The sequence below is a fragment of the Halobacterium noricense genome, assembly GCF_021233435.1.
Classification (GTDB): Archaea; Halobacteriota; Halobacteria; order Halobacteriales; family Halobacteriaceae; genus Halobacterium; species Halobacterium noricense.
Map to the genome: position 1 here is coordinate 1,668,765 of NZ_CP089468.1, position 56,284 is coordinate 1,725,048.

50 protein-coding genes and 1 pseudogene (2 of these 51 only partly in view) are annotated in these 56,284 nt (G+C 65.3%); 19 read left to right on the forward strand and 32 right to left on the reverse strand.

All coding sequences use genetic code 11. The features are described 5' to 3' along the window. The 3 genes from LT974_RS08750 to LT974_RS08760 form a co-directional block, all read right to left on the reverse strand. Positions 1-154, reverse strand: the start of a protein-coding gene (locus tag LT974_RS08750; protein ID WP_408611715.1) for an ABC transporter ATP-binding protein. It extends 545 nt beyond the left edge of the window; 154 of the gene's 699 nt are visible here — the first part of the coding sequence; it begins with the start codon at positions 152-154; the stop codon falls past the left edge of the window. 81 nt (positions 155-235) lie between these two features. Beyond that, positions 236-1,621 (reverse strand): DUF3179 domain-containing (seleno)protein, encoded by a 1,386-nt coding sequence (locus tag LT974_RS08755; protein WP_232587295.1) that lies wholly within the window; start codon positions 1,619-1,621, stop codon positions 236-238. 52 nt (positions 1,622-1,673) lie between these two features. After that, entirely contained in the window at positions 1,674-2,549 is an 876-nt protein-coding gene (locus tag LT974_RS08760; protein WP_232587296.1) for a fumarylacetoacetate hydrolase family protein, read from the reverse strand. Between the two features lie 136 nt (positions 2,550-2,685). On the opposite strand from LT974_RS08760, the gene LT974_RS08765 reads away from it, so the two are divergent. Beyond that, positions 2,686-4,041 carry a methyl-accepting chemotaxis protein gene (locus LT974_RS08765; protein ID WP_232587297.1) on the forward strand — a complete coding sequence of 452 codons (1,356 nt, stop codon included), beginning with the start codon at positions 2,686-2,688 and terminating at the stop codon, positions 4,039-4,041. Here the strand turns inward: LT974_RS08765 and LT974_RS08770 are convergent. Continuing rightward, complete coding sequence (locus tag LT974_RS08770; protein ID WP_232587298.1) at positions 4,038-4,934, reverse strand: SDR family oxidoreductase; 897 nt, start codon at positions 4,932-4,934, stop codon at positions 4,038-4,040. The two genes, LT974_RS08765 and LT974_RS08770, sit on opposite strands and share 4 nt — an antisense overlap. A 219-nt stretch (positions 4,935-5,153) precedes the next feature. On the opposite strand from LT974_RS08770, the gene LT974_RS08775 reads away from it, so the two are divergent. The 4 genes from LT974_RS08775 to LT974_RS08790 are packed head-to-tail and all read left to right on the forward strand — an operon-like array spanning position 5,154 to position 10,412. Next, on the forward strand, positions 5,154-7,091 hold the full coding sequence (locus LT974_RS08775) for a 3-hydroxyacyl-CoA dehydrogenase/enoyl-CoA hydratase family protein (protein WP_232587299.1): 1,938 nt from the start codon (positions 5,154-5,156) through the stop codon (positions 7,089-7,091). Continuing rightward, positions 7,091-8,284 carry a thiolase C-terminal domain-containing protein gene (locus tag LT974_RS08780; RefSeq protein ID WP_232587300.1) on the forward strand — a complete coding sequence of 398 codons (1,194 nt, stop codon included), beginning with the start codon at positions 7,091-7,093 and terminating at the stop codon, positions 8,282-8,284. Before LT974_RS08775 ends, LT974_RS08780 begins: the two co-directional genes overlap by 1 nt. Beyond that, entirely contained in the window at positions 8,281-8,775 is a 495-nt protein-coding gene (locus LT974_RS08785; RefSeq protein WP_232587301.1) for a Zn-ribbon domain-containing OB-fold protein, read from the forward strand. Before LT974_RS08780 ends, LT974_RS08785 begins: the two co-directional genes overlap by 4 nt. A gap of 2 nt (positions 8,776-8,777) precedes the next feature. After that, positions 8,778-10,412, forward strand: a complete 1,635-nt coding sequence (locus LT974_RS08790) for a long-chain fatty acid--CoA ligase (RefSeq protein WP_408611716.1) — start codon at positions 8,778-8,780, stop codon at positions 10,410-10,412. Positions 10,413-10,418: 6 nt separating this feature from the next. On the opposite strand, the gene LT974_RS08795 is transcribed toward LT974_RS08790, so the two are convergent. Together LT974_RS08795 and LT974_RS08800 are read right to left on the reverse strand one after the other, a co-directional pair. Next, positions 10,419-10,946 (reverse strand): winged helix-turn-helix domain-containing protein, encoded by a 528-nt coding sequence (locus LT974_RS08795; RefSeq protein WP_232587303.1) that lies wholly within the window; start codon positions 10,944-10,946, stop codon positions 10,419-10,421. 76 nt (positions 10,947-11,022) lie between these two features. Beyond that, entirely contained in the window at positions 11,023-11,487 is a 465-nt protein-coding gene (locus LT974_RS08800) for a pyridoxamine 5'-phosphate oxidase family protein (RefSeq protein WP_232587304.1), read from the reverse strand. Positions 11,488-11,629: 142 nt separating this feature from the next. Here LT974_RS08800 and LT974_RS08805 point away from each other — a divergent pair, with 142 nt between their 5' ends. Beyond that, complete coding sequence (locus tag LT974_RS08805) at positions 11,630-12,868, forward strand: FAD-dependent monooxygenase (protein ID WP_232587305.1); 1,239 nt, start codon at positions 11,630-11,632, stop codon at positions 12,866-12,868. A gap of 849 nt (positions 12,869-13,717) precedes the next feature. Beyond that, a complete protein-coding gene (locus LT974_RS08810; protein ID WP_232587306.1) occupies positions 13,718-14,677 on the forward strand; it encodes a VOC family protein in 960 nt (319 codons plus the stop codon). Positions 14,678-14,704: 27 nt separating this feature from the next. Here the strand turns inward: LT974_RS08810 and LT974_RS08815 are convergent, their stop codons facing one another. After that, positions 14,705-15,664: an amidohydrolase family protein gene (locus LT974_RS08815; RefSeq protein WP_232587307.1), complete on the reverse strand. Its 960-nt coding sequence runs from the start codon at positions 15,662-15,664 to the stop codon at positions 14,705-14,707. A 104-nt stretch (positions 15,665-15,768) separates the two neighbouring features. On the opposite strand from LT974_RS08815, the gene LT974_RS08820 reads away from it, so the two are divergent. Then, positions 15,769-16,146 carry a VOC family protein gene (locus tag LT974_RS08820; protein WP_232587308.1) on the forward strand — a complete coding sequence of 126 codons (378 nt, stop codon included), beginning with the start codon at positions 15,769-15,771 and terminating at the stop codon, positions 16,144-16,146. Here the strand turns inward: LT974_RS08820 and dmpG are convergent, their stop codons facing one another. The 3 genes from dmpG to LT974_RS08835 form a co-directional block, all read right to left on the reverse strand. Next, positions 16,147-17,175 carry a 4-hydroxy-2-oxovalerate aldolase gene (gene dmpG, locus LT974_RS08825; RefSeq protein WP_232587309.1) on the reverse strand — a complete coding sequence of 343 codons (1,029 nt, stop codon included), beginning with the start codon at positions 17,173-17,175 and terminating at the stop codon, positions 16,147-16,149. Next, entirely contained in the window at positions 17,168-18,109 is a 942-nt protein-coding gene (locus LT974_RS08830) for an acetaldehyde dehydrogenase (acetylating) (RefSeq protein WP_232587310.1), read from the reverse strand. The genes dmpG and LT974_RS08830 overlap by 8 nt, the downstream gene beginning before the upstream one ends. 117 nt (positions 18,110-18,226) lie before the next feature. Continuing rightward, positions 18,227-19,720 carry an aldehyde dehydrogenase family protein gene (locus LT974_RS08835; protein WP_232587311.1) on the reverse strand — a complete coding sequence of 498 codons (1,494 nt, stop codon included), beginning with the start codon at positions 19,718-19,720 and terminating at the stop codon, positions 18,227-18,229. 105 nt (positions 19,721-19,825) lie between these two features. Between LT974_RS08835 and LT974_RS08840 the strand changes: the two genes are divergently transcribed. Then, positions 19,826-20,608, forward strand: a complete 783-nt coding sequence (locus LT974_RS08840) for a 2-keto-4-pentenoate hydratase (RefSeq protein WP_232587312.1) — start codon at positions 19,826-19,828, stop codon at positions 20,606-20,608. Positions 20,609-20,618: 10 nt separating this feature from the next. Here the strand turns inward: LT974_RS08840 and LT974_RS08845 are convergent, their stop codons facing one another. The 3 genes from LT974_RS08845 to rdfA form a co-directional block, all read right to left on the reverse strand. Beyond that, entirely contained in the window at positions 20,619-21,380 is a 762-nt protein-coding gene (locus LT974_RS08845) for an IclR family transcriptional regulator (RefSeq protein WP_232587313.1), read from the reverse strand. 255 nt (positions 21,381-21,635) lie between these two features. After that, positions 21,636-22,421: a 2-keto-4-pentenoate hydratase gene (locus LT974_RS08850; protein WP_232587314.1), complete on the reverse strand. Its 786-nt coding sequence runs from the start codon at positions 22,419-22,421 to the stop codon at positions 21,636-21,638. A 146-nt stretch (positions 22,422-22,567) separates the two neighbouring features. After that, complete coding sequence (gene rdfA / locus LT974_RS08855; protein ID WP_232587315.1) at positions 22,568-23,188, reverse strand: rod-determining factor RdfA; 621 nt, start codon at positions 23,186-23,188, stop codon at positions 22,568-22,570. 633 nt (positions 23,189-23,821) lie between these two features. Between rdfA and lhgO the strand changes: the two genes are divergently transcribed. From lhgO to LT974_RS08870, 3 genes are all read left to right on the forward strand, one after another. Beyond that, positions 23,822-25,024, forward strand: a complete 1,203-nt coding sequence (gene lhgO / locus LT974_RS08860) for an L-2-hydroxyglutarate oxidase (protein WP_232587316.1) — start codon at positions 23,822-23,824, stop codon at positions 25,022-25,024. 41 nt (positions 25,025-25,065) lie between these two features. After that, positions 25,066-25,419: a cupin domain-containing protein gene (locus LT974_RS08865; RefSeq protein WP_232587317.1), complete on the forward strand. Its 354-nt coding sequence runs from the start codon at positions 25,066-25,068 to the stop codon at positions 25,417-25,419. Positions 25,420-25,663: 244 nt separating this feature from the next. Continuing rightward, on the forward strand, positions 25,664-27,136 hold the full coding sequence (locus LT974_RS08870) for an acetyl-CoA hydrolase/transferase C-terminal domain-containing protein (protein ID WP_232587318.1): 1,473 nt from the start codon (positions 25,664-25,666) through the stop codon (positions 27,134-27,136). Positions 27,137-27,219: 83 nt separating this feature from the next. On the opposite strand, the gene LT974_RS08875 is transcribed toward LT974_RS08870, so the two are convergent. From LT974_RS08875 to LT974_RS08905, 7 genes are all read right to left on the reverse strand, one after another. Beyond that, a complete protein-coding gene (locus LT974_RS08875) occupies positions 27,220-27,462 on the reverse strand; it encodes a hypothetical protein (protein ID WP_232587319.1) in 243 nt (80 codons plus the stop codon). Continuing rightward, positions 27,459-29,450 (reverse strand): TRAP transporter permease, encoded by a 1,992-nt coding sequence (locus LT974_RS08880; protein WP_232587320.1) that lies wholly within the window; start codon positions 29,448-29,450, stop codon positions 27,459-27,461. Before LT974_RS08880 ends, LT974_RS08875 begins: the two co-directional genes overlap by 4 nt. A 78-nt stretch (positions 29,451-29,528) precedes the next feature. Continuing rightward, positions 29,529-30,641 (reverse strand): TAXI family TRAP transporter solute-binding subunit, encoded by a 1,113-nt coding sequence (locus tag LT974_RS08885; protein WP_232587321.1) that lies wholly within the window; start codon positions 30,639-30,641, stop codon positions 29,529-29,531. Between the two features lie 107 nt (positions 30,642-30,748). After that, complete coding sequence (locus LT974_RS08890) at positions 30,749-31,177, reverse strand: universal stress protein (protein ID WP_232587322.1); 429 nt, start codon at positions 31,175-31,177, stop codon at positions 30,749-30,751. 51 nt (positions 31,178-31,228) lie between these two features. Then, positions 31,229-32,050, reverse strand: coding sequence for a fumarylacetoacetate hydrolase family protein (locus tag LT974_RS08895; protein ID WP_232587323.1), 822 nt, complete (start codon positions 32,048-32,050; stop codon positions 31,229-31,231). Beyond that, positions 32,047-32,394, reverse strand: a complete 348-nt coding sequence (locus LT974_RS08900; RefSeq protein WP_232587324.1) for a cupin domain-containing protein — start codon at positions 32,392-32,394, stop codon at positions 32,047-32,049. Before LT974_RS08900 ends, LT974_RS08895 begins: the two co-directional genes overlap by 4 nt. Then, positions 32,391-33,179, reverse strand: coding sequence for an SDR family oxidoreductase (locus LT974_RS08905; RefSeq protein WP_232587325.1), 789 nt, complete (start codon positions 33,177-33,179; stop codon positions 32,391-32,393). Before LT974_RS08905 ends, LT974_RS08900 begins: the two co-directional genes overlap by 4 nt. A gap of 171 nt (positions 33,180-33,350) precedes the next feature. Here LT974_RS08905 and LT974_RS08910 point away from each other — a divergent pair, with 171 nt between their 5' ends. Genes LT974_RS08910 through LT974_RS08920 form a run of 3 tightly spaced genes read left to right on the forward strand, consistent with a single transcriptional unit; the run spans position 33,351 to position 36,894 of the window. Further along, entirely contained in the window at positions 33,351-34,460 is a 1,110-nt protein-coding gene (locus tag LT974_RS08910) for a mandelate racemase/muconate lactonizing enzyme family protein (protein ID WP_232587326.1), read from the forward strand. Beyond that, positions 34,457-35,674, forward strand: coding sequence for a mandelate racemase/muconate lactonizing enzyme family protein (locus LT974_RS08915; RefSeq protein WP_232587327.1), 1,218 nt, complete (start codon positions 34,457-34,459; stop codon positions 35,672-35,674). The genes LT974_RS08910 and LT974_RS08915 overlap by 4 nt, the downstream gene beginning before the upstream one ends. Positions 35,675-35,721: 47 nt before the next feature. Continuing rightward, on the forward strand, positions 35,722-36,894 hold the full coding sequence (locus LT974_RS08920; protein WP_232587328.1) for an acyl-CoA dehydrogenase family protein: 1,173 nt from the start codon (positions 35,722-35,724) through the stop codon (positions 36,892-36,894). Here LT974_RS08920 and LT974_RS08925 read toward each other — a convergent pair whose 3' ends face one another. Together LT974_RS08925 and LT974_RS08930 are read right to left on the reverse strand one after the other, a co-directional pair. Continuing rightward, positions 36,895-37,854 (reverse strand): D-2-hydroxyacid dehydrogenase, encoded by a 960-nt coding sequence (locus LT974_RS08925; protein ID WP_232587329.1) that lies wholly within the window; start codon positions 37,852-37,854, stop codon positions 36,895-36,897. A 48-nt stretch (positions 37,855-37,902) separates the two neighbouring features. Beyond that, complete coding sequence (locus LT974_RS08930) at positions 37,903-39,153, reverse strand: MFS transporter (RefSeq protein ID WP_232587330.1); 1,251 nt, start codon at positions 39,151-39,153, stop codon at positions 37,903-37,905. 155 nt (positions 39,154-39,308) lie between these two features. On the opposite strand from LT974_RS08930, the gene LT974_RS08935 reads away from it, so the two are divergent. The 3 genes and pseudogenes from LT974_RS08935 to LT974_RS08945 all read left to right on the forward strand — a co-directional run. Then, positions 39,309-40,085 carry an IclR family transcriptional regulator gene (locus tag LT974_RS08935; RefSeq protein ID WP_232587331.1) on the forward strand — a complete coding sequence of 259 codons (777 nt, stop codon included), beginning with the start codon at positions 39,309-39,311 and terminating at the stop codon, positions 40,083-40,085. Positions 40,086-40,371: 286 nt separating this feature from the next. Continuing rightward, positions 40,372-41,415, forward strand: coding sequence for a mannonate dehydratase (locus tag LT974_RS08940; protein WP_232587332.1), 1,044 nt, complete (start codon positions 40,372-40,374; stop codon positions 41,413-41,415). A 623-nt stretch (positions 41,416-42,038) separates the two neighbouring features. Beyond that, positions 42,039-42,155, forward strand: a pseudogene (locus tag LT974_RS08945) (DoxX family protein); the annotation flags it as partial. 19 nt (positions 42,156-42,174) lie between these two features. On the opposite strand, the gene LT974_RS08950 reads toward LT974_RS08945, so the two are convergent. The 9 genes from LT974_RS08950 to acs (LT974_RS08990) form a co-directional block, all read right to left on the reverse strand. Beyond that, entirely contained in the window at positions 42,175-42,390 is a 216-nt protein-coding gene (locus tag LT974_RS08950) for a hypothetical protein (RefSeq protein WP_232587333.1), read from the reverse strand. After that, positions 42,387-42,854 carry a universal stress protein gene (locus tag LT974_RS08955; protein ID WP_232587334.1) on the reverse strand — a complete coding sequence of 156 codons (468 nt, stop codon included), beginning with the start codon at positions 42,852-42,854 and terminating at the stop codon, positions 42,387-42,389. The genes LT974_RS08950 and LT974_RS08955 overlap by 4 nt, the downstream gene beginning before the upstream one ends. Beyond that, complete coding sequence (locus LT974_RS08960) at positions 42,855-44,549, reverse strand: sodium:solute symporter family transporter (protein WP_232587335.1); 1,695 nt, start codon at positions 44,547-44,549, stop codon at positions 42,855-42,857. Next, positions 44,546-44,953: a DUF4212 domain-containing protein gene (locus LT974_RS08965; protein ID WP_232587336.1), complete on the reverse strand. Its 408-nt coding sequence runs from the start codon at positions 44,951-44,953 to the stop codon at positions 44,546-44,548. The genes LT974_RS08960 and LT974_RS08965 overlap by 4 nt, the downstream gene beginning before the upstream one ends. Positions 44,954-45,007: 54 nt before the next feature. Then, the gene (gene acs / locus LT974_RS08970) at positions 45,008-47,005 is read right to left on the reverse strand and encodes an acetate--CoA ligase (protein ID WP_232587337.1); all 1,998 of its coding nucleotides are present in this window, start codon (positions 47,003-47,005) and stop codon (positions 45,008-45,010) included. A 211-nt stretch (positions 47,006-47,216) separates the two neighbouring features. Further along, complete coding sequence (locus LT974_RS08975) at positions 47,217-48,536, reverse strand: bacterio-opsin activator domain-containing protein (protein ID WP_232587338.1); 1,320 nt, start codon at positions 48,534-48,536, stop codon at positions 47,217-47,219. Between the two features lie 157 nt (positions 48,537-48,693). Beyond that, positions 48,694-49,860 (reverse strand): ISH3 family transposase, encoded by a 1,167-nt coding sequence (locus LT974_RS08980; protein WP_136361172.1) that lies wholly within the window; start codon positions 49,858-49,860, stop codon positions 48,694-48,696. Positions 49,861-49,864: 4 nt separating this feature from the next. After that, complete coding sequence (locus LT974_RS08985; RefSeq protein ID WP_232587339.1) at positions 49,865-50,410, reverse strand: site-specific integrase; 546 nt, start codon at positions 50,408-50,410, stop codon at positions 49,865-49,867. Between the two features lie 129 nt (positions 50,411-50,539). Then, on the reverse strand, positions 50,540-52,558 hold the full coding sequence (gene acs / locus LT974_RS08990; protein ID WP_232587340.1) for an acetate--CoA ligase: 2,019 nt from the start codon (positions 52,556-52,558) through the stop codon (positions 50,540-50,542). An 874-nt stretch (positions 52,559-53,432) separates the two neighbouring features. Here acs (LT974_RS08990) and LT974_RS08995 point away from each other — a divergent pair. Then, the gene (locus tag LT974_RS08995; RefSeq protein ID WP_232587341.1) at positions 53,433-54,413 is read left to right on the forward strand and encodes a hypothetical protein; all 981 of its coding nucleotides are present in this window, start codon (positions 53,433-53,435) and stop codon (positions 54,411-54,413) included. 784 nt (positions 54,414-55,197) lie between these two features. On the opposite strand, the gene LT974_RS09000 is transcribed toward LT974_RS08995, so the two are convergent. Further along, positions 55,198-56,284, reverse strand: partial view of a pyridoxal-phosphate-dependent aminotransferase family protein gene (locus LT974_RS09000; protein ID WP_232587342.1) — the 3' portion only. 26 nt of this gene lie beyond the right edge of the window; only the last 1,087 of its 1,113 coding nucleotides appear in the window; its start codon lies off the right edge, out of view — the gene reads right to left on this strand; the stop codon is at positions 55,198-55,200.

Here is a 56,284-nt window from a genome sequence, read left to right on the forward strand (position 1 = left end):
TGAGCGGGCCACAGATTGTCTTCAGCACGGTCGTCTTCCCGGCTCCGTTCGCGCCCAGCAGCGCGACGGTTTCGCCTTCCGTCACCGAGAAGCTGACGTCCCAGACGACCTGCACGTCACCGTACGCGACGTCGATACCGTCTACTTCGAGCAGGGTCATTGCGCCACCGTACACAGGTCCTCCATAAAAGAGTATCTCCGTCCGCAAACGACAGCGGCCCACCGTCGGTGAGGGCTACCGGAGGACGTGTGCGTCGTCGTAATGCGTTCGGAACGCGAACCAGAGGCCGTGGCGGCCGGGAATCCGTTCGCGCGTCGCTCCGTCGGCGCGGAGTTCGTTGCGCGTGACCGTCCACGCTGTGCCGTCGGCGTCGACGAGCACACCCTCGTCGCGTTCGACCGGCGTCGGCGGTGCCTCGTAGACGGCGACGTCGCCGGTCGCGTCCCGAATGACGACGACCTCGCGGCCGTCGACCGTACTGACGAGCGGGTCGTCGAACTCGTCGACGGGAATTACCCAGACTTCGCTGGCGTCCTCGGAGACGAGGCCGTAGACGTCGGCCTTCTCCGGGAGTTCGCCGTCGACTTGCTGGACGCCGGGCTGAACGACGTCCTCGTTGTTCCAGTAATGTCGGAAGAACCCGATGTGGTCGTCGTAGTGGCTGTAGTCGTAGTCGTAGCCGGTGTCAGGGTCGAGCACGCGCGTCTCGGGGTACTCGGCGCGCCACTCGCCGTACGTCGTCTGCGTGACGGCGAACTGGTCGAGCGCGAGGTCCGGGTGCTCTTCGAGGTACTGTCCCGCGGTCGGCACGCCAGCGTGCTGGTCCCACAGCGTCTCGGTCTCCTCGTCGTACATCACCTTGTTCCCGGATGCGAGCATCCCCGTACTCCCGAACGTGAGCACGTCGTGGTCGCCGACGTCGACTCTCCGGTCATACAGAATCGGCGCGTTGCACAGCGTGCAGTACGTCAGGCTCACGGGAGTGCCGTCGAGGGTGACGTTCAGCAGTTCGTGCGGGAACAGCACCTCTCGCGGGACGGCGTACTGCGTGCCCTCGATTTCGAAGCCGAAGACGGTGTCCTCGTCGTCGAGGTAGCTGCCCTCGGCAGCGGGCAGGAAGTCGGGGGCGTTCAGCGCCGCGAGGAACGAGCGGTCGCAGTTCCCCCAGCGAATCGCCTGGAGGTCGAAGTTCCGTGGTTCGGCGTCGAGCAGGCCGCCAACGGGCGGCAGGTAGGACTTGTAGAGGCGGAGCTTCCACTCGTCGAAGCCCGCCAGGGGCTCGATGTCCTGCTGTGAGTACCACGACTCCCACTCGACCCACGCGTGGTCGGAGTCGAAACTCGGCTCCGCGAGGTCGGCGAGCGCATCACGGACGCCCGACCACCGGACGTCGGGGAGGTCGAGGTAGCGCGGCGGGTCGCGGCTCCGGAGGACTTCCGGGAAGCCGAACTGCGCCCAGTCGTTGCCGATAGCGTCGATGACGAGCACTTCCAGCAGATGCGGGACGACGCGCTCGTCGCCGTGCTCGGCGAGCGCGTCGACGGCGTCGGCGTGTGCGTCTGCGTCGCGGACGAGCAACTGCTCGACGTACTCCTGCAGGTCTGGCGGATCGGTCGACATACTCCGGATTGTGCGAGCGACCGGCAAAAATGTGCGTGTCGGGGAACTGCGACTACTCCTGGCCGCCCTTCGTCACGTGAACGTCCTCGAAGCGCACGTCGCGCTCGGTGACGTCGACGAGCATCCGGCCGACGTCCTCGATTTCGGCGTCGATGGTGTCGCCGTCGGAGAGTTCGCTGACGCCCTCGGGGGTGCCCGTGGTGATGACGTCGCCGGCTTCGATGGTCGCGCCCAGCGAGGCGTACTCGACGATGTCCGCGCACGTGTACACCATGTCACCGGTGTTCTCGTACTGCTCGCGGTCGCCGTTCAGTTCGAGCTCCATCTGGAGGTCCTGCGGGTCCTCGATTTCGTCGGCCGTGACGACCGCCGGGCCGATGACCGTGAACGTGTCGTAGGATTTCCGATTCGAGCGGTCCTGGTCGCCGCGCACGGAGATGTCCAGCAGAATCGTGTACCCGAAGATGTGGTCCCAGGCGTCCTCGGCGTCGACGTCTTTGACGTCCTCGCCCATGACGAACGCGAGCTCGATTTCGTGGTCGACGCGGCGGTCCGAGAACGGCAGTTCGACGCCGTGGTCGGAGCCGACGACGCTGGAGGGCGCTTTCAGGAAGTAGCCCTTGTCCTCGATGCTGAACCACTCCTCGGTGGTGATGTCGCGGTCGGCCAGCGCCTCCTCGATGTGGTTCTCGTAGTTCAGCGGCGCTGCGATGACCTTCCCGGGGCGCTCGACGGGGGAGCCGAGTTCGACCTCGTCGCGGTCGTAGTCCGGTTCCGCGTCGGCGTACTCGCTGGCGTCGTAGTCGCCGTTGATGTACTCGACGAGCGGGTCGGCGGCGTCGATGCCGAGGCGGTCGGTGAGGTCGACGACGCCGTCGTCGTCGGTGAGCAAGCCCAGTCGGTCCTCGTTGAAGCGAACGAATCGCATGTGTCGTCGTGGGGCGAGCATCCTCATAAAACATCGCGTTCGCCCACAGACTAGCCGGGGTCCCCGACACCGCCAGTTTCGCTTTCGATAATCGCGGTGAACGCTTATTACGCATAATCACAGAGTAAAGACCATCATGGCCTCACGACACCGCGAGCACGACACTACGGCCGCCTCGCTGTACGACCCGCCGAACGACGCCAGCGAGGTCGAGCGACTGCGCCACGAGCGGAACTTCTGGAAACACCTCTTCGAGGACCTCACCGAGCGGTTCCCCGAGCCCGCGCTGGTGGTCGACGACGACGGCCGGGTCGCCCACTGGAACCGCGAGCAGGAGGACATCCAGAACACGCCCGCCGAGGACGTGCTCGGGGAGGTCGCCCACGACGTCATCGGCACCGACGACGTCACCGACACGCTCGCCGAGGAGGTCGTCCGCACCGAGGAAACCGTCAACGAGGACCGGGTGCGCTCGGGCACGAACGAGGACGGCAGCGAGTGGCACGTCAGCGCCGCAGCGCTGCCGCTGTACGACCCCGACGGCGACGTTGTCGGCTCGTTCGAGATGGTGTCGCGGGTGACCGACCTCGTGGAGCAGCGCCACGCCGTCGAGGACGCCCAGGAGCAGATTACCTCGGAGGTCGATTCGACCGTCGAGGAGCTGCTGGAGTCCTCGGAGACGGTCGCGGAGAACAGCCAGTTCATCGAGGCAACCGCCCGCGAGCAGGTGGAGTCGCTGGCGGAGGTGCGCAACGAGGTGGAGTCGCTGTCCGCGACCGTCGAGGAAATCGCCTCCCAGACCGACGAGGTCGACAGTCGCGCACGGAACGTCGCGGAGAACGCGGCGGCGTCCGTGGACGCGACCGACGAGGCGCAAGCGCTCTTGGACGACGTCGAGAACGCCGCGACCGACCTCGACACGACCGCCGTCGAGTTGGACTCGCAGGTCGAGGAAATCGAGTCCGTCGTGGACGTCATCAGCGACATCGTCTCCCAGATTAATCTGCTCGCGCTGAACGCGAACATCGAGGCCGCGCGCACGGCCGGGAACAACGACGGCTTCGCGGTCGTCGCGGACGAAATCAAGGAACTCGCCGACCAGTCGAAAGACGAAGTGGACGCCATCGAGTCCACCATCGAGCGGGTGACCGACATCGTCGACGAGACCACGGAGGGCGTCGAACGCACGACCGACGGCATCGAACAGACCGTCGAGCGCGTGGAGACGATTCGGGAGCGCCAGAGCGAGATTCACGCCGCCGCCGAGGAGACCTCCACGGGGATGGCGGAGATCGCGGAGGCGACCGACGAGCAGGCGGTCAGCGCCGAGGAGGTCACGACGATGCTCAACGACGCGCTGGAGAGCCTCGAAGACGTGGTCGAAGAAATCGGGGAGCTCGCCGACGAGAACGACGAACAGACCGAGCTGGCGCGCAGCGTCCGGGAGCGCGTCCACGACGTGGAAGCCGAACTCGAAGCCACCATCGACTAGAAGAAGCGCTCCGTTCTCGTGAGGTCGACGTCGCCGGCGACGTCGTCTTCGAAGTGTTCGGCGAGGGCTTCGACGCTCCAACCGCCGGGCTGGACGCCGACGCGGTCCAGCGTGGGTTCGGAGAAGACGCCGACGCGGTCGCCGCCCGCGTACAGCGCGCAGCCGGTGACGTCGACCGCGTGGTCGCTCGCGAGGAACGCGGCGAACGCAGCGACGCGCTCGGGCGGCATCTCCTCGCGCGTGTACGGGCGGTGTTCTTCGGAGACGGTCTCGGTCATCCGCGTGTAGGCGTTCGGGACGAGCGCGTTCACGCGGACGCCGTGGCGGTGCATCTCCGAGGAGACGGTGCGCATCATCCCCAGGATGCCGGCCTTCGCGGCGGCGTAGTTCACCTGGCCGACGTTGCCGCGCGCGGAGTGCGCGCTCGCGGCGAGATACGACCGCTGGCTGTCGAAGCCGCCATCGCCTGCGGCGTCTCGCCAGTGCTTGCAGGCGGCCTGCAGGAGCGTGAACTGGCCGGTGAGGTTCGTCTCGACGACGGCCTGCCAGTCCTCGGCGTCGAGCTTGTAACTGAGGTCGTCCCGGAGGATGCCCGCGAAGTTGAGCACGCTGTCTACGCGCCCGTGCTCGGCGACGGTGTCGGCGACGAGGTCGTCGGCGTACGCGAACTCCGTGAGGTCGCCGGCGTGTGCGGTCGCATCGCCGCCGTTCTCGCGGATGGATTCGGCGATGCGTTCGGCGACGTCTGGGTCGCTGCCTTCTCCGTGGACGGAGGTGCCGAGGTCGTTGACGACGACAGTCGCGCCGTGGTCGGCGAGCGCTCGCGCGGTCGCTTCGCCGAGGCCGTTGCCGCCGCCACCGACGATGCAGACCTTCTCGTCGAGGCTCGTCATCGCTGTCCCTCCATCCGCGCGGGAGCGCGGTCGTTGGTCGATTTGTGGTCGGTCGGATTGCAGGTGTGAACGCGTCGAGAGCGCATGTCGCGGAATTCGACGACCCGGCATGCAAAGCTTTGGGAGTGCGCGCACCGCATCAGTAGTTAACTAAAATGGGCATATCACGAAACAGAATAACCGACACTTTAAATATCGAGGTTAACTTGTACTCGAACGATGGGAGAAAGTGACATACAGCGCGTGACCGTGCTCGGCGCGGGAAGCATGGGCCACGGCATCGCGGAAATCGCAGCCGTCGCGGGCTACGACGTCGTGCTCCGCGACGTCGAACGCGAGTACGTCGACGACGGCCTCGAACAGATCGAGTGGAGCCTCGGCAAACTCGAAGAGAAGGGCCGCATCGGCGAGACGGCCGACGACGTGCGCGCCCGCATCGAGGGCGCAGTCGACCTCGAAACCGCCACCGAATCGGCGGACCTCGTCGTCGAGGCGATTCCCGAAGACCTCGACCTCAAGAAGGACACCTTCGCCGAAGTCGACGACTACGCCCCCGACCACGCGATTCTCGCGTCGAACACCTCCGGGCTCAGTATCACCGCCATCGGCGCGGCGACCGACCGACCCGAACAGGTCGTCGGCGCGCACTTCTTCAACCCGCCCGTGAAGATGGACCTCGTGGAGGTCGTTCACGGCGAGGAGACCAGCGAGGCGACGCTCGAGGCCATCCACGCGTTCGTCGACGACCTCGACAAGCGCGCCATCGACGTCAAGCGCGACGTCCACGGCTTCATCGTGAACAACGTGATGCTGCCGTTCATCGAGGAGGCCGCGTGGATGCTCGGCGACGACGAGACGACGGTTCAGCAGGCCGACGCCGCGATGGTCTACCAGCGCGGCTACCCGATGGGCCCGTTCGAACTCGCTGACTACACGGGCATCGACATCGCCTCCCACTTCCGCGAGGGCACGGACCTCGACTCCCCGCCGGCAATCGCGGAGAAGGTCGAGAACGAGAACCTCGGGAAGAAGACGGGGCAGGGCTTCTACGACTGGGAAGCCGAGGGGCCGAACTACGAGCCCGGCGACGGCGAAGACTTCGACTGGCTGCGCGTGGAGGCACGAATGGTCAACGAGGCCGCGAAGCTCGTCGGCGGCGACGTCGCCACACCCGACGACGTGGACCTCGGGAGCCGCCTCGGCGCGCGCTTCCCCGAGGGCGTCTGCCGGCTCGGCGACCAAATCGGCCTCGACAAGGTGCTCGACAAACTCCAGACGCTCCACGAGGAAACGGGCTCGGAACGCTTCGCGCCCGCGGACTACCTCGTCGAACTCGTGAACGCCGGCCACACGGGCGTGGACGCCGGTCGCGGGTTCCACGATTACGCCGGTGACGGTCCCTACCAGTACATCAACAAGGAACTCACCGAACGCGGCGTCCTCGAAATCGAGTTCGACCGCCCGGAGCGCCTGAACGCGTTCTCCGAGACGATGTTCGGCGAGGTCGAGGAGGCGCTCGACAACGCCGACACCGACGAGGTGTCCTGCGTGGTCTTCTCCGGCGCGGGGCAGGCGTTCAGCTCCGGCGCGGACATCACGGCCTTCATGGCCGCCGAACCGACGGAACTGATGGACGTCGACGAGACGATTCAGGCCATCGACCAGTTCGAGCGTCCGACGCTCGCGCGCATCGACGGCTTCTGTCTGGGCGCGGGCTTCGAAATCGCGCTCGCGTGCGACCTCCGCATCGCCACCGAGGACTCCTCGCTGGGCGCGCCCGAAATCAACCTCGGGCTCATCCCGGGCGGCGGCGGCACGCAGCGGCTCACGCGCATCGTCGGCGAGGGCCGCGCGAAGGAGTTGGTCTTCCGCGGCGAGCAGATTTCCGCCGAGCGCGCCGCCGACTGGGGGCTGCTCAACCGCGCGGTGCCCGAAGACGAATTCGACGACGTCGTCGGCGAGTTCGTCGACGACCTCGCTGACGGGCCGAAGACGGCGCTGAAAGTCGCCAAGCGCGTCATCGACGACGGACAGGACGCCAGCCTGCAGGCCGGCCTCGACTCCGAGAGCCAGGCGTTCGGGCTGCTGACGACGACCGAGGACATGGTCGAGGGCGTCACGGCGTTCCGTGACGACCGCGAACCGGAGTTCGAGTGATGCCCCGGAACGCTGCAATCGTCGGCGGCGGGCACGCGGACTGGGGCAAGCGCGAAGCGACGTGGAAAGACCTCGCCCAGGAGGCCGGGAAGGCTACCTTCGACGACGTGGACGGTCTCGGGCCCGACGACGTCGAGGGCCTGTTCGTGGGCGCGGTCCAGCCCGAACGGTTCGCGTTCCAGAGCCACGTCGCACCGCTGGCCGCGGAGCTGCTGGGCGTGAACGCCTCGAAGATGATCGCCCGGACGGAGCTGGCGTGCGCGAGCGGGCAGGCCGCGCTACGGTACGCGTGGCTCGCCATCGCCGCGGGCCAACTCGACGTCGCACTCGTGCTGGGCGTCGAGAAGATGAACCTCGGCGACGAGTACATGGGGGAGATGCAAGCGAGCATGACGAACGTGCTCGACCGCGAGTTCGACGGCGTCAACGGCCTGAACGCGCCGTCGTTCTTCTCGATGTACGCCCAGCGGCACATGCACGAGTACGACACCACGCGCGAGCAGCTCGCGAAGGTGAGCGTGAAGAACAAGCGCCACGCCGCGAACAACCCGTACGCGCAGTTCCAGCAGGACATCGACGTCGACGACGTGCTGGATTCGTACCCGGTCGCACCGCCGCTGTGCCTGCTGGACTGCAGCGGCATCACGGACGGTGCCGCCGGCCTCCTGCTCGTCAGCGAGGAGAAGGCCCGCGAACTCACGGACACCGCGGCGTACGTCACGGGCAGCGGGCAGTCCTGCATGGCGAGCAACTCCATCAACAACCTCCCGTCGATGTCAGCGTGGCCGCAGGCCACGCAGGCGGCGGAGACGGCCTACGAGCAGGCGGGTATCGACGACCCCGTCGAGGAGTTGGACGTCGCGGAAGTCCACGACTGCTTCTCCGTCAGCGAAATCATCGAGTACGAGGACCTCGGCTGGGTACAGAAGGGCGAGGGCGGCCAGTTCATCGAGGACGGCCGCAGCGAGCTCGACGGCGACATCGCCGTGAATCCCAGGGGCGGCCTCCTGGGCTGTGGACACCCGCTCGGCGCGACCGGCGTCTCGCAGGCGCTGGAGGTGTACAAGCAGTTCACCGGCGAGGTGGAGTCCGCCCGCCAGGTGCCGGACAGCCCCGAGACCGGGCTCATCCACAACCTCAGCGGCAGCGGCTCCGTCCACAGCGTGATGACCCTCGCGAGGGACCCACAATGACAGACACCGACGACGAGGTGCCCCGGCGCACCGTCACGATTCCGAAACGCATCGAACTGCCGCGCCTGCTGGACTTCTACGACCTGCAGGACGCCGAACACACGCGTATCCACGAGTTCTACGACCGACTCCGCGAGGGGTCGCTGTCCACGACGCAGTGCGCCGACTGCGGGGAACTGCACTTTCCGCCCCGGGTGGTCTGCCCGGAGTGTACGAGCGACGACCTCGAATACGTCTCGCTGCCCCACGAGGGGACGCTGCACGCGTTCTCGACGGTCCGCGGGAGCCCAATCGGGATGGACACGCCGTTCGTCACGGGCGTCGTGGACCTCGACGGCGTGGACGTGCAGTTGTCCGCGCGCATCGACGGCGCGGAGTACGACGACCTCGCCATCGGCGACCCGGTGTCGCTGGTGGTCACGGAAATCGACGGTCCAACGGACCAGCAACGGGTATTTTACCGCTTCGAGCCACGGGGTGACACACGATGACGATGGACTACGACCTGACGATAACGACGTTCCTGGAGCGCGCCCGCGACCTCTTCGCCCACAAGGAGATCGTGACCGCGCTCCCGGACGGCAGCACGCACCGCTACACGTACGGCGACGCCTACGAGCGTATCAGCCAGCTCGCGCACGCTCTGGACGACTACGGGATGGCACCCGGGGAGCGCTCGGGCGTGATGGCGCTCAACCACTTCCGGCACTACGAACTGTACTTCGGGCCGTCCTGTAGCGAGCGCTCCATCCACATGGTGAACCACCGGCTGCCCGAGCACCACCTCGTGAAGATAATCAACGAGGCCGGGGACCGGCTGCTCTTCCTCGACCCGCAGTTCGTCGACACCATCGAACCCATCGCGGACGAACTCGACACCGTCGAGCAGTACGTCGTGCTCGGCGACGAGGACGACATCCCGGAGACGAGCCTCGAACCCGTGACGGACTACGAGTCGTTCATCGCGGGCTACGAGACGGACTACGACTGGCCGGACGTCGACGAGGAGGCCGAGAGCGCGCTCTGTTACACGTCCGGGACGACGGGCCTCCCGAAGGGCGTTCAGTACACCCACCGCGGCCAGTTCCTCCACACGATGATGCACAGCCACGTGGACGTCTTCGGCGTCAGCGAGTCCGACGTGGTGATGCCGGTCGTGCCGATGTTCCACGTCAACGGCTGGGGGTTCCCGTACACGACGACGTTCACGGGCGCGAAAATTGTGCTGCCGAACCAGCACACCGACCCGGACGAACTCCTTCCGATGATAGAAGACGAGGACGTCACGATTGCGGCCGCCGTCCCCACCGTCTGGATGGAGGCCGACCGCATCATCGAGGAGTCCGACGACCTCGGCCCCGACGTCTTGGAGGCGCTTCAGGACGTGCTCATCGGCGGGAGTTCGCCGCCGGAGTCGCTCATCCGGAAATTCGACGAGGTGTACGAAGCCCCCATCGGGCAGGGCTACGGGATGACCGAAGCCTCTCCACATCTCGCGAACACGCTGATGACGACCGAAGTCAAGCAGCTGCCGGAGGACGAACAGGACCGCCTCCGCATGAAGGCGGGGGTGCCTGCGCCGGGCGTGAAGATTCGGCTGCGCGACGAAGATGGTAACCAAGTGCCCCACGACGGCGAGACGCCGGGCGAGGTGCAGGCGCGCGCGCCGTGGCTCGCGGACGAGTACTACAAGCGCCCCGAGGCCTCGGAGGCGTCGTGGACCGAGGACGGCTACTTCCGGAGCGGCGACGTCGCCACCATCGACGAGTACGGCTACATCGACGTGGTCGACCGCCTCGACGACGTCATCAAGAGCGGCGGCGAGTGGATCTCCTCCATCGAGTTGGAGAACGCGCTCATCGGCCACGAGGGCGTCGAGGAAGCGTCCGTCATCGGTGTGCCCCACGAGAAGTGGCAGGAACGCCCGGTCGCGTACGTCGTGACGAACGGGGACGTGACTACCGACGACCTCCGCGAGCACCTGCTCGACCAGTTCCCGAAGTGGTGGCTGCCGGACCGCTTCGAGTTCGTCGAGGAAGTGCCGAAGACGTCCACCGGGAAGTTCGACAAGCTCGCACTCACCGAGGAGTTCGAGGAGCGGTACGGCTCGCTGCCGATCGAGGAGTAGCCCTCGCTACAGCGTCGTTCCGTTCTCAGCGTCGAGGTTGTCGAAGAGGTCGGGGCTCGCGCCGAACTCCAAGACGTTCGTCATCACCGACGTGCGGACGTTCAGCACGGTCTTGCCGTGGTTCTTGTAGAACTCGTGGAGCCAGCGCTCGCCGACCTCTCGCGTGGGGAACAGCATGATGGACTTCCACTGGTACTCGCCGTCCGAGAGGAAGTACATCAGCGTGTGCTCGGAGTCGCGGATGTGTTCCATCGTCTCTCGCCACTCGTCGGCGAAGTACTCGGGGTTGAACTTGAACTCGAACAGCTCGAAGACGAAGTACTCCTCGTTGGGGACGATGGCTTCGCGGAACACGCCGGCTTCGCGCATGTTGCGGATGGACTCGTTGACGGTGACGTAGGAAACGTCGATGCCGTATTCGTCTTCGAGAATGTCCGCGAGGTCCCGCGAGGAGACCCCGGGGTCTTTGGCGAGCTCTCGGAGGATGACCACGTCGCGGTCCTTGAAGTCGTACGCCGGTGTGTCGTTGGCCATACCGGGTTGTCACTCCAAACGATGTTAAGATTCGTGTTTGCCGCGCGACGCGTGAACCCGGAAATGGGTTTGAGAGTTAGGCGTCGTGGCCCTGCCCCTTCTGTCCGGTCAGTTCTTCGGGGACGAGCCGGTAACGGGGCTGGTCGGTGATGGGCTCGCCGTGCGGGAACAGGCTCGCAAACTGCGCGTTCTCGAACATCGTCTCGGTGACGTCGTCGGTCTCGTCTGCCGAAACCGCCTCGATGGGGCCGCGCGCGACGACGCTGCGCCAGTGGTGCTCGTCCTCGAAGTTGTACGTCGAGAACGTCGCTCGCTCCGTGGTAGCGGCGTAGTCCAGTTTCTCGCTGCCCTCGCCGAACTGGAGCAGGATGAAGTAGAGGTGGTCGCCGTCCCACCCGAACGAAATCGGGAAGCCGTAGGCGACGTCCTCGCTAGCCAGCGAGAGCACGCCGATGCCGCGCTCCCGGAGGAATTCGTCGCGTTCGGTCTCGTCCATGGCGACGCCACGCAGGGGTCGGTCGCTCGTCTCTGGTGCTGCCATACGAACACGCTAGGGTACGGGGGCGAAGAAATTCGGTGCGAACATATTCGTGACCCGAAGCTAGTCGTGTACTGTTCACTATTGGTCCGTGTTATCGAGCAGGGAAACATCTATACCCCCGTTCCACGTTGGTTGTAATACGATGAGCGGCTCAGAAGCTCAAGTAGACGTGCCCGTCGTCGTCGCCGGAGCGGGGCCGACCGGCATGACGACCGCGCTCGCGTTGCACGCAAGAGGCGTCGACGTCACCATCCTCGAAGCCGACCCCAAGGACCGAGAGCGGCCCGGCAGCCGGGCCATCTACGTCCACAAGGACACGCTTCGCACGCTGGAGAACGCGTCGCCCGGCCTCGGCCACCGGCTGGTCGACAACGGCATGATTTGGTCGACGCGACGGACGCTGTTCCGCGGGACGGAAGTGTTCGAACGCACCTACCCCGACCCCGGCGGCGACGGCGACCTCCCGCACTTCACCAGCATCCCCCAGGTCTGGACGGAAAAGTACATGCTCGACGCCATCGAGGACGCGGGCATCGACGTTCACTGGGGCGACGGCGTCGAAACCGTCGACGCCGGCGAGGACGTCGTCCGCGTCGAAACCGAGAGCGGCGAGGAGTACCACGCCGAGTACGTCGTCGGCGCGGACGGCGCAGGCTCGACGGTCCGCAAGGAAATCGGCGGCCAGTTCGACGGCACCGAGTCCGAGAACTCCTTTATCATCGCGGACATCGACGAGTTCGACGACGAGGACGAGCAGCTGTTCCAGGAACGCGTATTCCACTACGACCACCCGCGCGTGGACGGCCGCAACGTCCTGCTGGTGCCGTTCCAGGGCGGTTGGCGCGTCGACATCCAGTGCAAGGAAGACGACAATCCCCAGCAGATGACCGAGGACGAGGAGATTAGCGAACTCGTCGCGAAGACGCTGGGCGAGCGCTACCGCGACCGCGTCGAGTGGGTCTCCCAGTACAAGTTCAAGCAGGTCATCGCCGACCGGATGGTCGACGACGAGAACCGCGTGCTGCTCGCCGGGGAGTCCGGCCACCTGTTCGCGCCGTTCGGCGCGCGCGGGATGAACTCCGGCGTCGCCGACGCCGAGGCCGCCGCCAGCGCCATCACGGTCGCGCTGAACGCGGACGTCGAGGAAGCGCGAGCCGCCGAAATCACGCAGTACGGCATCACGCGCCTGAAGGCCGCGAGGTACAACAAGAACGCCGCCGGGCAGGCCCTCGAATACCTGCAGGGCGACAGCTCCGTCACGCGAGCGAAGAAGTGGCTCGCCGCGAAGGCCGCACCGTACTACGAGCCCGCCGGCGAGTGGCTCGACGACGCGCCGTACGGCCCGCACGGCGGGCCGCCGGTGACCGTCGGACAGTACTGAGCGGCCCACACGGGCCGAACGAGGCACAGCCGGTTCTGCGGCTCTTCGATTTTCCGTTTTGAGCGCGAACAGCGTCACGCTCGCCCCGTGAACGCGGGTTTGAGTGCTTTTACGCTGGTATTCCCTCTAGCCGAACAGTTCTGATGGCTGGGGAAGAATGACTTCGGCTACGTCACGCGTCTACGTATACAGGCCGAGATGCGCGTATTCGTCCGTTTTGGCTCGAATGACGAGCAGCCGTGCGTGTTCAGTCCCGCGAGCGAACGGGATCTATTTATTAGTGCTCGAAGATGCGTTCGGTGGCACAGAACGGAGTTCGACTACTCTGGTAGTGCGGAGTGTGAAGAGATTAACGGGCGTATATCGGCTGCTAAATCGATTTCGTGTCTGTGGCCGAAGCGTGGAAACGACCGCCCACGAGGAGCACTCGTCCGCGGTGGGGTCGGTCGTCCCCACTTCGACTCGTGTCCGGTTCGGTAACGACGCACGAGGCCAGCGGTTCCAGTTCCACTCGCGGATGAGACTCACAAAAGGATATCTATTCGATGTTTTTGTAAAGGGAATAAAATTCAAGGGATGATTCGAGGTCGTTCGTTGTCAGGGAACGGGACTGGCTGTAATGTAGAATGTACACTCAATCTCACAGCCACTACTGAGATGCCGTGTTGAGCAAAGAGTGTAATCCGATTCGCGGCGGCAGCTCCCTGGGCGAGAGAATCACCCAAACGTATATCACGGTCGATGAGACAGTTGCTTGTGACCGCGGATGAGCCACGCGACCCATGCGGACAGAGACACGAGTGTAGCCTGCAATCGACCAACAACCCCGCACGCGCTCGGAGGGCGTCGATGACCCGTACTGGCGCACCCATCGCGAAGCTCGGGCACGTCGTCGCGCACACGCCGGACATCGAGGAGTCCATCTGGTTCTTCCGGGACGTGCTCGGCTTCAAGCTCACGGAGCGAACCGACGACGGCGCGTACTTCCGGGGGCTGCGCGACTGGGAGCATCACACGCTAGCGGTCCTCGACACCGGGAAGACGGGCGTCGACCACATCGCGTTTCGGACGTCCAGCCCCGAAGCGCTCGACGAGCTGGCCGAGCAGTTCGAGGCGGCCGGCGACGACGTAACGTACGTCGAAGCCGGCGAGGAGCCCGGGCAGGGCGAGGCGATTCGCGTCGAGAAGTTCGGCCACCCCTACGAGTTCTACTACGACGTCGAGAAGCCCAACGCGCCCAAAGAGGAGCGGTCCCGGCTGAAGAACCGCGTGTACAGTGAGGCCGCGCGGAGCCGCGTCGCGCCCCGGCGCATCGACCACACGCACGTCCAGGACTCCGTCTCGCCGGCGCACGCCGAGTGGCTGCAGGACGTGCTCGGCTTCCAAGTGAACGAACAGTACCGGACGAACGACGACGAACTCTGGGGGTGGTGGTTCTCCGTGACGCCGCTGCCCCACGACATCGCCATCCACCGGCTGCCGGAGGGTGAGTCGCCGATGTTCGACCACGTCTCGTACCACCTCGACAGCCTCCAGGACCTCTGGGAGGCCGCGAGCGTGCTCGCCGAGCACGGCATCGAGCCCGACGGCGGCCCGGGCAAGCACGCGATTACGAGCGCGGACTTCCTCTACGTCTCGGACCCCGCCAGCGGGCTCTGCATCGAGTTCTTCGCGGGGCCGGGCTACCTCAACTTCGAGCCCGACTGGGAGCCCATCGAATGGACCGAGGACGAAATCGGCGGCGAGACCAGCCACCAGTGGATCGGAGAGGGTCCCGGCTGGGAAGGACTCGCGTACCCCGACGAATAAGCGGCCGGCTTCGGATTTTCGCGGCAGCTACGACACGAGGTCGCGGAGGTTCCCGGCGAGCAGTTTCTCGCGCGCGTTCGCGCCGAGGTCCATCTCGTCGACCGCGAGGAGTTCGTTCTCGATGCCGGCGCGGCCGCGGCCCGGGCCGAACGGGTAGTCGGTCCCCCAGACGAGGTTGTCGCCGAAGAGGTCGTGGGCGCACTCGTAGGTCGGCACGGAGCCGCCGACAGCGGTGTCGGCGTGGAAGGACGCGAACTCCTCGCTGGGCGGCTGGTCGAAGTCGGGCAGTTCGGTGTCCGCGTAGTTCTCGGGGTACTGCTGGCGGGTCTCGTAGAAGCCGTCGATGCGGCCGCGGTAGTACGGCACCATGCCGCCGCCGTGGTGGGAGACGAGGTCGAAGTCGTGGCGCTGGGTGGTGCCCGCGAACACGAGCCGGGAGAGCGCCAGTGTCGTGTCGAAGGGCCACCCGAACAGGCGGTGTTCCATGTACTCGCTGGCCCAGTCGTACCACTCGTGGAGCTGTGGGTGCATCCACAGCGGCGTGTCAGTCTGGTCGGCCTTCGCGAACAGCGGGTCGAAGCGCGGCCGGTCGAGGGGTTCGCCCTCGATGGTGGAGAAAATCTGGATGCCCGCCATGTCGAGGTCCTCGACGCAGCGGTCGAACTCCGCCATGAAGTCGTCGTCGACGAACGGAATCGTGCCGACGGGGATGAACTCGTCGGGGTGTTCGTCGGCGAGCCGGCGAATCTCGTCGTTGGCAAGTCTCGTGAGTTCGAGGGCATCCGCGCGGTCCATCTCCCGCCACAGCGGCGGCAACGCGATGGTGAGCACCTGCTTGTCGATGCCGTACTCGTCCATGTCGGTCAGGCGCTGTTCCACGTCCCAGAGGAACGACGGGTCGCCGGTCAGCCCGTTGAACGCGTAGTCGTCGAGCAGCGTCTCGTAGAACCGTTCGGTGAGTGCGTGCGTGTAGGCGTCGATTATCATAGTGTCGCGCTACGACAACACGGGACAGGCGGGGCCATAAAACTACCCTCGCAGCGGGCTGCGCGAAACGGGGACTTTATGTCGAATCCGTGGGAGCACGAGACATGGACGTGATTCACAGCGCGCTGTGGGTGTCGGACCTCGACCGAACGCTGTCGTTCTACGTGGACGAGCTCGGCCTGGAGAAGACCAACGAGTTCGTCAGCGGGGACGGCGCGACGAACGTCTACGTCGCCGGCGACAACGGCGTCGAGATCCAGTTCAAACACCACCCCGACCACGACGTCGACGTGGACCCGTCCGGGTTCGACCACGTCGCGCTCGGCGTCGAGGACACGGACGCGACGACCGAGCGCCTCGTGGAGGAGGTCGGCTGCACGCTGCGCCGCGGGCCGTTGACCTCGGAGGGCGCGAACGCGCGCGTCGCGTTCATCGAGGACCCGGACGGCTACGGCATCGAACTGGTCGAAGAGCTCGAGTAGTCAGTCGTCCGCTTCTGCCGCGCCTTCGCTGGCGAGCCGGTCGGCGACGTCCGTGATGAGGTCTTCCTGGCCGCCGACGACTTCCATCTCCCCGAGTTCCACGAGGATGTCGCGGGGGTCGACGCCATACTGTTCGCCGGCGCGCCGGGCGTGCCGGAGGAACGACGAGTAGACGCCCGCGTACCCCAACAGTAGCGAGTCGTTGTCCAGCTCGGGCATCGTGTCGTCGTCGAGCATCGGCAACAGGACGTCCTCGGCGGCGTCCATCACGCCGTAGAGGTCCGGGCCGACGTCGTAGCCCGCGCGGTCCAGCGCGCCAACGAGGACCTCCATCTGAGCGTTTCCGGAGCCCGCGCCGAGCCCGCGAAGGCAGCCGTCGACGGTGACCGCGCCCTCGTCGAGCGCTGCGAGCGTGTTCCCGATGGCGAGCCCGAGGTTGTTGTGCGCGTGGAACCCGACGTCGATGTCGAGTTCGTCGGTGAGCAGGCCGACGCGGTCGCGGACGTCCTGCGGGAGGAGCGCACCCGCCGAATCCATCACGTAGACGGCTTCTGCGCCGTACTCCGCCATGAGTTGGGCCTGTTCGAGCACTGTCTCGGGCGGTGCCATGTGCGAGAGCATCAGCAGGCCGTTGGCCTCCAGCCCGCGCTCGGTGACGTACTCGAAGTGCTCCTCGGAGATGTCGGCTTCCGTGACGTGCGTGGCGATGCGACAGATGTCGGCGCCGTGGTCGGCGGCGAGGTCGATGTGTTCGACTGTGCCGATGCCGGGCAGCAACAACACCGAGAGTTCGGTATCCGTGAGTTCGGGCGCGACGGCTTCGAGATACGCCTCGGTGTCCGCCGCGGAGACGCCGTAGTTGATGGACGACCCACCCATGCCGTCGCCGTGCGAGACTTCCACGACGTCCATCTCGGCGGCGTCGAGCGCGCTCGCGACGTCGGCCATCTGGGCGGGCGTGAACTGGTGGTCGACGGCGTGCATGCCGTCCCGCAGCGTCATGTCCACGAGCCGCGGCGAGTCAGTCATCCGTCTCACCTCCGACGGCGGCGACTTCAGTTGGTTGGGCGGCGATGCGTTCGGCGGTGCCGAGTGCGGCGCTGGTCATGATGTCGAGGTTACCCGCGTACGGCGGGAGGTGGTGGCCTTCGCCTTCGACTTCCAGTTGCGTCGTGAGGATGCGCGAGCCGTCGAGGTCGAAGCCGACGTCGTCGCTGTCCTTGACGGCGGGTTCGAGCGTGACCTCGTAGCCGGGGACGTAGGACCGAATCTCGTCGGCGATGCGCGCGACCGAGTCGCGGACGGCGTCGACGTCGGCGGTGTCCGGGACCTTCGTGTGAACGGTGTTGCGCATCATAATCGGCGGCTCCGCGGGGTTGAGCGTGATGATGGCTTTCCCCTCGTCCGCGCCACCGACGACTTCGAGCCCGGCAGCGGTCGTCTGCGTGAATTTGTCGATGTTCTGCCGGGTGCCGGGGCCGGCGCTCTTCGACGCGATGTGTGAGACCATCTCCGCGTACTCGACGTCCGCGACGCGGTCGACCGCGTGGACGATGGGGATGGTCGCTTGGCCGCCGCACGTGACCATGTTGACGTTGCGTGTCTCCCCAACCACGTCGTCGAGGTTCACCACCGGCACCGCGTACGGCCCGACCGCCGCGGGCGTGAGGTCGATGGCGAACAGCCCGAGGTCGTCGTAGACGGGGGCCTGTTGCTCGTGGACGTGCGCGCTCGTCGCGTCGAAGACGAGGTCGAACTCCTCGGCGTGGTCGCGGACGCTGTCGATACCCTCCGTGCCGACGTCGATGCCTTCCTCGACGGCGGCTTGGAGGCCGTCGGACTCCCCGACGGGGAAGATGCCGATCATCCGTTCGAGGTCGATGGAGTCGCTGCGGTCCAGTATCTTGTACATCAGATCGGTCCCGATGTTGCCGGGGCCGACGATGGCTGCGCTAACACCCATGCCAGCAGTCAGCACGGACAGCCAGTTAAAGTTACGGGTAGTCAGACCGCCAAATTCCCGATACAGACGGCTCGGCGTGGCGGATTTCGGCTAGCGACTGTGGAGCGCGTGTTCCGGTCAGAACGGGTACTGCCGGGACTCGCGCTGCACCGACGTCCACTTCAGTTCGGTGAACTCCTGGAGAATCCAGTCGCCGTTGTAGCGACCCATCCCGGAGTCCTTCTTCCCGCCGAACGGCACGTGGGGTTCGACGTTGACCGTCTGGTCGTTGACGTGCATCATCCCGACCTCGATTTGGTCGGCGACGTCGCGGGCACGCCCGCGGTCCGCGGAGTGGACGGAGCCCGCGAGCCCGTATTCGGTGGCGTTCGCGAGTTCGATGGCCTCCTCGTCACTGCTGAACGGGATGATGGGTGCGACCGGGCCGAAGTGCTCGTTGCACGCCGCGGTCATGTCGTTGGTGACGCCGGTGAGGACGGTAGGTTCCACGAACAGGCCGTCGTAGTCGCCGCCGGTTTCGAGGGTTGCGCCCTCCTCGACGGTGCGCTCGACGTAGTCGACGATTTGGTCGCGCTGGGCCTCGTTGATGATGGGGCCGATGACCACGTCGTCGTCCAGCGGGTTGCCGACGGGGAGTTCGGCGGCGCGCTCGGCGAGGCGCTCGGCGTACTCGTCGTAGAGGGATTCGTGGACGAGGTGGCGGTTGATGGAGATGCAGACCTGCCCCTGGTTCCAGAACGAGCCGAAGACGCCGGCGTTCACCGCGTCGTCGAGGTCGGCATCCTCCAGCACGACGTGGGGGTTGTTGCCGCCGAGTTCCAGCGCCGGCAGCGCGAAGTGGTCGATGGCGTTCTGCCCGACGAGGCGACCGACCTCCGTCGAGCCCGTGAACGCGATGACGTCGCTGTCGGGGTGGGCTGCGGTGCGGTCGCCCGCAGTCGAACCCGGCCCGGTGACGACGTTCAACACGCCTTCAGGGAGCCCCGCCATCTCGAACAGCTTCGCGATGAGGAGGCCGCCCGTAATCGGCGTCTCGCCGGCGGGCTTGAGTACGACCGTGTTCCCGGTTGCGATGGCAGGCGCAACGGCGCGAATCGAGAGCTTCAGCGGGACGTTCCACGGCGAGATGACGCCGACCGTCCCGACGGGGTCGCGCTGGACGATGTTCTCCTTGCCGGGAATTTTGGACTGGTTGTGGCGGCCGGACATCCGGAACGCGAACGACGCGGCGTCGTGGACGAACGTGACGGCACCGCCGTGCTCGATGGCCTGCCGGGACGGCGCGCCGCCGCTCTCGATAGCGAGGAGGTCGCAGATTTCGTCCTCGTAGTCGTCGAGCAGTTGCGCGACTGTGCGGACGACGCGGGCGCGCTCGTCCGGCGTCGTGTTCGCCCACTCCTCCTGTGCGGCGGTCGCAGCCGCGTAAGCGTCGTCGACGTCGGCTTCTGTCCCCTCGGGTACCTCCGCGACGACTTCCCGGGTCGCCGGGTTCTCGACCGGCGTCACGTCGCCGTGCTCGGCGTCGCGCCACTCGCCGTCGATGTACAGTGCGTCCCAGTCCGCGTCGATGGATAGGTGCGTCTCTCGTGACGAACTCGTGTGCTGGCTCATGACTGCTTCACTCAGTGGTTCCGGCCGCGCCCACAAATACGTAGGGGTGTGTCACTTGATTGACTAACGATAGCGTTAAGTGTCGTTTCTCGGAATACGGCGTGTATGAGCTTAGACGAGTCCGAGCTACAGTCGTTCGCGGAGCAACTGTACGACGCGTGGGCCACGAAGACGCCCGTCGAGCCGATAACCAACGACACAGAGTTCGACACCGCCGACGCCTACGAGATTCAGTCCCGCGTGGTCGACCGCATCCTCGACGACGGCGACGAGATTGCGGGCCACAAACTCGGGCTCGTGAGCGCGGCCAAACAGGAACAGCTCGGCATCGACGAACCCATCTTCGGCTACTTCACCGAGGGCGGGATTCTGGACGAACCGGTCGTCCAGACCGACGACCTCATCGCACCGCGGCTGGAGGCCGAAATCGGCCTCGTGCTCGACGAGGACGTCCCAGCACCCGTCTCCGTGACGGACGTGCTCTCCGCGACCAGCGCCGTCGTTCCAGTCGTCGAGATTCTGGAGAGCCGGTTCGCGGGCTGGGAGATTCCGAGCGCACAGGACGTCATCGCTGACAATACGTCTGCGGGGAAGGTCATCGTCGGAGAAACCCACAGCGACGTGACCGACGTAGACCTCCGGATGGAGAGCGTCGTCGTCTCGAAGAACGGCGAGGTCGTCTCCTCGGGCACCGGTGCGGACATCATGGGCAACCCCGCGCGGGCCGTCGCGTGGCTCGGCGACCGCCTGGAAGACGTCGACGACGGCTTGGAAGCGGGTGAACTCGTGATGACGGGCGGCATCACCGCCGCCGACGACATGGAACCCGGCGACGTCTACCACGTCGAATTCGGAAACATCGGGTCCATCGACGTGCGCGCAGAATAGACCGAGAATCCTACTTGTACTTGATGTCGAGCGCGAGCTCGTTAGCCGTGCTCTGTACCTCGCCGATGATGTCCTCGTCGAAGCCGTCGGTGCCGAGGCGGTGCGTCGGCGCGGAGATGCTGATTGCGCCGAGGAGCTCGCCGTCGACGCGGACCGGTGCGCCGATGCACGCGAGGCTCTCGGTGCGCTCGCCGTGTTCGGTCGCGTACCCCTGCTCGCGGACGGTTTCGAGTTCCGCGAACAGCTCGTCGCGGTCGGTGGTCGTCTTCTCGGTGGCTGCGGGCAGGCCCCAGCGGTCGATAATCTCGTCGACGCGCTCGTCGGGGAGGTAGGCGAGAATCGCCTTCCCGATGGCGATGTTGTGGAGGGGAATCCGGTAGCCGACGTGGGTGTCGAGGTTCACCGCGTAGTCGCCGCGGGCTTGGTAGAGGTAGACGCCGCGGCCGTCCTCCTCGGTCATGAGGTTCGCCAGCATGTCCGTGTCCGCGGCTAACTGGTCGGCCTTCTCGCGGCCGAACTCGTACAGCGGCGTGCGGCTGCGGACGCGCCCGCCGAGCGTGAGGAACTCGAAGCTCAGACGGTACTCGTTGCCGCTCTTGACCACGTAGCCGTGCTCGCGGAGGGTGCTGAGGTGGTTGTGTATCGCGCCCTTCGTCATGTCGAGTTCGGCTTCGAGGTCGCGGATGCGCGCCCCGTCGGTGGCGTCGAGGTGCTCGACGACTGCCAGCGACTTCTCGGTCGTCCGCACCGGGTGATTGGCTTCTCGTTCCATGGACTCGCATACCACGGCCCGCCGTATAATTGTTTTCAATCCCAAAACGACTGAGTCGAGTGCAGACGCTCATCGCAGCCACAGCAGTCGCTCATCACCAGAGAATCGCTGTATAGCGGCCTCTTTCGAGGGCTTTCCGTTCGCGCTCGACCACAGGCAGTCGAAACAGCCCGAATCCGTTCGTCATCCTGGCCGAATTCGCTCGACATCCAAACCACGGCGTTTAGCAAGAGAAAACGGGAAGTAATCGGCGGCCTACTGGTCGCCGACGCGAGCGTGCATCGAGCCCAGCGTCGTGAACTCCACGCCGAGCACGTCGCCGGGTTCGACGTCGACCGCAGGTGTGAGCGAGCCACTCAACACGATGTGGCCGGGTTCGAGGGTCGCGTCGAGGTCAGCGAGCGTGTTCGCGAGCCACGCCACCGAGCGCGCCGGGTGGTCGAGGACCGCAGCGCCAACACCGGATGCCGCAAGTTCGCCGTTCCGGTGGAGCTTGACGCCCTCCAGCGAGAGGTCGCGGCCGTCGACGTCGTGGACGGCTTCGCCCGTGAGGTACAGCGCCGAGGAGGCGTTGTCCGCGATGGTGTCCTCGATTTGGATGTTCCAGTCGCGCACGCGGCTGTCGATGATTTCGAGGACGGGAACGACGCTGCGCGTCGCCTCGAGCACGTCGAGATACGAGACCGGCGGGTCGAGGCGTTCGCCGACGAGGAACGCGATTTCGGGTTCGACGCGCGGCGCGACGAGTTCGTCGGTCGGAATCGTCGCCTCCTCCACGAACATGGTGTCGAGCAGCCGGCCGAAGTCCGGTTCGTCGACGCCGAGTTGCTCCTGGATGGCGTCGCTGGTCAGCCCGACCTTGTGGCCGACCACTTCCGCGCCGTCGGCGAGTCGCCGGTCGACGAGCCGGGACTGGACGTCGTAGGCGTCCTCGATAGTGAGGTCGTACTCGTCGGTGAGCGGGTCGACGGGTGACTGCGATTCCAGCGCCTCGTACAGCGATTCAGCGAGTCGGTCGCGGGTCGCGTCGTCGAGTTGCACAGCGAGAACAGCCACCCGCACCGACAAATAGGTTCGGCCGCGCGCCGGGCCGTGCCGTGATCCGTACGTTTTCCTAATGAAAACGAAACGAGCTCGGAAATCAGCGCCATACCACCTCGAATAACAACGTTACCTCTGTTATCCATTTACGTCTCGTCACAGTCGCAGCCGCCCGCGGTGAGCAACTCGGAGACGCCGTACTGGGAGTCACACTCCGTGCAGAAGATGCGCACGTCGACCATCACACGGAACTCCCCGAGTTTCAGGTGGGACGTGTTCCGGAGCTGGTCGAGCTTCGTCTCGGTCACCGATACCAGCCGCCCGCGGAGCTTCTGGACGGCGTTCGAGACGGTGTCGAGGCGGTCGCCGGTGTCGCGTTCGTACTCCGCGCCGCGGTAGTCCTGGAGGTAGCTCCGCACAGCCTGATACGTCACCACGTCACCGGCCAGGTCGTCGATGTCGACGCCCTCTCGTTCGAGGCGGCGGCGAAGCTGGGTCTGCTCGGCGACACCCGTGCCGTCGCCGGTCAGCGAGCGAACGACGGTCTCGACCTCCGCCTCGGAGGGGTGCATTCCGGCCTCGTAGAGCCGTTCGCGAACGAGTTCGTGATTAAACTGCGTCGCGAGGTCCCGCAAGCTCCAGTGGTCCTCTCCCGTCGCCGTCCAGCGCGCCTCCAACTCCGCGCCAACGCCGTCGAGGTCGTACTCGTCGACGAGCCGCGCGACCTTACTTCGGCGGCCACCAGTGTCGTGCTCTGCGTCGCCCATACGTCCTGTACGCAATCGCGGACGGTTATACTTATTCCTGCGCGCCGACCTCACGGCGGTTCGAGATGGGTCGTCGTCGTACTCCGGATACCGACCCGGGGTCCAACAGTCGACATTCTCGGATGGGGCGTGATGTGTGACCAAACACTCCAACTATTCGATATCATAGATATACGTAATCATAGTCATCTAGTGATAAATTATTAGATATGGATTCGAATACCAAGATTGTGCAAAATATGCGGATAATACAATCTTATTAGTGTCTTCGATGGTGTATAGCAATAGAATCACACTTATTTCCCATAGTATCTTCCTAAACACGTATCCCTTATCGAGAACTGTTAGCAGCGGAACAGTCATCGTGAATCTTCGGCCGATATTCCTCTCGTATGCTGTATTCTCCTATTTTCTTCACCCTGATCCGGGATGGGTCGTCGGTGTATTAATATAGACCTATAAATTTCCAAACTACCATATATATCTGGTACGTTTCGGCGTCGGGGCTTCCCCGAGATGGCCGAATCGAGCCGGCGGTGTGCGCTCGTCGACGCACGCTCGCTATCTGTCGCCGAACTGTAGGGAGCACCACCTATAAACAGTCGCCGCCTGAACCCGTGTGACGAGCTACTAATGATGCGTCACGACGTCGCCATCGTGGGCGGCGGCTGCGTCGGGCTGTCGGTCGCGAAACACCTCGCTGAGGAGACCGACCTCGACGTCGCCGTCCTAGAGAAAGAGCACCACCTTGCGGCCCACCAGAGCGGGCGGAACTCGGGCGTCCTCCACCCCGGATTCAACTACCCACCGGACTCGAAGAAGGCGCAGTTCGCTACGGAGGGGACCGCCCGAATGAAGGCGTACTGTGCCGAACACGACATCCCCTGTGAGGAACTGGGCGTGCTCGTGGTAGCACAGGACGACAGCGAGGAAGCGCGCCTCGAGGAGCTCGCCGAGCAGGCCGAAGCCAACGGCGTCGAGTACGAACTCCTCGACTCGCAGGCGGACATTCAGGCGCACGAGCCACACGCAGTCGGACAGGCGGCACTCTACGCGCCCGAGGCTGCGTCCGTCGACTCCCAGCAGTACGTCTACGAGCTCGCAAAGGAAGTCCAGGAGGCCGGCGTGTCGCTGTACACTGGCTACGAGGTCACGGAAATCGACCACGCCGCGGACGGCTACTCTCTCGCGACGAGCAACGGCCGCTTCGAAGTGTCGTACCTGGTCAACGCCGCTGGCCTGCACGCAGACACGCTTGCGCACCAGGTTGGCGTCGGCGAACAGTACCAGGTTGTTCCCTTCCGCGGGGAGTACTACGAGGTCCGACCGGAACGCGCGGAGCTCTGCCAGACGATGATTTACCCGACGCCCGACCCCGAACTCCCGTTCCTGGGCGTCCACTACACGCGACGAGCGGACGGGAAAGTCATCGTCGGGCCGAACGCAGTGCTGGCGTTCGGCCGCGAGGCCTACGACAACACCGACGTGAACCCCCGTGACCTCTACGAGACGCTCACGTACGAGGGGTTCCGGAAGCTGTTGTCCTCGAAGATGATGGTGAAGGTCGCGTGGAACGAACTGAACAAGTCCTACCGCAAGGAGAAGTTCACGGCGGCCTCCCAGCGGCTCGTCCCCGAGGTACGCGCCGAAGACCTCCACAAGAGCTACGCCGGTATCCGCGCCCAGCTCGTCAGCGACGACGGCGAACTCGTCAAAGACCCGCTGTTCGTCGAGCGCGACGACGCCGTTCACATCCTCAACGCGGTCTCTCCGGGATTCACCTCCTCGCTGCCGTTCGGCGAACACATCGCCGAGGTGCTCGCCGAGAAGGTGTAGCCGACCCCGGGAGTTACGTCGTCACCCGACCAGAAGCCAGTATGGAACCACCCGAGAACCTCACTGTCGGCTCGTGGGACGACCCGTTCCTCGTCGAGGAAGCCTACGACGGTATCGAGCGGCGCGTACTCTGCTTCGACGACGAGACGATGCAGGTCCACTACACCGTCGACGAAGGCGCAGTCTTCCCCGAGCACAGCCACGAGGAGACCAAGCAGACCGTCTACGTCGTCAGCGGCGCGGTCGAACTGTTCGGCGACCGTGAGACCGTGCTGGAGGCAGGGGACTCGTTCATCGTCGGGCCGGGTGTCCGCCACGGTGTCCGCGGCGTCGCCGAGGAGTCACAGCTCCTAGATACGTTCACGCCACGAATCGAGGCGTACGCACAGACGTAGCCAGTCTCGCGGGCGAATCGCTCGCCGTCCCGCTGTCCGCGACCCGACGCTTTATTACCGCAGCGGTAGAACCTCCGGCACGACGAGCGACGAGTAGCACGCGGGACGGACTGCACTCCGACACCGCGTGTCGCCACTCACAGACTATGCAAGGTCTCAGGAACCGCGGCCGGTGGGCGGCCGCCACAGACGGCTGTATCGCGTCGAACGACCGACCTCGGTGGCCGGACGAACGAGGAGGCCGATGACGTCCAGCCCGGACGAGCAGCCGGTCGAAGGGCGACTCCACGGTGATGTACCGATAGTCGACGTGGAAGCCGCCGCCGCGTCCATCGACGCGGACGCGACGGTGCTCACGAGCGGCTTCGGGAGCGTCGGCTACCCGAAGGCGATTCCGCTAGCGCTGGCGGACTCCGAGCGCGACCTTTCGCTGACCGTCGTTCACAGCGGGAACGTCGGCGACGAAATCGACGTCGACCTCGTGGAAGCCGGGGCAATCGAGCGGCGGTTCTCCTACCAGTCCTCCCGGGTCGCCCGCGAGGCGACGAATCGCCGAGAAATCGCGTTCAGCGACCGGAACGCCTCCTCCATCGGCGACGAAGTACAGCACGGCGGCCTCGTCGACCCGGACGTCGCGGTCGTCGAAGCCGTCGCGGTGGGCGAGGGATGGTTCGTTCCGTCGACGTCGCTCGGCCAAGTACCCGCGTTCGTGGAAGCCGCCGACCGGCTGTACGTGGAGTTGAACCGCCGGCAACCGCTCGAACTGCAGTCACTACACGACATCTATCGGCCGGACGCGCCGCCGAACCGGGAGCCGGTTCCGCTCACCGACCCCGGCGAGCGCATCGGCACCACGTACGTCAGCTTCGACCCAGCGAAGCTCGCGGGCGTCGTCGAAACGGACGTCGCGGACTCGACGTACACGTTCCGCGACCCGACCGACGACGACCTCTCAATCGCCGAGAACCTCGGGAAGTTTCTCGACGCGGAGATGGAGCGCTCGCCGGTGTTCGAGGACGCGATCCACCTCCAGTTCGGCGTCGGGTCGCTCGGGAACGCGCTGATGGGCGAACTGAAGGAGCTGGACTTCGGCGACCGCGACGTCGTCTACTTCGGCGAACTCATCCAGGACGGCTTGCTGGACATGCTCGACGACGGCCAGCTGGAGTGCGCCAGCGCCACGTCGATGGCGCTCACTGACGAGGGCCAACAGCGGCTCTTCGACGACGTCGAGCGGTACGCCGAGGACGTCGTGCTCCGGCCGGCGGACGTCTCGAACCACCCGGGCGTCATCGACCAGTTCGGCGTCGTCGGCGTCAACAGCGCCATCGAGGTCGACGTCTACGGCAACGTCAATTCGACGCACGTCGGCGGCAAGCGGATGATAAACGGCGTCGGCGGCTCCGCGGACTTCAACCGGAACTCCCTGGTCACGGTCTGCGCGCTCCCGTCGACGCTGAACGGCGGCGACGTCTCCCGCATCGTCCCGATGGCGTTCCACGTCGACCACACCGAACACGACGTCGACGTGTTCGTCACCGAACAGGGCGTCGCGGACGTCCGCGGGCGCTCGCCGGTCGAGCGCGCGGAACTGATAATCGAGCACTGCGCACACCCGGAGTTCGCGCCGGAGCTGCGCTCGTACCTCGACGACGTGCGCGAGCAGGACAACCACATCCCACACGACGTCCAGCGCGCCGCGGAGTGGCACGAGTAGCGCTCGGTGGACGCCCCTTTCTGCGGTGGAAGCAGTAGCGAGAAGCGCCGCGGACGAGTGCCGGAAGAAGCAGTCGGGCGGGCCTACAGGCTGATGCCGCCGCCGTAGAAGTAGAGGTACACCCACCAGACGTAGCCGACGGCCAGCGCGATGGCCGTCAGAATCTCTAACGCCGTGACGTAGGTGTCGCCGTGTGTCTCCCGGAACGACTGAATCCGCTCTATCTGTCGCCAGACCGGCATCAGCGGCTCCGGAACGACTTCGTCGAGGCCGCCGACGTCGGACGTGTCGACCTGGTCTTCGGGGGCTTCCCTGCTCGGGCTCATTGTTTCACCTCCTTAGTGAACGGAAGGTCGAGACCACGGACCATCACCTTCTCGGCGACGAAGACGGCGACGAAGACGGCGATTCCGGCGAGCTTCGCGAGCGCCATCGGGTACGCCATGATGAGAACGCCGAGCACCGCGAGCGCGGTCCGGGTGAGCAGCAGGCGTCCGAGGGACAGTTCGAACGGGTAGTTCAGGCCGTAGATGATGGAGATAGCGCCCATCACCACCATGAAGCCGACCCAGAGCGTCCCGAGCCCCGGGGACATCGAAATCATCGCGGGGTTGTAGACGAACGCGATGGGGAGCACGAACAGCGGCGCAGCGATTTTCAGCGCCGCCCCGCAGGTCCGCCAGAAGTTCGCTTCCGCGATGCCAGCGGCGACGACGGCCGCTGTCGCCACCGGTGGCGTGATGCCCGCCAGGATGGCGGCGTAGAACATCGTGTAGTGAGCCGTGATCTGTGCGACACCGAACTCGGAGACGAACGTCGGCACGATGAGGATAGCCACGATGACGTATGCGGCCACCGTCGGCATCCCGACACCCATCACGATGGCGACGGCCATACCGAGCAGCACTGCGAACAGCAGAATGCCGCCGGAGAGGTTGATCATCAGCAGCGCAATCTTCGCGGGGACACCGGTCGTCGAGAACAGGTTCACGACGCCGCTGATGACCACGAGGATGATGGCGATGGGCGCGAGGATGATGGCGCCCCGGCGGAAGCCGTGAATCGTGTTCTTGACCTGCGTGACGAACTCCGAGACCGGTCCGGTGTCCGAGCCGTCTACGAGCCGCTGGAGCGGCGGCATCAGGACGCCCGTGAGAATCATCGCGAACACGGTGTACATCGCGGACGTCATCACCGTGAACTGGGCGAAGCCGAGGTAGTAGATGAGGACGCCGAACGGGATGCCGAAGCGGAGTGCTTCCGCGATTTTCTCGTTGCGCGAGAGTGGTTCGTCGAAGAACTCCGAGAACTCCATGTCCTGGTCGCTGGAGTCGCTAATCGCGGTGTAGTGGACCGCGATGGCGATGGACGCGACCAGAATCGCTGCGGGAACCAACCCCGCGACGACGATGTTGAGGTACGCGACGCCGAGGTACGACGCCATCACGAACGCGGAGGCACCCATGACCGGCGGGAGAACCTGTCCCGCAGTCGAGGCGACGGCTTCGATGCCGGCCGCGCGGTGGCCGGACATCCCGCTCTCTTGCATCGTCGGAATCGTGAACGACCCCGTCATCGCGGCGTTCGCCGTGTACGAGCCGTTGATGGAGCCGATGACCGCCGAGGAGAACACGGCCGTCTGTGCGACGCCCGACCGGATGCGTCCGGCCGCGACGATGGCGAGCCGGAGAATCAAGTCGAACGCACCGTACGCGAACAGCAGCCCGGCGTACAGGAGGAACGGCGCAATCCAGGACGCGGTCAGCTGTGTGAGTGAGCCGTAGAACCCGTACAGGTCCGTGACCGTCGCCTGTAGGAGGGTCAACTGGGACATTCCCGCGTGCCCGAGGACACCGGGAACGGCGTCGCCGAACATCGCGTACAGCATCACGCCGATGACGAGCCCCAGGAACAGGTTCCCGAACTCGCGCCACGTGAGGTACAGCAGCGAGATGATGATGAGCCGCGCGAGCATGTACTCGTGCTGGGCGGCGAAGCCCTGGCGCAGGAGGTAGACGGTCTCGAAGTTCAGGAAGAAGTAAAACGACGCCGTGATGAGCACGCCCGCCGCCGGGAGCAACACCAGGGCGTCTATCCAGCTCCCTTCCTCGAGTGATTCGCGCGTCTCGTTGAGGGCGTAGACCGTCATGATGCCGCCCACGAACAGGACAGCGTACTTGACTGTCGACCACGTCTGGGTGTAGGCCCACCAGAGGACGACGCCCCAGAACAGAACGGCGACGAGCGTGACGCTAAGGTCGAGGCCGCGTAGCCACCCAGTGGGACCAGTTTCTCGTTCGGATTGTGTATCCATGTGTTGGTGTGGTTTGCTTGTAGTAAAATATTGGTTGGGGTCCGGTTCGCGAATGCGGACGTCGCTGTGTGACGGGGGTTACGCCGTGTCGCCCTCTTGGAGGCTGTCGTCCCAGGCGTCGTTGTCCTTGTAGTACTGCACCGCGCCGGGGTGGACCGGGATGCGTTCCTGCGCGTACGCGAGCATCTCCTCGGCGGAGCTGTAGTCGTTGAACTGCTCTTCGCCGTTATTGACGACGTCGTTGTGCTCGTGGGCGACCCGGCAGAGTTCGTAGACGGCGTCGGGATTTGCCTCGGGGTTGAACGTGTAGTTGACCTCGAGGTCCCAGGTGAACACTTCGTCGGTGCCGATGTCGGCGTTCGCGATTGGCCACTCGCTGTAAGGCGTCCGGGTGGTGCCGGCCCCGGAGTACGACTCCGCGGACTCGATGAGTGCGTCCGTCGGTTCGACGTAGTGGAGGTCGACGCGGGAGGCCATCTCCTGAACGAAGCCGGTGTACCGGACGCCAGGCGCGCCGTACGCGATGGACGCGTCGATGGAGCCCTCCTCCATCGCGCCCGGTGCGTCACCGACGCCCATGTTCTGGATGTTCATCTGGTCGTAGATGTCCGCGGTCGGGTCCTGCGACCAGACGTCGAGCGTCGTCGCACGCGTCGAGTAGCCCGGCTCGGCGGGGTAGACGTTCTTCCCAGCGAGGTCGGCGAACGTCTCGATGCCCGTACCGTCGCGGGCGACGACGTAGATGCTGTACGGGAACGCGCCGAACCCGTACTGGGGGATGCGGGAGACCGACTGCTCGGAGAACTGGCCGCGGTCGTCGAGGGCCTTGTTGAGGGAGTTGTTGTCGGTGATGCCGGCGTTGAACTGATTCTGGGCCATCCGGTAGATGGTCCCGATGTAGCCCGGGCTCTCGATGGTCGAGTAGTCGAGAGTGTCGCTCTCCTGGCTGACGGCGCGCTCTACTGCGAGCCCGACGTCCTGGGTCCCACCGGCAGACGTGCCGACGCGCAGCGAGAGGCTCTCGCTGCCGCCACCGTTGCCGTCCTCGGTGGTACCGCTGCCACCGCCGTTTTCAGTGGTGCCGTCGCCGCCACTGTCGCCGTCGCCACCGGTACATCCCGCGAGTCCCGCGATGCCCGCTGCAGCTGTGCCGTACAAGAACTTGCGTCGCTTCATCCTGTCGTCGACCATGTTCATCCCTGTCAACCCGGTCTATCATTAACAATCTATCTGTTTGTTTCACCTATATAGGCATGCAAAAACGGAACGTGGTAGACTACGGTACGGCTCCGCGCAGCTCACTCGGTGAACGACACTGTGACCGGGCACTCCGCCGAGAGCATCACCGACTGCGTCGTGCTCCCGAACAACACCTTCCCGGTCGGACTCCGCTTGCGGCCCCCCATCGAGATGTTGTCGGCGTCGATCTCGGCGGCGACTGCGAGTATCTTCTCGGCGACCCCGCCGTGCTCGCGTCGCTTCGACACCGCCGCGACCCGCGATTCGAGGTACTGTTCGACCGCGGTGACGCTCTCGGGGAAGTTGCTCTCGTTCCAGACGTCCTCAGATTTGACTTTGCCGGCCTCGCCCGTGACGTCGAACTCCTCGAAGACGTTGAGGACGACGACCTCGACATCCTCGTCGGCGTTCGGGAAGTCACCGACGGCTTCTGCGGCGTTCATCGCGCGGTCCGCGTTGTCGCTGACGGGCAGTAGTACTCGGTACACGGTAGCGACACACACAGTCTCGCGTAATAAAAATTCCCGCTGGCAGGGCGCCTACCGCGTCACTGGCGCCTCAGCGACGCCGATGGACTCCACGACCGCGCGGACGTCGTCGCCCGGCTCGATGTGCGCCGCGCCGGGCGTCCCCGTGCTGAACAGGTCGCCGGGTTCGAGTGTCATCACGTCGGAGTGGAACGAGACAATTTCCTCGGGCGGGAACAACATGTTCCGAATCTCGTTCTCGGCCTCTATGGTGCCGTTGACCTCCGTCTGCACCGACAGCGACGTGAGATCGAGGGGCTCCTCGGGCACCGCGAGCGCGGCGCCGGGCACGAGAAACGTGTCGTAGCTCTTCGCGCGAGTCAGGAACCGCGGGTTCCGCTGGAGGACGTCCTCGGCGGTCATGTCGATGACCGGGAGGAAGCCCGCGACGACGTCCTCGAAGTCGGCCTCGTCGACGTTCCGACAGGTTCGCCCCATCACGACGCCGAGTTCGGCTTCGGCGGTCACGCGCTCGCTCTGGGATTCCGGGGGGAGCCGAATCGGGCCGCCCGGCCCAGTCGGCACCGTCGAGGGCTTCATGAAGCTCGCGGGCTCCTCGGGGCGCTGCTCGTCGAGGTCGCCGGCGTGCTCCTCGTAGTTCAGGCCGATGCCCCAGAGCTTCCCGAATTCCTCGAGGGGCGCGCCGAACGTGATGTCCGCAGCCGGCACGGGGTCGGCTGGTGCGTCCGCTACGTCACCGAGCGTTCCGTCGGCCGCTCGCGGGAGCGCGTCGCGGACGCTGTCGAGGTCGGGCTCGACCGCGTCGAGCGGGACGTAGCCGTCCTCGTCGCCGAGCAGCGGGTCGCCGGTCGCGGTGCGTGCGAGGTACTTCATTCTTCGCGGTCCGTCCAGAAGTCGAACGAGCGCCCGGGTGCGAACACGTCGAGGCCGACGGCGCGCTCGTCGCCGGTGTTCTCCACGCGGTGGGCCTCGTTGGACTCCAGCAGCACCGAGTCGTTCGGCTGGAGCGTGACCTCGCGGTCCTCGGTGGCGACGGTGAGTTCGCCTTCGAGGCAGAGACACACCTGCTCGTTCTCGTGGTCGTGCATCGGCGAGCTGTGGCCCGGCGGCTTCTCGAACCACTCGAAGGAGAACTGGTCGCTGCCTGCCATCGAGACGCGCCGCCAGCCCTCGTCGGGCTCGTAGCTCTCCGCCTCGTCGAACTTCACGGGCTTCATAGGTTGGACTCCGTGGAACCGCCGTCAATCGGGAGCGCAGCGCCGTTGATGTAGCCGGACTTCGGCGAGCTCAGGAACGCGACCGTGTCGCCGAGCTCTATCGGGTCGCCGATGCGGCCGAGCGGGTTGCCCGCCCAGTCTTCGAGGCCCTCCTCGTAGTTCTCGTAGTCGCCGCGCTCGATGGCGCTGTCGATGAGGTTCTGGATGCGGGAGGTCTCGTGGGAGCCGGGGAGGACGGCGTTCGCGCGGACGTCGGGGGCGAACTCCTTCGAGAGCGTCTTCTCCAGGCCGATGACTGCCATGCGAACCGAGTTCGACAGCACGAGGTTCTCCTTGGCTTCCTTGACGGTACGGGAGGTGATGGTGACGATGGTGCCGCCGTCGCCTTCCTTCAGGTGGGGTGCGGCTTCGCGCGCCAGTCGCACGACACTCATCACGAGCAGGTCGTAGGCGTGCTCCCAGTCCTCGTCGGTCGTGTCGAGGAACTCGCCGGACGGCGGGCCGCCGGCGCTGGTCACGAGGTGGTCGATAGTCCCGAACTCCTCGGCTGTCGTCTCCACCAGCGCCGTGATGTCGTCGGCGTCGGTCAGGTCGCCCTGCTGAGCGACGACCTCTCCGGTCGCGACTTCCTCGACTTCCTCGCGTGCTTCCTCCAGGCGGTCCTCGTCGCGGCCGTTGATGACGACGTTGGCACCCTCGCGGGCGAGCGCCTTCGCAGAGGCCTTGCCGAGGCCGCTGGACGACGCGGTTACGAGCGCTGCGTTGCCGTCGATTTCCAGGTCCATGTCACAGTCAATCAGAGTAGAGGGTGAAAACGTTTCCGTAAAGGCAAGCGGCGAACGACGACTCGACTGCCACCCCGGTCCGTTCGCGCGTCGCCGCCGGTCACGAGTACTGTTCGAGTAATTGTTGCCGATACAACGGGCTACTTGTGTGCGTGCTTCGCGGCTCCTTCCATGGAAATCACGGACGTCGAGTCGTTCCCGATCAAGTTGCCCCTGGAGTCCCCGGTGTCGTTCTCCAATCGCACGCTCACGTACCGCGACCACGCGATAACGTACGTGCGGACGGACACCGGCCACGAAGGGGTCGGCTACTCGCTGGGCTACGAGGGCGCGGGCCTCATCGCCGACGCCGTCGAATCACTGCTGGAGCCGATGCTCGTCGGCGAGGACCCACGGGACACCGAGCGGCTGTGGCACGAGATGTACAACGGGACGGTCCAGATCGGCCGAACCGGCCTGCTGCTGCGCGCCATCTCCACGGTCGACATCGCGCTCTGGGACGTGAAAGGGAAAGCTGCGGGCGAACCGCTGCACAAGCTCCTGGGCGGACACGCCGAGCGGGTCCCGTCGTACGCCAGCGGCGGCTACTATCGCGACGACAAGGGCCACGAGGGCCTGCGCGGCGAGATGCGGCGCTACCTCGACGAGGGCCACGACGTCGTGAAGATGAAAGTCGGGCGACGGTCGGCCGACGAGGAAGCGGACCGCGTCGCCGCCGTGCGCGACGAAATCGGCGACGAGCGCACGCTCCTGCTGGACGCCAACGGCGTCTGGGAGTCGACGACTGAAGCGCTGCGCAACTGCCGGGAGTTCGCGCCCTACGACCCGTACTTCATCGAGGAGCCGGTGATGATTGACCGCGTGGATACGATGGCGGAGGTCAACGACGCCCTCGACTACCCGGTCGCCACCGGCGAACTAGAGGGGACGCGGCACAACTTCGCGCGCCTCGCCGACTCGGGCGCCGCGACCATCCTCCAGCCGGACGTCACCGTCTGTGGTGGCATCACGGAGTGGCTGAAAATCGCCCACCACGCCGCCGCCTACGACATCCCCATCGCGCCCCACTACAACTGGAACATCCACGCGTCGCTTCTGGGCGCCATCGAGAACGGGCTCTGGGTGGAGTACTTCTACCGCGACATGGACGTGAAGGCGTTCGACGACGTCGTCGCCGACCCCGTGGAGCCCGACGACGACGGCATGATCGACCTCCCCGACCGGCCCGGCCACGGCGTTCCCCTCGACAAGGACGCCCTCCAGAAGTTCAGAGACGAATGAGAGATTTCTCAGACCAAATCGAAACCCGCGACCCGGACCGAGACGTCGAAATCACGAGCATCGACGCGTGCGTCGTCGAAGGCAACTTCGAGTGGAACCTCATCAAGGTGGAGACCGACGCCGGCGTCACCGGCATCGGCGAAGCGTACCGCGGCGGCGGCGTCCCCGAGCTCGTGGAGTACACCAACCGCTTCCTCGTCGGCGAGAACCCCCTCGACGTCGAACGCCTCGTGCGGTACATCTTCCAGGAGATGTCCGGGCACGGCGGCACCACCGGGAAGGTCGTGACTGCTGCTTCGGGCATCGAGGTGGCGCTGCTGGACGCCGCCGGGAAGATTCTCGGCCTCCCCGTCTACCAACTGCTCGGGTCGAAGTACCGCGACGAGGTGCGCCTGTACTGTGACTGCCACGCGGGCGAAGCGTACGCCGTCGAGGACGGCGCGACCGACTACGCCGAGGCCGAGGCGTACACGCCCGAGGCGTACGCTGCCGAGGCCGCGCGCGTCACCGACATGGGCTTCGACGCGCTGAAGTTCGACCTCGACCTCCCCGCGGACAACGCGAACGACCCGTACAACGGCCGCCTCACGAACGCCGCCATCCGAGAGAAGCGCGACATCGTCGAGGCCGTCCGCGAGGAAATCGGCTACGACGTGGACCTGGCGTTCGACTGCCACTGGGACTACTCCGTCGAGAGCGCCAAGCGGCTCGCACACGAGCTCGAGGAGTTCGACCTGATGTGGCTCGAAGACCTCGTGCCCCCCGAAAACATGGACGCCCAGAAGGAAGTGACGCAGGCCACGCGGACGCCCGTCGCGACGGGCGAAAACCGCTTCCGCGTGTTCGAACTCTCGGAGCTCGTCTACGAGCACGGCGTCGACGTCGTCACCCCGGACCCGACCACCGTGGGCGGGCTGACGGAGACGATGCGGGTCGCCGACCGCGCGGAGGAGAACTACATCCCGATGTCCCCGCACAACGTCTGCAGTCCCGTGGGGACGACGGCGTGCGTCCACCTCGGCGCGGCGACGCCGAACTTCGACCTCCTGGAGTATCACGCCCTGGAGGTCGACTGGTGGGACGACCTGCTCGCGCGCGACGAGCCGCTCATCGAAGACGGCCACATCGACGTGCCCGAGGCGCCCGGGCTCGGCATCGAACTCGACGAGGACGTCGTGGAGGAGCACCGCCTCGAAGGGACGTCCGGGTTCTGAGCGGCGCGTCGTGGGGGTATTTATTGGTGGAGACGGTACGACGAGATATGCTCGATTACTTCGGCATCGAGGGAGACCTCGACCAGGAGGAGCGACTGCTGGTGGAATCCGCCCGCGAGTTCGTCGACGGCGAAGTCGAGGATATCGGCCAACACTGGATAGACGGCACCTTCCCTGAAGAGCTCATCCCGAAGATGGGCGAGATGGGGTTCTACGCGCCGAACCTGGAAGGGTACGGGCTGCCGAACGTCAGCGAGAAGTCATACGGGCTGTTGATGCAGGAGCTAGAGGCGTGTGACTCGGGGCTGCGCTCGATGGCGAGCGTGCAGGGCGCGCTCGTGATGTACCCGATTCACGCGTTCGGCAGCGACGAGCAAAAAGAGGAGTGGCTGCCGAAGCTCGGCGCCGGCGAGGCCGTCGGCTGCTTCGGCCTCACCGAACCCGAGCACGGGTCGAACCCCTCCGCGATGGAGACGCGCGCCGAACGTGCCAGCGGGAACGCGGGCGACGAGTACGTCCTGAACGGCTCGAAGACGTGGATTACGAACTCCCCGATTGCGGACGTCGCGGTCGTCTGGGCGAAAGACCACAGCGAGGACGACAACCCCGTCCGGGGGTTCCTCGTGGAGACAGACCGCGACGGCGTCACGACGAACAAAATCGACGACAAGCTCAGCCTCCGTGCGTCCGTCACGGGCGAAATCAGCCTCCAGAACGTTCGCATTCCGGCGGAAAACCGGCTGCCGGGCGTCGAGGGGATGAAGGGGCCGCTGTCGTGTCTCACGCAGGCGCGCTACGGCATCGCGTGGGGCGCAATTGGTGCGGCCAGGGATTGCTTCGAGACCGCTCGCGAGTACGCTACGGACCGCGAGCAGTTCGGGAAACCCATCGGCGGCTTCCAGATGCAACAGCAGAAGCTCGCGGAGATGGCGACCCAGATTACGCTCGCGCAGTTGCTCGCGCACCGCCTCGCGAACCTCAAGGAGCGCGGCGACATGCGCCCCCAACACGTCTCGATGGCGAAGCGCAACAACGTCCGAATGGCCCGCGACCAGTCCCGCATCGCCCGCGAGATGCTCGGCGGTAACGGCATCACCACGGACTACTCGCCGATGCGCCACATGACGAACATGGAGACCGTCTACACGTACGAGGGCACCCACGACATCCACACGCTGATTCTCGGCGAGGACCTCACTGGCATCCAGGCGTACCAGTAGTCAGGCGACCTGATTCCGGAGGCCGGCGTACTCGCCCGTCTCCGCGGCGCGGGCGAGGTTCTCCACGAGGATATCGGCGCGGCGCTCCCAGTACTTCGGCGTGTGCCCGGCGACGTGGGGCGTGAGGAAGACGTTCTGGAACCCCCAGAGGTCGTGGTCCCGCGGCAGCGGCTCCGGGTCGGTGACGTCGAGGCCGGCACCGTGGATGGTGTTCGATTCGAGTGCGGAGACGAGCGCGTCCGTGTCGACGACACCGCCGCGCGCGACGTTCACGAGAATCGCGTCGGTCGGCAGCGCCTCCAACTCTGTCTCGCCGATTAGCCCCTCGGTCGTCTCCGTCAGCGGGCACGCGAGTACGAGCACGTCGGTCGCCGGGAGGACGTCCGGCAGGTCGTCGAAGCCGACCACCTCGTCCGTGGGGCCGCCCTTCTCGACGGAGTGGCGGACGCCGACCGTGGACACGTCGAAACCCTCGAAGCGCTGGACGACCGTCTCGCCGATGGCACCGAGGCCGACGACGGTGACAGTACTCTCAGTGAGTTCGGCGAACGACTGGAAGCGGCGCCACTCGCGGCGCTGCTGGCGGCGCCGACCTTCGTCGAGCCGGCGAGTGAACGTGAGAACCCACCCGAGCACGTGCTCGGCGATGTTCGGACCGTGGACGCCGGAGGCGTTCGTCACCGCGACGCCGCGTTCGGCGAGCGCTTCGAGCGGGAGGTGGTCGACGCCCGCGGCGTTACACGCGAACAGTCGGAGATTCTGGGCGGCGTCGAGGTCGTCGACGGTGAAGAACTTCCCCGCGACGACTCCGGCTTCGCGGAGGCACTGCTGGCGTTCGTCGGGCGTCGCAGCGAGGCGGACAGTGTAGTCGGGGAGGCGTCGCTGGAGGATGTCGGCGTAGTCGGCGGCCGGGATGCCGTGCGCGTCGTGGTCGAGCACCGCGACGTCCGTGGTGGTCATGCTCCCAGAAATACGGTGCCACGACAAAACTCCCGGGGTCGGGCCCGGTCAGTCGGCCATTCGAATCGGCGGCGCTGCGCTCATCGCGAGCAGGCAGACGATGCCGGTGCCAGCGCCGAGGAGCCCGGTTCCGATGCCGACCGCGCGTACGGCCGCGACGAAGCCGAACTGCGTCGTCGCGACTGCGATGGCACCGCCCATCAGAATCGGTGTCATCGTCGCGGCCGCACGGCCGCTGCCCTCGCTGAGACTCACGAGGCCGCCGCGGAGGTCCGGCGGCGCTAGCGTGGTGATGACGCTCCGGTATATCGAGAGCACGAGCCCGAAGCCGACGCCCATCAGCACGACGCCGACGGCCGCGACGGGCAGCGACGGCGCGAGGAAGACGAGCGCGAGGCCGCCGCCCATCGAGACGTTCAGGGCGAGGAGCGGATAGAGACGGTCGTCGAACAGGTCGGCGATGCGCCCGGCCTGCGTCGCCGCGACCGCGTACGTCAGACTGGCTAGCGCCGCGAGCAGTCCCGCGTACGTCGGGGTGCTACCGAGCACGTCGACGACGAGAATGGAGTTGTAGGTGAGAAAGCCGAACCACGCGAGGTTCGCGCTGCCGCGGGCGACAATCATCGTCCACGCGCGCCGGTGTGCGACGAGCGTCCGGAGGTCCGCGAGCTGCGCACCCAGTCCGGCCTCGGACTCGTCGCTGGCGGTCGTCTCGACGGGCTCCTCGAACCAGACGTAGACGACAGCCGCGATTGGGAACGCGATGGCGTACAGCAAGAACGGGTACTGCCACGCCATCCCGACGAGGACGCCCGCCGCGAGCGGGAAGACTGTCTGCGAGAGTCCCGACCCGGTGAACCGGAGGCCTTGCGCGGTCGCCTCTTTCGTCCCAGTGTAGAGGTCGCCGAGACTGGTGATGATTATCGGGGTGAGTGCGGCGAAGCCGATGCCCTGGAGGAGGCGGAGCGCGAGTGCGGCTTCGAACGTCGAGACGAGCGCGATTGCCGTGCCGGTCAGCCCGAACCACAGCAGCCCGAAGATGAGGACCGGCCGCCGCCCGTACCGGTCGGAGACGACCCCCGCGACGGGAATGACGAAGATGGCGGGAGCGGTGAACGCGGACATCAACAGCCCGATGTTCGCCGTCGATGCGCCGAGGGGTTCGACGAGCGAACCGAGCACGGGCGACAGGAGCGCGGTGCCCAGTGGTGGAAGCACGTTGATGAGCAACAGCAGCTGGAACGGGCGCTCCCCCACAATTTCCGTGTCTTCTCCGGCGATGGACGACGGCGATACCACACGTGAGGGTCACGGGTGGTCGAATTAAAGCTACCTATCGGGACATCGAGGTGCGGCGCGGGTCAGCGCGCGGCCGACGAAGCGGTCGCCGTGTCGAACGTCGGTATTCGATGGAGTCGAACGATTTTTGGTAGTGCGGTCCAACTCTGTGACACATGAGCACACCCCCCGACGACGGCCTCGCCGATTCGGTACAAACAGCGCGGACGCTATTCGATATTGTCCAACGCATCTCCGACGAAGAGGGAGCGCCGCTGTCGGCGTTGGCTGGCGAACTCGACTACGCGAAGAGCACAGTCCACCGACACCTTCGGACGCTAGAAGACCTCGGTTACGTGGTCAAGCGCGACGGCAACTACCACGTCGGCCTCCGATTCCTCGAGCTCGGGGTGACCGCTCGGAACAGCTACCGCGGCTACAATCTCGTCCGGGAGAAAGTCGAGGAGATTGCCGAAGAGACCGGCGAACGCGCGCAGTTCTTCGTCGAAGAGCACGGGAAGGTGGTGTACCTCGCTCGGTCGGTCGGCGAGCACGCGGTCCGAACGGACCCCGGAATCGGGAGCCGCATCCCCCTGTACGCGGCGTCCGCAGGGAAGGCGATTCTGTCGGAGCTCCCCCCGCAGGAGCTGTCCGATATGTTCGAACAGATGTCGTTCGAGCCCGTGACCGAGCACACGATTACCGACCCGGACGAGCTGCGGTCGGAGCTCGAAGCGGTCCGCGAGCGCGGGTTCGCGTTCAACCGCGAGGAATCGCTGCGCGGTACGCACGCCGTCGGCGTCCCCATTTGCGCACCGGACGGCGACGTCATCGGCGGACTCAGCGTCACCGGTCCGAGCCACCGACTGAAGGGGGAGCGCTTCGAAGCGGAGCTCCCGGACCTGCTGCTCGGCGCCGCGAACGAGCTCGAGCTCAACATCGCGCACTCGTAACCGCGCACTCGTCGCCCGGACGACGCCGAACTGGTCCGGATTCGAGAACATTCGACGAAGTCGAACGAAATGTTGTATTCGATTGAGTCGAACACTGGAGGCGTCGCGTCCATCCGCTGGTCGGTCGAGGTTCGCCACAAGCGATACGAATATAACGCAAGTACTTCTGTTACGCTCGCTGTCGCTGGCTGCCACGTCCCACGACCAACCGTTCGACGTTTTCGAGCGAGTACACGGACTGACGGCAACTAAACATTTAACTAGGCCACCACCATTTTGCGAGCTAATGGCACGCACAACCGACAGCGAGCAGCGCCCCGAAGCGGTCCAGGCAGACCCCGAGACGATGCGCGTCGGTATCGGCACGTACAAGCCCGCAACCGAGGATTTCCTCCGGTTCGCCGCCCAGTTGGGCGTCGACGACGTGTTGCTCACACCACATCGACACGAAGGATTCGACTCCGCGCTCCCGCTCGGCGAGGCGTGGTCCGCCCAGGAGCTCGTCGACCTCCGAGCGCGAGCGAACGACGCCGGGCTCCGCCTGTACGGCGTCGAGAAGATGCCGATTCCCCTCTACGAGATTCTGTTGAACGACGGCGACCGCCAAGCGCAACTCGACGTCATTACGGAGACCATCCGAAACATGGGCGAAGCGGGCATCCACGTACTCGGGTACAGCGGCCACCCGCCGGACGGCGCGGTTCGCACCACGCGCGAGCATTCGATTCGCGGCGACGCGAAGGCCTCGGCGTTCGACATCGCCGACATCGACACTGTGTCCCGTAGTGAGCCCCAGCGCGACGTCACGGAAGCGGAGATGTGGGAGCGCTACGAGGAGTTCCTCCACGAGGTCGTGCCCGTCGCCGAGGACGCCGGCGTGAAACTCGGCGTCCACCCCAGCGACCCGCCCGTCGAATCGCTGTTCGGGATTCCGCTGCTGTTCCGGAACCGCGAGAACTTCGAGCGCGCGCTCGACGTCCACCCCAGCGACAACCACGGGCTGAAGCTCGGCATGGGCTGCTGGTCGGAGATGGGCGAGGACCTCCCCAACGTGATTCGGCACTTCGGTGAGGACGACATCGTCTACGCTCACTTCCGGGACGTCGTCGGCACCGTCCCCGAGTTCTACGAGACGTTCGTCGACGACGAGGACGGCAACTTCGACGAGTACGAGGTCGTGAAGGCGCTCGACGAGGTCGGCTTCTCGGGCGTGATGACGCCCGACCACGTCCCGCTGATGGAAGGAGAGACCGACTGGGAGTTCGGGAGCACGCTCGGGCGCTCGTACACCATCGGCTACCTCAAGGGCATGCTGAAGTCCCTCGAATAGCGCACGAACCCCGCTGCCTTAATCCTAACTTATTTGGAAGTTCTCACGGAATACCTATTTGGTTATGTTTCCCCGCAGGAGTTCGAGTAGTGTGCGTGAACGGAGGAACTGGCGGGCGTCGACCGCGGTCGCCAGCGAAACGACGCCGACGACCATGGACTGACGTAACAGCATCCGAGGAACATTTATAATAGGTGTCTTAGGTACCTATTGTAACTGGATTCGAATGCTCGACAGTCCACGCATCAATCCGGCCGTAACCTGCCTCAGCTCTCCTCAAATCGCGCACTCTTAGCTCGCACTCCCGTTCTTCGTCGTTCCCGGTATTGAGTGTCCACGAATCAATCCGCAACCGTCGTGCATTCACTGACTGTCGGTGGCCCGCCGTTCACGTTGAAGCGGCGATTGTGGGAACCGATTCATGGCATTCGTGATGCTCGACGAGCGCATGGTAACGCTGGCTACGACACGACGAACGCACCAATATAATACATATTAAATATATCTGGTGATTCTGTTCCTGCCGTCGTCCGATGAGCAGCGCGGTACGGCTCGCGACCCGTTCCGGGAGGTCCGGCCGAACAGTTCGACCGGAGCGAGCAGACGAATTCGATGGATGCCCTATTGCGGCGTTCGGTGCCGGCCGCGTCCTCGGACTGGACCAGTACATCGAGCAGTACGACGTCGGCGGCGAGGCGCTGGTGGAGCGCTATCCGTGGCTGCGCTACCTGCTCGGCTAGAAGGAGCGGTCCGGGACCGCTACTGCGATTCTTTCGCGTGCTGTAGCGAGAAGACGAACCCGTAGTAGGCGACGACGCCGCTCGCGAGCGCGCCGTAGTACACCAGCTGTGGCGCACCGAACGTCTCGAACAGCAGGGTGACGACGATGACCCACGCGAACGCGAACGCGAGGTCGAACAGCATGCCGTCGTGGTGTTCGACGACGTGGTCGCGGACAGCGTCGAGCAGGCTCACGATTCGTCTTCCCCGTGGACGTCGACGACGAGCACCGGCAGCCGGGTGCGCCGGAGTACTTTCTCGGCGACGCTGCCGAGAACGACCCGGGAAAGCCCGGAGCGGCCGTGGCTCCCCATCACGACGAGGTCGATGTCGTTGTCCTCGACGAACTTTCGGATGGCACGCGCGGGTCCGCCAGCGGTGACGTGCTCCTCGACGGAGACGCCGTGCTCGGCGGCGACGTCAGCGACGTAACCGGTCGCGTCGTCGGCCTCGGCTTTCACTTCGGGCATCTCGTCGAGTTTCCCCCGGCGGATGCGTTCGACCTGTTCGGTGCCGAGCGCGAGGGTCGTCGCGTCGACGTCGAAGACGAACAACGCGTGCACCGTCGCGTCGTACTTCGCTGCGAGGTCGACCGCCTGGTCGACCGCACTGCGGGCGGTTTCGCTGCCGTCGGTCGGAACGAGGATGTTGTCGTACATTTAGTCGTCAGAGCTCACGACGTCTTCGGCGCTCTGCTGTTGGCTCATCGGTTCGGGGCTGTGGCACTGCCGCACGAGCTTCTTCGTTTCGAGGTCGGGTTCGGCGGTCACCATCGAAACGGCGATGGTCACCGCGAACACGACCGGCACGGCGACGAGTGCGGAGCCGATGGCGGGCAGCCACTGCGCGAGCGTCGCGGAGATGATGCCGTCCGAGCCCGCGGCACCGCTGAGCAGCCCGTAGTTGGGCACGACTTCGTTAATCATCGGAATCGTCCAGATGACGAGCCCGGTGGTCATGCCGGCGAGTGCGCCCTGGCGGTTCGTGTTCTCCCACCAGAGGCCGAGGAAGAACATCGGGAACAGCACGGCGCCGGCCAGCGAGAACGCGTACGACACGAGCGCCGCGATGGGTGCTGCCGGGTCGAGCGCGGCGAGCGTCGTGATGACGCCGAGCGCGATGATGCTCATGCGGCCGACGAACACCTGCTGGCGCTGGGTCGCGTCGGGGTTGATGAGGTTCTTGTAGATGTCGTGGGAGATGGCCGACGACCCGGTGATGAACAGGCCGGCGGTCGTCGCGATGGCGGCCGCGATACCGCCAGCGGCGACGAGCCCGACGAACCACGTCGGGAGGTTCGAGAGCTGCGCCGCGAGCACGACGATGACGTCACCGGCGGCCGCGGTCATGCCGGGGTCGCCGTAGACGGGACCGATGTTGTTCGCGTAGAGGTCGGTGCCGAACGCCGCGAATGCGGGCGAACCGAGGTACAGCAGGAGGATGAATCCGAGCCCCCAGACCGTCGACCAGCGCGCGGTGCGCTCGCTCTCGACGGTGTAGAACCGCACGAGCACGTGCGGTAAGCCACACGTGCCGACTACCAGCGAGAACGCGGTGGCGATCCAGAGGTAGTAGCCGCCGTTGACGAACGGTTCGCTGAACTCGCTGCCGAGTTCGGCGAACAGCGCGCCGTACTCGATCTGCGGGAGAATCGTCGAGTAGCCGTTAGCGAACCCGACGACGTACAGGCCCGCGAGGAACGCCACGATGAGGATGACGTACTGGACGGCCATGTTCTTCGTCGCGCCGAGCATCCCGGACAGCGTGAGGTAGCCGACCGTGATGGTCATCATGAGCACGACCATCGACTGGTAGCCGGTGAGTCCGAGGATGCCGAGGTCGCCGAAGATGTAGAGGCCGACCAGGCCCATGCCGCGGGCTTGCCCGATGGCGTACACGAACGCGATGAGGAACGTCGTGAGCGCGGCGATGGCGCGGGCGGTGTCGGAGTTGAACCGGTCGCCGACGAAGTCGGGTGCGGTGTACTTGCCGAACCGCCGCATCTGGGCGGCCATGAAGATTAGCAGCACGAAGTAGCCGGTCGACCAGCCGACGATGAACGCCAGCCCGTAGAAGCCGGAGGTGGCGATGAGCGCGGCCATGCCGAGGTACGACGCGGCGGACATCCAGTTCGCACCGATTGCCATGCCGTTTTCGACGTTCCCGATGGACCGGCCGGCGACCCACATGCCCTCGGTGTCGGCGACCTTGAAGACGAAGCCGATGACGAGGAACAGCAACAGCATCGCCGTCACCAGGATGGCTGGCAGCGCCTTGAACGAGACGTTCAGTCCCTCCGGGAGGAGACTCGACTGCGCGACCGCGCCGGCCGCGTACGGGAGGACGGCGCTCATTCCGAGACCCCTCCGTCAGTCGCGTGGTCGATGCCGTACTTGTCGTCGAGGGCGTCGCGCTTTCGCGCGTACCAGAACGCCAGAATCAGCGCGCCGCCGGGCGCACCGATGGAGACGAGGAAGTAGTGCAGCGGGAAGCCGAGAACGGGCATCGTCGACGTCATCACGTCCGGTGCGATTGCGGTCAGCGTCACCGGGCCGAAAACGACGACTGCCCAGATGGCGAATCCCGTCCAGATGATGCGGAGGTGGTCCCGCATGAACGGCGTGCTCGGCCGTAGCAGGTTCACCTCCGACGTGAGGTAGTCGGTGCTGTCCTCGGACTGCGCGACGCCGGCGACAGCGCCGCCGTCCGGTTCGGCGGGCGGTTCGTCCGTCGAGTCGTGGTTGTCGTTGTCTGTCATAGTTAGTAACCTGTTAGTTCGTTCCGTGTGGTGGTTGTGAAAAGTTGGGGTGCGTTAGTCGTCGGAGACTTTCGACTGGATGTCCTCGACGACTTCCGGATTCCGCAGCGTGGAGGTGTTGCCGAGGTCGTCGTCGTTGGCGATGTCCTCCAGGAGCCGCCGCATAATCTTCCCCGAACGGGTCTTCGGGAGTTCGGTCGTGAACACGACTTCCTCCGGGCGCGCGATGGGGCCGATGGCGTCCTCGACACCGGCGATGATGCGCTCGCGGAGGTCCTCGTCTCCCTCGTAGCCGTCCTCGGTGATGACGTACGCGTAGACGGCTTCGCCTTTCAGTTCGTGGTCGCCGCCGACGACGGCGGCTTCGGCGACGCCCTCGACGCCGACGATGGCCGACTCGATTTCCATCGTGCCGAGGCGGTGGCCGGAGACGTTGATGACGTCGTCCACCCGCCCGAGCACGGTGATGTAGCCGTCCTCGTCGATTTTCGCGCCGTCCTCGGGGAAGTAGACCCAGTCCTCGGAGTCGCTGCTCTCGGTGTCCGAGTACTCCGTCCAGTACTCCTCGATGAAGCGCTCGTCGTTGTCGTACAGCGTCCGCAGCATGCCCGGCCACGGGTTGTTGACCGTGAGGTAGCCGGCTTCGCCGGCGCTCACTTCTTCACCCGTGGTGTCGACGATGTTCGCGTCGATGCCGGGAAGCGGCGGTCCCGCCGAGCCCGGCTTCATGTCGTTGATGGCGGGCAGCGTGGTAATCATCATGCCGCCGGTCTCGGTCTGCCACCACGTGTCCACCACCGGGCAGTCCTCGTCGCCGATGTGCGTGTAGTACCACTTCCACGCACGCGGATTGATGGGTTCGCCAACGGTTCCCAGCAGGCGGAGACTGGAGAGGTCGTGTTGGTCGGGGTACTCCTTGCCCCACTTCATGAATGCGCGAATGGCTGTCGGCGCGGTGTACAACTGGGTGACGTCGTAGTCGTCGACGATTTCCCAAAGGCGGTCCTTGTCCGGGTAGTCCGGGGTCCCCTCGTACATCACCGACGTGGTGCCGAGCGCGAGCGGCCCGTAGACGATGTACGAGTGGCCGGTGATCCAGCCGATGTCAGCCGAACACCAGTAGGTGTCCTCGGGCTTGACGTCCAGGACGGCGTGGCTCGTCCACGCCGCGTACGACAGGTAGCCGCCCGTCGTGTGTTTGACGCCCTTGGGCTGGCCGGTGGTTCCCGACGTATACATCAGGAACAGCATGTCCTCGGCGTCCCGCGGGACGGGGTCGACTTCGGCGCCCTCGAACTCCGCGACGAGGTCGTCGTAGTCGGTCTGGTTGGCCGCGAGGTCGTGGCCGAAGCCGTCGTCGTCCAGCCGGTCGACGACGACCACGTCGCTGACCTCGTGCTCGACGCCTTCGAGCCCCTCGTTGGTCTTTTCGAGGTGGTCGAGCGGGTCGCCGCGGCGATAGTAGCCGTCGCAGGTCACCAGATACTCCGAGTCCGCGGAGTTCATCCGCGTGGCGAGGGCGTCCGCGGAGAAGCCAGCGAAGACGACGGAGTGTGGCGCGCCGATGCGCGCACACGCCAGCATCGCAATCGGAAGTTCCGGAATCATCGGCATGTAGAGGGTGACGATGTCGTCCTCCTCGACGCCGCGGTCCCGGAGCGCGGCCGCGAACTCCTCGACTTCGCGCTGGAGTTCGGCGTACGTGTACGTGCGCGTCTCGTCGGTCGGTTCGCCGACCCATTCGAGGGCCGCCTCGTCGCCGCGGCCGTCCTCTACGTGCCGGTCGATGCAGTTGTAGCTCGCGTTCAGCTCGCCGCCCGTGAACCACTCGTAGAACGGCGGGTTCGAGTCGTCGAGGACGGTGTCGTACTCCTCGTCCCACGAGAGGTGGTCGGCGGCGTGCTCCCAACACGCCGGCCAGTTCTGCTCGAACTCGTCGTAGATGTCGGGGTCCGAGACGTTCGCCTGTTCGACGAACGACTCCGGGGGCTCGAAGACCTCCCCCTCGGGGAGGCGGGCTTCGAGTTCCGGGTCAGCGTCTTGGTCTGGCATATCCATCACAATCGTTCACGACATCCGTGTTAAGTACCGGCGCTAATTATGCCAACACCCGCGGTGTGAGAAAGCGACGCGGAAACCCCGCCGGAGAGCGCCAACGCGCAGTATTGGCCGTCCCTCCGCGAGATTCTGCCGGCCACAAAGCACTCGACGGCTGTCGTTGTCGAAATCACTCACTAAATAGTTAGCAACGTGACGACGCGAGTCAGTCGTCGGGCCACTCGACGCCGCCGCGACCGACGTCGTCCTCCGCGAAGAACGCGGTGAGGAGCTTCTGTTGGGCGCGCCGCAGGTGATTGTGGAGTGTCGGCGACGTGATGCCGATGGCGTCCGCGAGTTCCTCTGCGGTGCTGCCACGCGGCCACTCGAAGTAGCCCGCGTGGTAGGCCGCGCGCAGCACCGACGCCTGCTTGTCCGTCAGCGACTCGTGCAGCGACGCGCGGAACGCCGCGGAGGTCTCGTCGGGCCGGTCGCGCTCGCGCTTCGAGACGAGTTCCGCGTCCGGGAACGCGTCGGTGACGGCCGCGACCAGCGACCGAACGTCCGTGTCCGTCGTGACGTCGACAACGACGCGCTGTTCAGCGGGCGTCGCCGTCACCTTGCGGACCGAGGCACCGCGGTCGGCCAACACCTTCGCCACGTCCGCACCCGCGACCCCGAGTTCGAGTAGCGACTCGTCGCCGTAGTCTCGGACGAGGCGCCCGTCCACGACCGCGGGCTGGTCGGCCGCCCACGACAGTACTGTCTCCGCGGACGCGCCCGACAGCCGTACGAAGTAGAGGAGCGCGCCCTCCTCGCCGGGCACGACGCCGTCCAACTCGAACGTGCAGCCGTGTTCGGCGGCCACCGCGGCGAAAAACGACTCGTCGCCGGTCGTCTCGAACGCCAATTCGAGGACCGTGTCTGCCAGCAGGAGTTGGCGCTGCTGAACGACCGTGACGGTGCGACCGACCCGCTGGCCGAGGTCCGCGAGCAGGTCGCGTTCGCGGTCGCTGATGGTGCCGTCGACACCGACGCCGAGCACGCCGTAGGTCGTCTCGCCGTCGTCGACGGGCACCGTAGCGGCCGCACTGAACTCGGCCTCGTCGGCGGGTGCGCGCCAGTCGGCGAACGCCGCGTCACCGTGGACGTCGTTCGTGGCCCGTACCTCCCCGGAAGCGAGGGCTTGCGCGACGGCACCGTCGTCGGCGGCCACGTCGACCGTCGCGTCGGCCGCGCCCGCGTGCGTCTCAGCGTGTAGTGTGCCGCCGCTGTGCCGCGCAATCCACGCGAACTCGTAGGCGTCACCCTCGACGAGCGCCGCGCAGGTTCGTTGCTCGACGCCGTCCCGCGTGGACGTCTCGGCGAGGGTGTCCCCGACGGCGCGCACGCGGTCGAACGCGGCGTCGAAGCGCGGGTCCGGCTCCGCGGCGGCTTCAGCGGGCTGGTGCGCGGGCGCGAGGTCGGTGCCGGCGAACGCTGCGGCGACGTCGCCGCGGTCGGCGTCCTCGACGAACGGGTCGAGACTCAGTACCTCACAAAGCATCGCCAGTTAGCCTGACCTGAGCCATCTGTTCTGTTGTGATGAGTCGTCAGTAACGGTCGAGCAACGCTGATCGAAGAGGGAGCTGTCGCTGTCGGCGGCAGTCAGCCGCCGACGCGACAGCGTTGCCACTCCTGAAGGGAGCTTGCTCGGTCGGTGACTACCGGTGGAACCGGTCGTCAGGTGGCCGATTCGCGGGGACGGCCCGACGCACCGCGAGGGCCGTCCACGCAGCCCGCCGAACCATATTCACGAACTCCTTGTACGGCCACCACCAGAGGCGACGCCCGCCTCGGCGCGGCGTCGCCACGTATTCGTAGTGCAGATACCGCCACGCATTCTGCAAGAGCAGACTCACCACAACGTACAGAAGTCTCACCGTCGCGTTTCGCGTCGTTGTCGTCGCTATCGCTTGCTCGGACAAGCGATAGCTTGACTCGATACCGAAGCGTTTCGAGTAATGGTATCGAGCCTGGCGTGGTGTCTCGATAAACGGCGCGTCAGCGGCGTAGCCGTGACGCGCCACACCGTGGTCGTCGTACCGTCCGTTCAGGTACGTACAGTCGATGTAGACGGGAAACTCGACGGTCCAGCTGTGACCGTCGAGTTTCCCCGTCAGATCGTGTTGAATGACGCGACTCCACCCTTCCGCAAGTTCCTGCTGAATCGTCTTCCCCCACTGAATGATCGGGACCACGTAGGCGTAGTTGTGCGCCTGCAACAGCGTGAGACACTTGCTGTCGTAGAATCCGCGATCAAGGTAGACGGCCTTGACATCGGCGTCAAGGCCGTCGAGTACACCAAGAAACTCAGCGAGGACACTGCTGGCGGTGTCGCCGTCTTCGAGACGGCGCACCGCCAGCGTATATCGTTTGTTCTTCACACGCGCGTAGAGTGTGGCGTAGGCGTGGAATGCGGTGGTTCCACGCTTGGCTTCCGAGTGATAGAGGTTCTCCGTGTCGTCTTCATCACCGTAGTAGGGCCGCAGGTGGAGGTCTGCGCAGACCTCCACCTGCTCAGGAAGCAGTTCGACGATATCTCGTCGAAGAAGCGTGTTAGCGACTCGTTCGAGCCGTTTGGGCTCGAACTTCGTCCGGAGATGGTAGAGGATCGTGTTGGCAGCGGGGCCGTTCTGACTCGACGCACAGAGCGTAGAGACAGAGGTCCCGTCGGCGCAAGCGCCGACGAGGACCTCATAGATGCCCTCAGTAGTGATTTCAGCGTTATTGGCTAAGGAAAGCGGAACTTCCTCCTCAAGGGTGTTGACGAGAAAGTTAAGAAGCTGGTCCTCGTGAATCTCACTGTCTGCTTGCTGGGTCGTAGACACACCTTCAGCAAGCAGACGTTCTAACTAAGCGGCTTTGTGATGTACTGAGACTGGCGAGGCGCTCCCAGCCGCCGACGGCCGCCACCGCACGTGGGTCGACGCCCTCGTCGAGGAGCTGTCGGGTGAAGAACCGGCGGAGCGTCCGCGTGGAGACGTCCCGGAGCGCGTCGTCGCCGGTGCGGTCGGCTGCGCGGTCGCCGACGTCGGCGACGAGCATCTGGACGCGCCGCGGCGACACCGCTACCACGCGTTCCTCGGCGTCGACACCGACCGTGCGGGCGTACTGGCGGAGGTCGTGTTCGACGTCCGCGGGCAGGTAGGCGTCGCGAACGACCTCGCCGTCCTCGTCGCGGACGCTGAGGAAGTTGTGGGCGATATCCGCGTGGTCGTGCGTCGTGACGTCTGCGGGCCGGACGCGCGCGATTTCCGCGGGCCGGAGCCCGGCTTCCCCGGCGAGCCGGACGACGAGTTCCTCGCGGTAGGTCTCCGTGGCTCGGCGGAGCCGCTCGTAGGACGCCTCGGACAGCGCCGCCGGGTCACCCTCGCTCATGTTTCGTGAACCATCACGAACGCGAACCAAGAATCTTTCGAGAAATGGGGACACTGATAGCGATAGGTAGCTATCGTGGAGATTCTGCGGAATATTGTTTCGCTTTCATTCAAGGAAGCGAAATCCTCGTCAGTCGCGCTCGCCGAGCGCCGATTCGAGTTCGCCCACGACCTCGGGGTTGCGGAGCGCGCTGGTGTCCCCGAGGTCGTCGTCGTTGGCGATGTCTTCGAGGAGGCGGCGCATCACCTTCCCGGAGCGCGTCTTCGGGAGTTCGGGCGTGAACACGACCACGTCCGGGACCGCGATAGGGCCGATTGCGGCGTCGACGGCGTCGGCGATGCGCTCGCGGAGCGCGTCCCAGTCGGTTTCCTCGGCGGCGCTGACGTACGCGTAGACGGCTTGCCCTTTGAGGTCGTGGGGGCCGCTGACGACGGCGGCTTCGGCGACGCCCTCGACGTCAGCGATGGCGGACTCGATCTCCATGGTCCCGAAACGGTGGCCGGAGACGTTGATGACGTCGTCCACCCGCCCGAGTAGCGTGACGTAGCCGTCCTCGTCGACGGTCGCGCCGTCCTCCGTGAAGTACGCCCAGTCGTAGTCGGAGAGGTCCGGGAAGACGGACGTGTGGTCGGTGAACCAGCCGTCGTTCTCGACCATCGACAGCGGCATCCCCGGCCACGGGCTCGTGACGACGAGGTAGCCGGTCTCACCCGGCTCGACGGAGTCACCGTCGCCGTCGACGACCTTCGCGTCGATGCCCGGGAGCGGGAGGCCCGTCGAACCCGGCTTCATCTCGTCGACTCCCGGGAGCGTGGAGACCATCATGCCGCCGGTCTCGGTCTGCCACCACGTGTCTACCACCGGGCACTCCCCGTTCCCGATGTGTTCGTGATACCACTGCCACGCGCGCGGGTTGATGGGTTCGCCGACCGTCCCCAGCAGGCGGAGACTGGAGAGGTCGTGGCTGTCCGGGTGTTGTTCGCCCCACTTCATGAACGCGCGGATGGCGGTCGGCGCGGTGTAGAAGACGTCGACCGCGTTGCGCTCGATGAGCTCCCAGACGCGGTCCTTCTCGGGGTGGTCGGGCGTCCCCTCGTAGAGCATCGTCGTCGACCCGAGCGCCAGTGGCCCGTAGACGGTGTAGGAGTGGCCGGTAATCCAGCCAATATCCGCCGAACACCAGTGCGTGTCCTCGGGGCGGATGTCCAGCACGGCGTGGCTCGTCCACGCCGCGTGCGCGAGGTAGCCTCCCGTCGTGTGGCGGACGCCGGTGGGTTCGCCCGTCGTTCCGGACGTGTAGATGAGGAACAACTGGTCAGTCGCGTCGCGGGGCACGGGGTCGACGGTCTCGCCGCGGTGCTCGGTGACGAGGTCGCCGTAGTCGTACTCGTCGGCGGCCAGCGGCGTGTCGTCATCCCGAGAGACGCCCTGCGTCTCTCTGTCGACTGCGGAAGACGACGGAGTCGTCTTCCGAACGCCGAGGCGGTCGACGACGACGGTCGCCTCGATGCCGTCGTCGAGCGCGATGGCGGCGTTATCGGCCTTGTTCTTCTGGTGGACGGGCGCGCCGCGGCGGTAGTAGCCGTCGCAGGTCACCAGATACTCCGAGTCGGCGTCGTCCATGCGCATCGCGAGGGCGTCCGCGGAGAAGCCAGCGAAGACGACGGAGTGGGGTGCGCCGATGCGCGCGCACGCCAGCATCGCAATCGGGAGTTCGGGGACGACCGGCATGTACAGCGTGACCACGTCCTCCTCCTCGACGCCCAGCTCGCGGAGCGCGGCCGCGAATTCGTTAACCTCCCGGTAGAGGTCCAGATACGAGTACGACCGTGACTCGCCGAGCCGGCCCTCCCACGTCAACGCGACCTGGTTCTTGCGGTCGTCGAGGTGGCGGTCGATGCAGTTGTAACTGGCGTTCAGCGTCCCGCCGTCGAACCACCGGAACGGCGGGCCGTCGCCGCCGATGACGGCGTCGTAATCGTCGCTCCAGTCGAGAAGGTCGGCGGCGCGTTCCCAGCACGCCGGCCACTCGCGTTCGAACTGCTCGCGGACGTCGGGGTCGGTGACGTTCGCTTGGTCGACAAACGACGCCGGTGGCTCCACGGACTCACCGGCGACCCCACTGTGCCAGGACTCGTCGCTCGGCATCGGTTGAAACCTACGGCCTAGCGCGAATAAACGTTCGCCCTCCAGCAAGGGTGGTGTTCAGATAAGCAGTTTCCAGCAGCAGAGTTGTGGGGGACAGCTGAAAGCCCTCGGCTGTCTCGGCTCCCGCGGCTCGCTGCGCGCGTTCGCTCCCGCTGGTCGCTCACGTGCTTGTGTCGCCGGGATTCGCCGAGACGCCTCGCCCTTTCAATCCACCAGGATTACCGGCTGTATCGGCGAGCACATCAAGCCAGTTTCAGTCCTTATCTGAACACTGCCCCAGCAAGGGCAGTGTTCAGATAAGCAGACGAAAGTAGGGGAGACCCGTTGCGTTTTGAAAGCCCTCGGTGGTCTCGACTGTCGGGAGACTCGCAGTGCTCGTCTCCCGTAGTCTCGTTCGTTGCACTCACGACACTCCCGCGGCTCGCTGTCGCCGGCGGGCATAGCCCGCCGGCTGCCTGAGGGAGCTTGCTCCCTCTCTGTCGCCGAAAGAGCGCACAGCGCTCTTTCGAGAGCAGGCGAACGCAAAGCGTTCGCCGCCCTCGCGAATTGCGACGAGAGACGCTCCGCGTCTCTCGGACCACACGCGTTCGCTCCCGGTGGTCGCTCACGTGCTTACTTCACTGGGGTTCGTCGAGTGGGCGGTCGGCTGCACCGACCGCCGCAAAACGTGGCGGCTTCGCCGCCACGCGCGCCTCACCCTTTCAATCCGCCGGAAATCTCCGATTTCCGAGGCCTCGGGAGAGCGTTGCTCTCCCGGCGACCACCAGGGAACCGGGTGATTCGCCGGTTGAAGCTGCATTCAAACGACCCTTATCTGAACACCACCGTAAACATACACACTAGTTTTATTACGTCTAGCGATTAGGACGGTTGTATGGACCGTCGTGACACGTTAAAAACCATTACAACCGCTGCTCTTACTGTCGGCCTTGCTGGCTGTGCATCAACGATCACATCGGACAACCAGAACACCTGTTCACCGCCATCTGGGACACCAGCAGATGTCGTCGAGGTTACTGACGATTCACTAACACAGGAGAACATCGATACTAACCCGGGTGACTTCGACGACATCAAAGACAGCGCACTTGCGAGGTACTCCAATAGTAGCGGAGATACACTTGGAATCGGCGCATATCAGTTTGAGTCGACGACGGCTGCCGAACAGATTTTTGAACGGGATTTCACGGTAGAGAATGACTCTGTCGGGAAACTCCATCTTGAACACTGGCTAATCCTCGCTCAGGCACCGACGGAGACAGGCTTGCGTTCGTTGGTTGCTGCATCCGGGGTTGAGAGTGGCTGTGAAGACCAGCTTGTCATTAACGGCGAAGCGCAAACAGATACCAGCGAAGACGGCGCAAATAACCTTGGAAGTGAAGGATCCCCTTGGACGGGTGTGGAGATCGAACTCAGGGGAGGGTCACCCACAGAGATCCGCCAAGTGTTCGATACTCCGGCTCCTGTAATATTGACTGGCGACGACACACAGCTGGTTTTCTTCGAAACGAAGGATTATCAAGCAGTCCAAGACACCGCCGAGGAAGCGGGATTTAACGTGGTAAGTATAACGAAGACACAGCTCTCAGGAGAACCAATCTGTGAGATTCGAAGTAAAATCCAAATCTCCGCCACTCCATCTCAGCAAGCAATTCAAGACGCATTCCCCGACGCAGTTAAATCCGGACAAATCGCAACTACTTCTGGTGGCAGGTACTGGCTAATTTACTCTCGTGCGGACACCCAAGACCAAATCTCATCGCGTCTAGAGAACCTCTCTGTCGACACTTCCTCTGCGATGGTGACAACCTACAATAGTTGTAACCACAGAGACACGGACGATCCCGAGTCCTGATAGTGTGGATCGCCGTACCAGCTATCTGGATGGCACAGTATTCGATACACTCATTTGACCACAAGAGTGGGGAGCTCACTCCAAGAGAAAAGGTCAGCTCGTAACAAGCAGAAATCTACCTTCAAGGCGAAGAGACGCTCCATTCACGGCAGTGTTCAGATAAGCAGACGAACGTAGCGGAGACGACGTTGCGTTTTGAAAGCCCTCGGCGGTCTCGACCGATGGGAGACTCGCAGTGCTCGTCTCCCGTGGTCTCGTTCGCTGCACTCACGACACTCCCGCGGCTCGCTGTCGCCGACGGGCTATGCCCGCCGGCTGCCTGAGGGAGCTTGCTCCCTCTCTGTCGCCGAAAGAGCGCACAGCGCTCTTTCGAGAGCAGGCGAACGCGAAGCGTTCGCCGCCCTCGCGAATTGCGACGAGAGACGCTCCGCGTCTCTCGGACCACGCGCGTTCGCTCCCGGTGGTCGCTCACGTGCTTACTTCGTCCTCAGAACCCGTCGGGTTCTGATGGGCGCGGAAGACGCGCCGCGTCTTCCGAACGCCGGGGTTCGTCGAGTGGGCGGTCGGCTGCGCCGACCGCCGCAAAACGTGGCGGCGAAGCCGCCACGCGCGCCTCGCCCTTTCAATCCGCCGGAAATCTCCGATTTCCGAGGCCTCGGAAGAGCGTTGCTCTCCCGGCGACCACCAGGGAACCGGGTGATTCGCCGGTTGAAGCTGCATTCAAACGACCCTTATCTGAACACCACCCTTTCCTCCGGAGCGAGCGAGAAGGCAGCGGCAGGCGCTAGAGGCCGGCGACATCCTCGATGGCGTCAGTCAGCGCCTGGATGCTCTCGACGGTGTGCTCGCCCATGTGCCCGATGCGGAACGTCTTCCCGCCGAGCGTCGACCCGTAGCCGTTCGAGAACGCCATGTCGTACTCCTCGGAGACCTCCTCGATGACCGCCGCGATGTCGAGGTCCTGCGTGTTCTCGATGCAGCTCACGGTCTGGGATTCGTAGCCCTCCTCGGGGAAGACGTCGAAGTGCTCGTGCGCCCACTCGCGGGTGTACTCGGCCATCGCCTGGTGGCGCCGGCCGCGCGCGAGATGGCCCTCCTGGAGCATGTGCTTCATCTGCTTGCGGTACGCGAGCATGATGGGAATCGCGGGCGTCGAGTGGGTCTGTCCCTTCCGATCGTAGTAGTCCAGCGAGCGCTGGAAGCCGCCGTACCACGACGCCGAGTCGTTCTCCAGTTCGCGGTCGTAGGCGTCGTCGCTGACGACACAGACCGCCAGCCCCGGCGGCATGGCGAACGCCTTCTGCGTGGACGCGAAGATGACGTCGATGCCGTGCTCGTCGATGTCGACGTAGTCGCCGCCGAGCGCGGAGACGGCGTCGACGACGAAGAACGTGTCCGGGTAGTCGGCGACGACGTCGCCGATTTCCTCGATGGGGTTGCGGACGCCCGTGGAACTCTCGTTCATCACGGTGGCGACGACGTCGTAGTGTTTGTCGCTGGATTCGAGCGCGTCCCGGATGTCGCCGGGCTTGATGGCCTCCCCCCAGTCGTATTCGAGGCGGTCGACGTCCTTCCCGAGTCGCTCGGCGACGTTCGCGTGGCGCTCGCTGAAACTCCCACAGGTCGGCACGAGAATGTTCTCGTCGACGAGGTTCAGCGTCGAGGCCTCCCAGAATTCCGTCCCCGACGCGGTGAGGATGATGACCTCGTTGTCGGTGTCGAGGAACGTCTTCGTGTCCTCGACGATGGTCGTGTAGAGGTCCGTCATCTGGTCCATGCGGTGGCCGAACATCGGCTCGCACATGGCGTCCAGCACCTCGTCACGGACTTCCGTCGGCCCCGGGATGTACAGCGTCTTGTCGTCGTAGTCG

What these genes read in the sequence shown, in the direction of transcription:
- LT974_RS08840 (WP_232587312.1), top strand. Translation starts at nt 19,826, where the DNA reads ATGAGCTTAGACGAGTCCGAGCTACAGTCGTTCGCGGAGCAACTGTAC.
- LT974_RS08845 (WP_232587313.1), bottom strand. Translation starts at nt 21,380, where the DNA reads ATGGAACGAGAAGCCAATCACCCGGTGCGGACGACCGAGAAGTCGCTG.
- LT974_RS08785 (WP_232587301.1), top strand. Translation starts at nt 8,281, where the DNA reads ATGACAGACACCGACGACGAGGTGCCCCGGCGCACCGTCACGATTCCG.
- LT974_RS08820 (WP_232587308.1), top strand. Translation starts at nt 15,769, where the DNA reads ATGGACGTGATTCACAGCGCGCTGTGGGTGTCGGACCTCGACCGAACG.
- LT974_RS08755 (WP_232587295.1), bottom strand. Translation starts at nt 1,621, where the DNA reads ATGTCGACCGATCCGCCAGACCTGCAGGAGTACGTCGAGCAGTTGCTC.
- LT974_RS08805 (WP_232587305.1), top strand. Translation starts at nt 11,630, where the DNA reads ATGAGCGGCTCAGAAGCTCAAGTAGACGTGCCCGTCGTCGTCGCCGGA.
- LT974_RS08875 (WP_232587319.1), bottom strand. Translation starts at nt 27,462, where the DNA reads ATGAGCCCGAGCAGGGAAGCCCCCGAAGACCAGGTCGACACGTCCGAC.
- LT974_RS08935 (WP_232587331.1), top strand. Translation starts at nt 39,309, where the DNA reads ATGAGCACACCCCCCGACGACGGCCTCGCCGATTCGGTACAAACAGCG.
- LT974_RS08960 (WP_232587335.1), bottom strand. Translation starts at nt 44,549, where the DNA reads ATGAGCGCCGTCCTCCCGTACGCGGCCGGCGCGGTCGCGCAGTCGAGT.
- LT974_RS08920 (WP_232587328.1), top strand. Translation starts at nt 35,722, where the DNA reads ATGCTCGATTACTTCGGCATCGAGGGAGACCTCGACCAGGAGGAGCGA.
- LT974_RS08940 (WP_232587332.1), top strand. Translation starts at nt 40,372, where the DNA reads ATGGCACGCACAACCGACAGCGAGCAGCGCCCCGAAGCGGTCCAGGCA.
- LT974_RS08975 (WP_232587338.1), bottom strand. Translation starts at nt 48,536, where the DNA reads ATGCTTTGTGAGGTACTGAGTCTCGACCCGTTCGTCGAGGACGCCGAC.
- LT974_RS08925 (WP_232587329.1), bottom strand. Translation starts at nt 37,854, where the DNA reads ATGACCACCACGGACGTCGCGGTGCTCGACCACGACGCGCACGGCATC.
- LT974_RS08800 (WP_232587304.1), bottom strand. Translation starts at nt 11,487, where the DNA reads ATGGCAGCACCAGAGACGAGCGACCGACCCCTGCGTGGCGTCGCCATG.
- LT974_RS08895 (WP_232587323.1), bottom strand. Translation starts at nt 32,050, where the DNA reads ATGAAGTACCTCGCACGCACCGCGACCGGCGACCCGCTGCTCGGCGAC.
- LT974_RS08910 (WP_232587326.1), top strand. Translation starts at nt 33,351, where the DNA reads ATGGAAATCACGGACGTCGAGTCGTTCCCGATCAAGTTGCCCCTGGAG.
- acs (WP_232587337.1), bottom strand. Translation starts at nt 47,005, where the DNA reads ATGCCAGACCAAGACGCTGACCCGGAACTCGAAGCCCGCCTCCCCGAG.
- LT974_RS08865 (WP_232587317.1), top strand. Translation starts at nt 25,066, where the DNA reads ATGGAACCACCCGAGAACCTCACTGTCGGCTCGTGGGACGACCCGTTC.
- LT974_RS08790 (WP_408611716.1), top strand. Translation starts at nt 8,778, where the DNA reads ATGGACTACGACCTGACGATAACGACGTTCCTGGAGCGCGCCCGCGAC.
- LT974_RS08955 (WP_232587334.1), bottom strand. Translation starts at nt 42,854, where the DNA reads ATGTACGACAACATCCTCGTTCCGACCGACGGCAGCGAAACCGCCCGC.
- LT974_RS08810 (WP_232587306.1), top strand. Translation starts at nt 13,718, where the DNA reads ATGACCCGTACTGGCGCACCCATCGCGAAGCTCGGGCACGTCGTCGCG.
- LT974_RS08780 (WP_232587300.1), top strand. Translation starts at nt 7,091, where the DNA reads ATGCCCCGGAACGCTGCAATCGTCGGCGGCGGGCACGCGGACTGGGGC.
- LT974_RS08915 (WP_232587327.1), top strand. Translation starts at nt 34,457, where the DNA reads ATGAGAGATTTCTCAGACCAAATCGAAACCCGCGACCCGGACCGAGAC.
- LT974_RS08905 (WP_232587325.1), bottom strand. Translation starts at nt 33,179, where the DNA reads ATGGACCTGGAAATCGACGGCAACGCAGCGCTCGTAACCGCGTCGTCC.
- LT974_RS08965 (WP_232587336.1), bottom strand. Translation starts at nt 44,953, where the DNA reads ATGACAGACAACGACAACCACGACTCGACGGACGAACCGCCCGCCGAA.
- LT974_RS08835 (WP_232587311.1), bottom strand. Translation starts at nt 19,720, where the DNA reads ATGAGCCAGCACACGAGTTCGTCACGAGAGACGCACCTATCCATCGAC.
- rdfA (WP_232587315.1), bottom strand. Translation starts at nt 23,188, where the DNA reads ATGGGCGACGCAGAGCACGACACTGGTGGCCGCCGAAGTAAGGTCGCG.
- LT974_RS08770 (WP_232587298.1), bottom strand. Translation starts at nt 4,934, where the DNA reads ATGACGAGCCTCGACGAGAAGGTCTGCATCGTCGGTGGCGGCGGCAAC.
- LT974_RS08815 (WP_232587307.1), bottom strand. Translation starts at nt 15,664, where the DNA reads ATGATAATCGACGCCTACACGCACGCACTCACCGAACGGTTCTACGAG.
- LT974_RS08995 (WP_232587341.1), top strand. Translation starts at nt 53,433, where the DNA reads ATGGACCGTCGTGACACGTTAAAAACCATTACAACCGCTGCTCTTACT.
- LT974_RS08870 (WP_232587318.1), top strand. Translation starts at nt 25,664, where the DNA reads ATGACGTCCAGCCCGGACGAGCAGCCGGTCGAAGGGCGACTCCACGGT.
- LT974_RS08795 (WP_232587303.1), bottom strand. Translation starts at nt 10,946, where the DNA reads ATGGCCAACGACACACCGGCGTACGACTTCAAGGACCGCGACGTGGTC.
- LT974_RS08760 (WP_232587296.1), bottom strand. Translation starts at nt 2,549, where the DNA reads ATGCGATTCGTTCGCTTCAACGAGGACCGACTGGGCTTGCTCACCGAC.
- dmpG (WP_232587309.1), bottom strand. Translation starts at nt 17,175, where the DNA reads ATGACTGACTCGCCGCGGCTCGTGGACATGACGCTGCGGGACGGCATG.
- lhgO (WP_232587316.1), top strand. Translation starts at nt 23,822, where the DNA reads ATGATGCGTCACGACGTCGCCATCGTGGGCGGCGGCTGCGTCGGGCTG.
- LT974_RS08985 (WP_232587339.1), bottom strand. Translation starts at nt 50,410, where the DNA reads ATGAGCGAGGGTGACCCGGCGGCGCTGTCCGAGGCGTCCTACGAGCGG.
- LT974_RS08775 (WP_232587299.1), top strand. Translation starts at nt 5,154, where the DNA reads ATGGGAGAAAGTGACATACAGCGCGTGACCGTGCTCGGCGCGGGAAGC.
- LT974_RS08765 (WP_232587297.1), top strand. Translation starts at nt 2,686, where the DNA reads ATGGCCTCACGACACCGCGAGCACGACACTACGGCCGCCTCGCTGTAC.
- LT974_RS08900 (WP_232587324.1), bottom strand. Translation starts at nt 32,394, where the DNA reads ATGAAGCCCGTGAAGTTCGACGAGGCGGAGAGCTACGAGCCCGACGAG.
- LT974_RS08880 (WP_232587320.1), bottom strand. Translation starts at nt 29,450, where the DNA reads ATGGATACACAATCCGAACGAGAAACTGGTCCCACTGGGTGGCTACGC.
- acs (WP_232587340.1), bottom strand. Translation starts at nt 52,558, where the DNA reads ATGCCGAGCGACGAGTCCTGGCACAGTGGGGTCGCCGGTGAGTCCGTG.
- LT974_RS08885 (WP_232587321.1), bottom strand. Translation starts at nt 30,641, where the DNA reads ATGGTCGACGACAGGATGAAGCGACGCAAGTTCTTGTACGGCACAGCT.
- LT974_RS08830 (WP_232587310.1), bottom strand. Translation starts at nt 18,109, where the DNA reads ATGGGTGTTAGCGCAGCCATCGTCGGCCCCGGCAACATCGGGACCGAT.